Source organism: Cohaesibacter intestini, assembly GCF_003324485.1.
Classification (GTDB): Bacteria; Pseudomonadota; Alphaproteobacteria; order Rhizobiales; family Cohaesibacteraceae; genus Cohaesibacter; species Cohaesibacter intestini.
In genome coordinates this window covers 1-49,027 of the sequence record NZ_QODK01000009.1, presented here as the reverse complement: position 1 = coordinate 49,027, position 49,027 = coordinate 1, and the positions used below count along the sequence as shown (strand labels likewise).

At 53.3% G+C, this 49,027-nt stretch carries 43 protein-coding genes and 1 pseudogene; 20 read left to right on the top strand and 24 right to left on the bottom strand.

Going from position 1 to position 49,027, the window contains the following annotated elements:
* Positions 1-345: 345 nt before the first annotated feature.
* Positions 346-591, top strand: a pseudogene (locus tag DSD30_RS22060) (DUF6538 domain-containing protein); the annotation flags it as partial.
* Positions 592-723: 132 nt separating this feature from the next.
* Here DSD30_RS22060 and DSD30_RS20635 read toward each other — a convergent pair.
* The 5 genes from DSD30_RS20635 to DSD30_RS20615 form a co-directional block, all read right to left on the bottom strand.
* Positions 724-1,545: a DeoR/GlpR family DNA-binding transcription regulator gene (locus tag DSD30_RS20635; protein ID WP_114011650.1), complete on the bottom strand. Its 822-nt coding sequence runs from the start codon at positions 1,543-1,545 to the stop codon at positions 724-726.
* Positions 1,546-1,685: 140 nt separating this feature from the next.
* On the bottom strand, positions 1,686-2,762 hold the full coding sequence (locus tag DSD30_RS20630; protein ID WP_114011649.1) for an ABC transporter permease: 1,077 nt from the start codon (positions 2,760-2,762) through the stop codon (positions 1,686-1,688).
* Positions 2,759-4,333 carry a sugar ABC transporter ATP-binding protein gene (locus DSD30_RS20625; RefSeq protein ID WP_114011648.1) on the bottom strand — a complete coding sequence of 525 codons (1,575 nt, stop codon included), beginning with the start codon at positions 4,331-4,333 and terminating at the stop codon, positions 2,759-2,761. Before DSD30_RS20625 ends, DSD30_RS20630 begins: the two co-directional genes overlap by 4 nt.
* Positions 4,334-4,336: 3 nt before the next feature.
* On the bottom strand, positions 4,337-4,984 hold the full coding sequence (locus DSD30_RS20620; RefSeq protein ID WP_114011647.1) for a DUF2291 family protein: 648 nt from the start codon (positions 4,982-4,984) through the stop codon (positions 4,337-4,339).
* Positions 4,985-5,088: 104 nt separating this feature from the next.
* On the bottom strand, positions 5,089-6,030 hold the full coding sequence (locus DSD30_RS20615) for a D-ribose ABC transporter substrate-binding protein (RefSeq protein ID WP_114011646.1): 942 nt from the start codon (positions 6,028-6,030) through the stop codon (positions 5,089-5,091).
* Positions 6,031-6,445: 415 nt separating this feature from the next.
* Between DSD30_RS20615 and DSD30_RS20610 the strand changes: the two genes are divergently transcribed.
* From DSD30_RS20610 to DSD30_RS20595, 4 genes are all read left to right on the top strand, one after another.
* Positions 6,446-7,909: an L-fucose/L-arabinose isomerase family protein gene (locus DSD30_RS20610; RefSeq protein ID WP_114011645.1), complete on the top strand. Its 1,464-nt coding sequence runs from the start codon at positions 6,446-6,448 to the stop codon at positions 7,907-7,909.
* Positions 7,910-8,006: 97 nt separating this feature from the next.
* The gene (locus DSD30_RS20605) at positions 8,007-8,828 is read left to right on the top strand and encodes a transketolase (protein ID WP_114011654.1); all 822 of its coding nucleotides are present in this window, start codon (positions 8,007-8,009) and stop codon (positions 8,826-8,828) included.
* Entirely contained in the window at positions 8,825-9,784 is a 960-nt protein-coding gene (locus tag DSD30_RS20600) for a transketolase family protein (RefSeq protein ID WP_114011644.1), read from the top strand. Before DSD30_RS20605 ends, DSD30_RS20600 begins: the two co-directional genes overlap by 4 nt.
* A 39-nt stretch (positions 9,785-9,823) precedes the next feature.
* Positions 9,824-11,293, top strand: coding sequence for an FGGY family carbohydrate kinase (locus DSD30_RS20595; RefSeq protein WP_114011643.1), 1,470 nt, complete (start codon positions 9,824-9,826; stop codon positions 11,291-11,293).
* Between the two features lie 128 nt (positions 11,294-11,421).
* Here the strand turns inward: DSD30_RS20595 and ribB are convergent, their stop codons facing one another.
* The gene (gene ribB, locus DSD30_RS20590; protein ID WP_114011642.1) at positions 11,422-12,525 is read right to left on the bottom strand and encodes a 3,4-dihydroxy-2-butanone-4-phosphate synthase; all 1,104 of its coding nucleotides are present in this window, start codon (positions 12,523-12,525) and stop codon (positions 11,422-11,424) included.
* 559 nt (positions 12,526-13,084) lie between these two features.
* Here ribB and DSD30_RS20580 point away from each other — a divergent pair.
* The 4 genes from DSD30_RS20580 to DSD30_RS20565 all read left to right on the top strand — a co-directional run bounded on the left by DSD30_RS20580 (position 13,085) and on the right by DSD30_RS20565 (position 18,525).
* Positions 13,085-14,443, top strand: coding sequence for a transposase (locus DSD30_RS20580; RefSeq protein ID WP_114011640.1), 1,359 nt, complete (start codon positions 13,085-13,087; stop codon positions 14,441-14,443).
* Positions 14,444-14,974: 531 nt separating this feature from the next.
* The gene (locus tag DSD30_RS20575; RefSeq protein WP_114011639.1) at positions 14,975-16,165 is read left to right on the top strand and encodes a cell surface protein; all 1,191 of its coding nucleotides are present in this window, start codon (positions 14,975-14,977) and stop codon (positions 16,163-16,165) included.
* A 13-nt stretch (positions 16,166-16,178) separates the two neighbouring features.
* Positions 16,179-17,108: a DUF6384 family protein gene (locus DSD30_RS20570; RefSeq protein WP_114011638.1), complete on the top strand. Its 930-nt coding sequence runs from the start codon at positions 16,179-16,181 to the stop codon at positions 17,106-17,108.
* 7 nt (positions 17,109-17,115) lie between these two features.
* Positions 17,116-18,525, top strand: coding sequence for a hypothetical protein (locus DSD30_RS20565; protein ID WP_114011637.1), 1,410 nt, complete (start codon positions 17,116-17,118; stop codon positions 18,523-18,525).
* A gap of 153 nt (positions 18,526-18,678) precedes the next feature.
* Here the strand turns inward: DSD30_RS20565 and DSD30_RS20560 are convergent, their stop codons facing one another.
* From DSD30_RS20560 to DSD30_RS20545, 4 genes are all read right to left on the bottom strand, one after another.
* Positions 18,679-19,098, bottom strand: a complete 420-nt coding sequence (locus DSD30_RS20560) for a hypothetical protein (RefSeq protein WP_114011636.1) — start codon at positions 19,096-19,098, stop codon at positions 18,679-18,681.
* 103 nt (positions 19,099-19,201) lie between these two features.
* Complete coding sequence (locus DSD30_RS20555; protein ID WP_114011635.1) at positions 19,202-19,762, bottom strand: hypothetical protein; 561 nt, start codon at positions 19,760-19,762, stop codon at positions 19,202-19,204.
* Positions 19,763-20,098: 336 nt separating this feature from the next.
* Positions 20,099-21,586 carry a hypothetical protein gene (locus DSD30_RS20550; RefSeq protein ID WP_114011634.1) on the bottom strand — a complete coding sequence of 496 codons (1,488 nt, stop codon included), beginning with the start codon at positions 21,584-21,586 and terminating at the stop codon, positions 20,099-20,101.
* The gene (locus DSD30_RS20545) at positions 21,579-23,411 is read right to left on the bottom strand and encodes a site-specific integrase (RefSeq protein ID WP_114011633.1); all 1,833 of its coding nucleotides are present in this window, start codon (positions 23,409-23,411) and stop codon (positions 21,579-21,581) included. Before DSD30_RS20545 ends, DSD30_RS20550 begins: the two co-directional genes overlap by 8 nt.
* A gap of 858 nt (positions 23,412-24,269) precedes the next feature.
* On the opposite strand from DSD30_RS20545, the gene DSD30_RS21675 reads away from it, so the two are divergent.
* Positions 24,270-24,542: a hypothetical protein gene (locus DSD30_RS21675; RefSeq protein WP_157967807.1), complete on the top strand. Its 273-nt coding sequence runs from the start codon at positions 24,270-24,272 to the stop codon at positions 24,540-24,542.
* 179 nt (positions 24,543-24,721) lie between these two features.
* Positions 24,722-25,675, top strand: a complete 954-nt coding sequence (locus tag DSD30_RS20540) for a hypothetical protein (protein WP_114011632.1) — start codon at positions 24,722-24,724, stop codon at positions 25,673-25,675.
* 740 nt (positions 25,676-26,415) lie between these two features.
* On the opposite strand, the gene DSD30_RS20535 is transcribed toward DSD30_RS20540, so the two are convergent.
* Both DSD30_RS20535 and DSD30_RS20530 read right to left on the bottom strand, forming a co-directional pair.
* Positions 26,416-26,895, bottom strand: a complete 480-nt coding sequence (locus DSD30_RS20535; protein WP_245418567.1) for a gluconokinase — start codon at positions 26,893-26,895, stop codon at positions 26,416-26,418.
* A gap of 22 nt (positions 26,896-26,917) precedes the next feature.
* Positions 26,918-27,682 (bottom strand): SDR family oxidoreductase, encoded by a 765-nt coding sequence (locus DSD30_RS20530; protein WP_425359479.1) that lies wholly within the window; start codon positions 27,680-27,682, stop codon positions 26,918-26,920.
* Positions 27,683-27,900: 218 nt separating this feature from the next.
* Between DSD30_RS20530 and DSD30_RS20525 the strand changes: the two genes are divergently transcribed.
* From DSD30_RS20525 to DSD30_RS20515, 3 genes are all read left to right on the top strand, one after another.
* Entirely contained in the window at positions 27,901-28,932 is a 1,032-nt protein-coding gene (locus tag DSD30_RS20525; protein ID WP_114011630.1) for an L-idonate 5-dehydrogenase, read from the top strand.
* A gap of 112 nt (positions 28,933-29,044) precedes the next feature.
* On the top strand, positions 29,045-30,466 hold the full coding sequence (gene gndA, locus DSD30_RS20520; RefSeq protein WP_114011629.1) for an NADP-dependent phosphogluconate dehydrogenase: 1,422 nt from the start codon (positions 29,045-29,047) through the stop codon (positions 30,464-30,466).
* Positions 30,467-30,669: 203 nt separating this feature from the next.
* Positions 30,670-31,713 (top strand): LacI family DNA-binding transcriptional regulator, encoded by a 1,044-nt coding sequence (locus DSD30_RS20515; RefSeq protein WP_114011628.1) that lies wholly within the window; start codon positions 30,670-30,672, stop codon positions 31,711-31,713.
* Positions 31,714-31,746: 33 nt separating this feature from the next.
* Here the strand turns inward: DSD30_RS20515 and DSD30_RS20510 are convergent, their stop codons facing one another.
* From DSD30_RS20510 to nac, 6 genes are all read right to left on the bottom strand, one after another.
* On the bottom strand, positions 31,747-32,514 hold the full coding sequence (locus DSD30_RS20510) for a LamB/YcsF family protein (protein WP_114011627.1): 768 nt from the start codon (positions 32,512-32,514) through the stop codon (positions 31,747-31,749).
* Between the two features lie 37 nt (positions 32,515-32,551).
* Positions 32,552-32,977 carry a biotin/lipoyl attachment domain-containing protein gene (locus DSD30_RS20505; RefSeq protein WP_157967806.1) on the bottom strand — a complete coding sequence of 142 codons (426 nt, stop codon included), beginning with the start codon at positions 32,975-32,977 and terminating at the stop codon, positions 32,552-32,554.
* Entirely contained in the window at positions 32,974-33,972 is a 999-nt protein-coding gene (locus tag DSD30_RS20500) for a 5-oxoprolinase subunit C family protein (protein WP_114011625.1), read from the bottom strand. The genes DSD30_RS20505 and DSD30_RS20500 overlap by 4 nt, the downstream gene beginning before the upstream one ends.
* Entirely contained in the window at positions 33,969-34,655 is a 687-nt protein-coding gene (pxpB, locus tag DSD30_RS20495) for a 5-oxoprolinase subunit PxpB (protein WP_114011624.1), read from the bottom strand. Before pxpB ends, DSD30_RS20500 begins: the two co-directional genes overlap by 4 nt.
* A 384-nt stretch (positions 34,656-35,039) precedes the next feature.
* Complete coding sequence (locus DSD30_RS20490) at positions 35,040-35,714, bottom strand: 4-carboxy-4-hydroxy-2-oxoadipate aldolase/oxaloacetate decarboxylase (RefSeq protein ID WP_114011623.1); 675 nt, start codon at positions 35,712-35,714, stop codon at positions 35,040-35,042.
* A gap of 157 nt (positions 35,715-35,871) precedes the next feature.
* Positions 35,872-36,810, bottom strand: a complete 939-nt coding sequence (nac, locus tag DSD30_RS20485; RefSeq protein ID WP_114011622.1) for a nitrogen assimilation transcriptional regulator NAC — start codon at positions 36,808-36,810, stop codon at positions 35,872-35,874.
* A 215-nt stretch (positions 36,811-37,025) separates the two neighbouring features.
* Between nac and DSD30_RS20480 the strand changes: the two genes are divergently transcribed.
* The 6 genes from DSD30_RS20480 (at position 37,026) to DSD30_RS20455 (ending at position 43,183) form a co-directional block, all read left to right on the top strand.
* Positions 37,026-37,790 carry an SDR family oxidoreductase gene (locus tag DSD30_RS20480; protein WP_114011621.1) on the top strand — a complete coding sequence of 255 codons (765 nt, stop codon included), beginning with the start codon at positions 37,026-37,028 and terminating at the stop codon, positions 37,788-37,790.
* 85 nt (positions 37,791-37,875) lie between these two features.
* Positions 37,876-38,880, top strand: coding sequence for a TRAP transporter substrate-binding protein (locus DSD30_RS20475; protein ID WP_114011652.1), 1,005 nt, complete (start codon positions 37,876-37,878; stop codon positions 38,878-38,880).
* A 2-nt stretch (positions 38,881-38,882) separates the two neighbouring features.
* Positions 38,883-39,494 carry a TRAP transporter small permease gene (locus tag DSD30_RS20470; protein ID WP_114011620.1) on the top strand — a complete coding sequence of 204 codons (612 nt, stop codon included), beginning with the start codon at positions 38,883-38,885 and terminating at the stop codon, positions 39,492-39,494.
* A 4-nt stretch (positions 39,495-39,498) separates the two neighbouring features.
* The gene (locus DSD30_RS20465) at positions 39,499-40,803 is read left to right on the top strand and encodes a TRAP transporter large permease (RefSeq protein WP_114011619.1); all 1,305 of its coding nucleotides are present in this window, start codon (positions 39,499-39,501) and stop codon (positions 40,801-40,803) included.
* Positions 40,804-40,832: 29 nt separating this feature from the next.
* Positions 40,833-42,041: an aspartate transaminase gene (locus DSD30_RS20460; protein WP_114011618.1), complete on the top strand. Its 1,209-nt coding sequence runs from the start codon at positions 40,833-40,835 to the stop codon at positions 42,039-42,041.
* Positions 42,042-42,235: 194 nt separating this feature from the next.
* Positions 42,236-43,183: a 2-hydroxyacid dehydrogenase gene (locus DSD30_RS20455; protein WP_114011617.1), complete on the top strand. Its 948-nt coding sequence runs from the start codon at positions 42,236-42,238 to the stop codon at positions 43,181-43,183.
* A gap of 81 nt (positions 43,184-43,264) precedes the next feature.
* Here the strand turns inward: DSD30_RS20455 and DSD30_RS20450 are convergent, their stop codons facing one another.
* From DSD30_RS20450 to DSD30_RS20425, 6 genes are all read right to left on the bottom strand, one after another.
* Positions 43,265-44,680, bottom strand: coding sequence for a Glu/Leu/Phe/Val family dehydrogenase (locus tag DSD30_RS20450; protein ID WP_245418566.1), 1,416 nt, complete (start codon positions 44,678-44,680; stop codon positions 43,265-43,267).
* Between the two features lie 253 nt (positions 44,681-44,933).
* Entirely contained in the window at positions 44,934-46,265 is a 1,332-nt protein-coding gene (locus tag DSD30_RS20445) for a DUF6538 domain-containing protein (protein WP_114011616.1), read from the bottom strand.
* A gap of 568 nt (positions 46,266-46,833) precedes the next feature.
* The gene (arsC, locus tag DSD30_RS20440; RefSeq protein ID WP_114011615.1) at positions 46,834-47,238 is read right to left on the bottom strand and encodes an arsenate reductase (glutaredoxin); all 405 of its coding nucleotides are present in this window, start codon (positions 47,236-47,238) and stop codon (positions 46,834-46,836) included.
* 19 nt (positions 47,239-47,257) lie between these two features.
* Positions 47,258-47,503, bottom strand: coding sequence for a hypothetical protein (locus DSD30_RS20435; protein WP_157967805.1), 246 nt, complete (start codon positions 47,501-47,503; stop codon positions 47,258-47,260).
* 21 nt (positions 47,504-47,524) lie between these two features.
* On the bottom strand, positions 47,525-48,595 hold the full coding sequence (gene arsB, locus DSD30_RS20430; RefSeq protein ID WP_114011613.1) for an ACR3 family arsenite efflux transporter: 1,071 nt from the start codon (positions 48,593-48,595) through the stop codon (positions 47,525-47,527).
* Positions 48,586-49,027, bottom strand: a 442-nt coding sequence (locus tag DSD30_RS20425) for an arsenate reductase ArsC (protein WP_157967804.1), incomplete at its 5' end; no start/stop codon positions are given. The genes DSD30_RS20425 and arsB, both read right to left, overlap by 10 nt.

Genomic DNA, 49,027 nt, shown 5'->3' with positions numbered 1-49,027 from the left:
TCGTAAAAGAGCGCTGCCTGCGCAACTTGCCTCGGTCCCAGCATTCGCAAATCCCCCCTTTTCCTAAAAGGATTGAATCAGGACCAAGCGATTACTTCAACAGCTACTTTTTCAACACCATTCGCCCATTTTACGAGTTTATCCCATGCGGTGATGGGGATCTGAACCGAGACCTAGATCGCTCTGGCTGCGCAACAATTTGTGTAACAATGTGGCCTATATTTCGATGAAAATGGCAGAAACTAGCCGTTTATATAATTGATTGCAACTCACCCGACTTTACCATATCCCTGATGTTGCCATATCAAATTTCCATTTAAAATCAATTCATTGACCGACACGCCTATGTTGGCGGCTGTGTCATGCGGTATTTTGTGTAACGAATTGTGTGACATGGATCTCCGGATACGCAAAGAAAATCGCTACATGCAAGAACGAGGGAGGCGCTGGCATTATGTAAGGCGTGTTCCCGTGGATGTCGCCAATCACTATGATGAAGCCATGATACGCCGGTCTCTTGATACGGACGATCTGGGTACGGCGCGCTTACGTCGCGATGCGACAGAGAAAGCAGACGATGATTACTGGACCGAATTGCGAATGGAAGGCCAAACAACACCTGTGGCCGTTCGTCGTTATGAAACCGCGATCTCGCGTGCCAAGGCCATGCGTTTCGACTACATCCCTTCAGATAAACTTGCCATGCCCGAAAGCATTGAGGAGTTATCTGGCAATCAGAACTTCGACACCGCGCTTTTCGAATTCCTTGGCATCACGATCGGAAATGCCATCATCGGTGATGAAGGAATGGATCAACTCCAGCGCTCCGAGGCGAGTGAAGGATGATTTGTTCACCTTGGTGGAGTCCGCGACGAGATAGACATGGGACGCGGCCCGGATCATGGCTTTTTTCAGTTCAAGATCCGCGAAGCTGGGATAGGTAAGGCCTGTGTCGGCCCCTACGCCAGCCGTCGCCAGAAACAGCTTTCCAGCATAAATATTCTTGAAATACTCAACCGCATGGTCGCCGCTGATCGACAGGGTTGGTGACTTGAACTGACCACCCGGAAGATGGACCGCATAGCCGGGAGACTGACCAAGGATGATGGCAATGTTGAGCGCATTGGTGATCACTGTCATGCCCTGGCGATCGGTGATGCGGGTGGCAACTTCCGTGGTGGTGGTGCCAGCATCCATGATGATGGTTTCATGATTGCCAACCAGCGAAGCGGCATAACTGCCGATCAGGCGCTTCTTGTCCATATTCTCCATATGCTGGAGAACCATCGTTCCGACGGGAGCAGGGGATTGTCGTCGCAGATGCGCACCGCCATGCTCACGGGTGATGCTGCCTTCGGCTTCCAGCCTTTCCAGATCCTGACGGATCGTGGCTTCGGAGACTTCAAAGGCTGCCGACAGATCCCGCACCCGAGCACTGCCTTCCTCTCGGAGCCACTCGAGGATCTTGCGCCGGCGAGGCTCAGCCAAAAGGCCGGTAATCCCGTCATTTGTGGTCGCTGTTATTTTCTCGTTCGGCTTGTTCATTGTGATCCGGATCTCATCTGGCGAAACTGGCTTTTCCTAGCACTCCGCTGAATCGAAGGCAATGGATCTCGCTTGAAAAGCTCTGTCGACCGAGAAAGGTCGACAGAGATCATGCTTTTGAGCTTGCATCGAAGCGGATGCTACTCGTTTAGGGCGGCCTGCTGTTGCAGCACGACCCGGGCTTGCAGCTTCTGTTGTGCCTGATCAACGACAACAGCGGCGATGATTACAAGGCCCTTGATCACGGTCTGCCAGAAGGCGGAGACGCCCATCATCACCAGACCGTCAGACAGGATGCCGATGACGAAAGCCCCCACGATAGTGCCCGCAATCTTGCCGCGCCCGCCAGACATCGAGGTGCCGCCCAGCACAGCTGCCGCGATGGCATTGAGTTCGAACATATTGCCGGTTGCTGGGTGAGACGCAACCAATTGCGAGGAGATGATCAACCCGACCAAGGCCGCGCAGAAGCCAGAAAACATATAGACCGCGATTTTGACCATATGGACATTGACGCCGGAGAGGGCTGCGCCCTTTTCATTGCCACCCACCGCATAAATATAGCGACCAAGCGGTGTGCGGCTGGCCACATAGGCCGCCCCCAATCCAACCACGACCAGCATCCAGATCGAGATAGGCATGCCGAGAAAATCGCCTGCTCCAATCAGATAAAAGCTGTCATTGCCATAGTCTGCTGACCCATTGAGATTGGGGAATGTGCGGCCGTCGGACGAGAGCAAAGCCCCACCGCGCGCGACATACAGCATGCCAAGTGTGGCAATGAAGGGCGCCACATTGAGCTTGGTTATGAGAATGCCATTCACAAGGCCAATCAGGATGCCAACGCAAATGACGACAAGCATGATTTCGATTGTGTTGAACTGGATTGTCCAGCCAAGACCCAAATCAACCCCATTGAGAATGAGCCATCCGGCGACCATGCCGCAAAAGCCCACAATTGAGCCGACCGAAAGATCAATGCCACCGGTGATGATGACAAAGGTCATGCCGATCGCCAGAAAGGCATTCAGCGCGACATGTTTGGACATGATAATCATGTTGGCCGTGCTGAGAAAATTTGGCGCAGCAAAGGCAAAGAAGGCAAAGACAAGAATAAGCGCAATGAAGGTGCGTGCTTTTAGTAGCAAAAGCAACAGAGCACCTGATGTGTTGTCCGTTGATGGATTGGCTGTGGGGTTCGCTGTGGCACTATTCATGATAGGGCTTCCTCCAAAGCGCGATGTTCGTTGACTTTTCCTGGTGTGGATGCGGAGACGAGTTCCTCGCTGGTCACGCTTTGCGCGTCGAACTCGCCGCTGATCTGTCCGTTTGCCATCACGACAATTCTGTCGCTCAGCGCCATCACCTCTTCAAGGTCGGACGTGACAAAGATGATGCCGAGACCCTCAGCGGTCAGTTCCCGCATGGTGCGGAACATTTCGGCCTTGGCGCCAATATCGATCCCGCGTGAGGGTTCATCCATCAGAAGAATCTTTGGATGGGTCATCAGCGCCTTGGAAACCACCACCTTCTGCTGGTTGCCGCCCGACAGGCTGGAAACCGGATTTTCCAATGAGGCAATCTTGATCGACAGCTTGCGGACATAGTCAGCAGCTGCTTTCGCCTCGCGGACAAGGCTCATATGAAACAGCTTTGTAAACTCTCTCAATGAGGACAGGGTGATATTTTCGCGAATGGGCAATATCTCGATCAGGCCATCCTGCTTGCGGTTTTCAGGGATCAGAGCGATGCCATGATTGATGCGGCCTGCCACGCTCTTGTCGCGCACCTCTTGCCCTGCCACGAAAACCTTGCCACCTGCAGAGGGATGCTGAGCCATAATGCACTCAAAGAACTCGGAACGACCCGCGCCCATCAAGCCATAAACACCCAAAATCTCGCCGGCCCGAACGGACATGGATACCTGATCGACAAGATAGCCGCCGCCCATTCTTGGCAAGGTGATATTTTCTGCGCGAAAGATTTCCTCGCCAAATTCCAGCACTTGGGTTTTGGGAAAGTCCTTTGAGGCTCCGCCGATCATGTTTTTCACGATCCAGCTCACATCAATCCCGTCCATCGAACGGGCGCCGGTGATTTTGCCGTCCCTCAAGACGGTAATATAGTCACCAATCCGCACCAATTCCTCCAATCGGTGCGAAATATAGACAATGCCGACCCCTTCGGACTTGAGGTCGCGGATGACGCGAAAGAGGATCTCGACCTCATTGGCTGACAGGGCCGATGTCGGCTCATCAAGGATCAGAATGCGGGCATTCTGAACCAATGATTTGGCAATCTCAACGATCTGTTGCTGGCCAATGCGCAAGTCACCCACGGGGGTATCGGGGTCGATATCTTCATGCTCAAGGCGCTTGAGGATTTTGCGGGTTTCTGCGCGCTGATGGTCGCGATCAATATCGATCCCGGCGCGTGTCTTTTCACGCCCGATGAAGATATTTTCCGCCACACTCAAATTGGGAAACAGATTGAGTTCCTGAAACACAATACCGATGCCCGCGGCTTCGGCCTGATTTTTGTTGTAGAATTTAACCGGGTCGCCCCACAATTCCATGCTGCCAAGGGTCAGCGGCTCAACTCCAGCCACGATTTTCATCATGGTTGATTTGCCCGCGCCATTCTCCCCGACAAGCACATTCACAGCGCCCATATAGAGGTCAAAATCGACATGATTGAGCGCGATGGTTCCCGGATAGACTTTAACCCCGTCGCGGATTTTCAGGCCGATGTCCGGACCCGTCTTGGGGGTGGTTTCATTGGCTGACATCGCTCAGTCCTCCACAGCGATCTGCACCGGCACCAGCAGGATCGGATCACGTTGTTTCGGCAGACTGAAGGCACCTGTGAAACGCACCGACTGGCCAATCAGATCACCCTCTGGCAGGTCAATGGCAGCACTGGCCACATCGTTTAGGGCCCGTGCCAGTTTGGCAAATTCAATCTGATCGCGGAAATCGGTGAAAACAAAGAAGCTCGCTGAATCGCGCAAGGCCGTTCCCTTGATGACCGGACCGAGTTGCACGGTTAGGTCCGCTTTGCTGTCCCCGGTCACATCCACTTCAAGCTTGGCCGCGCGCGAGGTGCGATTGGAGGCAACAACAACGCCCTGTCCCTTTGCAACAAAGTTCCAAGGGCTGCCTTCGCTGGCTTTGGGGATGCCGAAAGTCTCTCCGGCCTTGTCGAGATCAGTGGCAATGGCAGCCAGGATGTTTGTGATGGCTCGTGCCTTGTCATCCATATAGGGCAACAGTTTTGGCTCATAGACATCTTGTGCCAGTACCGCCATACGTTCGGCGTCGGTCATTTGAGCCGCGCTTTGGGCTACATCATTGGGATCGGGATTTTTGACTATTTTGCAGCCCGCGACGATGGGCAGTATCGTCAGGAGACAGGCCGCCAGAAGAGGGGTCCGGGTCATGTCGAACCTTCATGTCGTTCGAGGGAAGCGGCGCTGCATGGCAGCAGCACCGCAGAGTAAACCTGGCGCGTTGGATCCTGTGCGCCGGCGCGATTGCCTGACGATCATTCAGACAAAGCAAAGGTTTCCAGCTTGGAAGCGTTGTCATTGTTGATCAGCACACAATCCATTAGCTGTTTTTCTTCCATACCCGTTGATCCGGTCTTGATATATTTGTCTGCCTGTTCGACAGCCAGCTGTGCCTGACGGAAAGCAGGCTGAAGGACAGTTGCCTTGATGCCGCCTGCAAGAATGGAGTCGCGCACATCATTGGAGCCGTCAAAGCCGACAACGATGACATCTTCACGCCCAGCCGCTTTGAGGGCCGCCCACGCACCCATTGCCATTGTGTCATTGCCCGAAATCACACCCTTGATGTCCGGATTGGCCTGCAACATGGTTTCCATCACCGTATAGGCTTCGGTCTGGGACCAGTTTGCAGATTGCTGCGCAACCATTTTCATGTCGGGATATTGATCGATGACGTCATGATAGCCAGAGGAGCGAATGCCCGCATTGGTGTCGGATTCCCGTCCCAAAAGCTCAGCATAGACACCTTTCTCACCCATCAGTTTGACGAATTCCTCCGCGCCGACCTGAGCGCCCTGATAGTTGTTGGAAACAATCTGGCTGACTGCGACGCCAGACGCGGTGATTTCGCGGTCGATCAGGAAGGATGGAATGCCCGCATCCTTGGCGCGCTGGACAGCAGAAACGGTGGCATCAGCACCGGCATTGTCAAGAATGATTGCTTTGGCGCCACTGGCAATTGCGCTGTCAAACAGTTCTGACTGCTTGTTGGCATCATCATCATGCACCATGACAACTGTTTCATAGCCAAGCTCTTTCGCCCGTGCTTCAGCGCCGACGGCTTCTGCTTTGAAGAAGGGGTTGTCGTGGCTTGGTGTGATGATTGCGATCAAGCCTTCTGCAGAGGCAAAGCCGGGCAGCATGCCAGAAATGCCAAGGGCGAACGCGGAAATAAGCAATCTACGGTGTAGGTTCATAAGTTCCTCCATTGTGACAAAATCCCAAAATGGGATGCCTCCTCCAATATAAGAGTGACACATTCGATTTATGTCAATCACTATCGATTTCTTTCGTATTTTTTTGGTTTGAAAGGGTGTGGGGGTTGTGGATAAGCGCGCCTACATCCTGCGTATGTTTCAAAAGATAGAGGGGAAGATATATGAATAAATGGCGAAAAGTTGCGTATTTTGGGGAAGGTGGCCGGTGCTTTGATGCTGGCTTTTGGCGGCTATTTCTCGTAAACTAGAGCCATGGCAATTCTAACTTTAATGTGTTTTTCGATTGCAAATGAAAGAAATCGATAGTAATTGAGAATTAGAGACGGAGCTTCATGGCGCTGGGAGACCAGATTAAAGGGCGCTATGATTTTCCAAAGATGAGGAGCAGACCACTATGAGCAAAAACGCAATGCGCAAGATCACACTGGGTGTGGTCATCGGAAGTCGAGCGTTTTTTAATGGCGCGCCCTGCAAGGCGGCGCGGGACGAGGTGATAGCCCATTTGGACCGATTGGGGGTCGCTGTCGAAATTTTGCCGTTTGATGCAACGGTGAATGGAGCTGTCCAGTCAATTGATGACGCCAAGCTCTATGCTGCCCATTTCTCGGCCAAGCGTGATGTTCTTGACGGATTGGTTATCTGTTTGCCGAATTTCGGCGACGAGATCGCGATTGCCGAATTGATCAATCGCGCCAAGCTCGATCTTCCCATCCTATTGCAGGCCAGCAATGACGAGGTCGACAAGGTCGATGTCAAATCTCGACGCGATGCCTTCTGTGGCAAATTGTCGGTCGCCAATAATTTCTATCAATATGGCGTGCCCTTTACCGAGACCACATCGCATACCTGCGATGTTTCGTCCGAGGAATTTGGCGCAGATCTTGACCGCTTCGCCCGCCTTTGCCGCACAATTCGCGGCCTGAAAAACGCACGCATTGGTGCCATTGGGGCCCGGACCGGTCCTTTCCAGACCATGCGCTATTCTGAAAAGCTGCTTCAGGCCAGTGGTCTGACGGTGGTCACGGTGGATATGTCCGAGATGATCGCATCCGCCAATGCCATTGCTGACAGCGATGCGGATCTTGCTGCCAAATTGGATGCGATTAAGGCCTATGGAACGATCCCGGCCCATATCACCGAGAGCCAAATTGCAAGACAGGCAAAATGGTCCTTGGCCGTGAACCGCTGGATTGCCGAGAATGAATGCGATGCCTCCGCGATCCAATGCTGGCGGTCGCTGCAGGACAATTTCGGCTGTGCCACTTGCCTTACGATGTCGATGATGGGTGAGGAATTGATGCCATCGGCTTGCGAGGTGGATGTCATGGGCGCGATTTCCATGTATGCGCTCACCCTTGCGTCTGGAGCACCGTCCGCGATTCTTGACTGGAACAACAATTACGCGGATGAAATCGACAAATGCGTCTGCACCCATTGCGGCAATTATCCCAAGCAATTCATTGGAGCGACGCCGGAAATCGGCGAGCTGGATGTGCTTGGCGAAACCATTGGGCGGTCAAAATGCTTTGGCGCTGTGAAGGGCAAGGTCGAGCCCGGGCCAATGACCTTCTTCCGCCTGTCGTCTGATGATCGCCTCGGCACGCTCAAGGCCTACACCGGTGAAGGGGACTTCACCAATGATCCCTTTGGTATGGATGGTGGCATAGCCGTCACCAAGGTAAAGGACCTGCGGGCTCTGATGAATTTCGTCACCAAAAATGGCTTTGAACATCATGTTGCGATGGTGCGTGGGCATCATGCCGACATCGTGGCGGAAGCCGTCACGCGCTACATGAAATGGCCCCTTTACAATCACGGCACACCTCCCGTCCCCACACTCACCTGGCCAGGTTGCTGACCGGCTTCATTTGTCGCAAGGGGCGCTGGCCCGTTGAGTGTTGGGTGACTGGTGCGCCGGTGCCTTGAATGGAAGAAAAACAAGAATGGAGATTGAGATGGACACTCGGGATCTGAGAGTCATGGCCAACAGGATCCGTCGTCGCGATCTGCGGGCCGTTTTCGAGGCGGGCGCAGGTCACGTTGGTGGCGAAATGTCGGTGATCGATATTCTGACCGCGCTCTATTTCCACGTCTTGCATGTCGATCCGGACAAGCCGCTGGATCCTCAAAGAGATCGCTTCATTCTAAGCAAGGGTCACACCGCCTGCGCGCTTTATGTGACATTGGCGGAAAAAGGTTTTCTGCCCAAAGAGGAAATCGAGACCTTCCTCCAGCCCCATTCGCGTCTGAACGGCCATCCAAACCGCACCAAACTGCCCGGAGTTGAAACCAATACCGGCCCCTTGGGGCATGGCTTGCCGGTGGGCGTCGGCATGGCGATTGCCGCCAAGCTCGACGGGGCCACATGGCGGACCTATGTGGTCACCGGCGATGGAGAAATGCAGGAAGGCAGCAACTGGGAGGCAATCGCCTCGGCGGCCCACTATAAGCTCGACAATCTGACGCTGATCATTGATCACAATCGCTTGCAGCAGGGTGCCAGACTGGCAGAAACAAACAATCTGGCGCCCTTTGCGCCAAAGCTAGCTGCCTTTGGCTGGGATGTGCTGGAAATTGACGGCCACAATATGGATGAGATCGTGGATGCCTTGTCGCCGGATCGGCGCAATGCGGGCAAGCCCCTCGCCATTGTCGCCCACACCAACAAAGGGCATGGCATTTCTTTCATGTCGGACAATGTCGCCTGGCATCACAAGGTGCCCAGTGAAGACCAATATAAGCAGGCCATGGCCGAACTCGAGGAGGCAGCTCTATGACCGCTCTTGCCAAAGAAACCAAGCTTTATGATTGCCGCGATGCTTTTTCTGCAACGCTGGTGGCAATGGCGGCCAACAATCAAGCGATTGTTGCGGTCTGCAATGACTCGGTCGGCTCCTCCAAGTTGGATGGCTTCCGCGATGCCTATCCTGAGCGGCTGGTCAATGTCGGGATCGCCGAGCAGACAATGGTCGGTGTTGGTGCGGGGCTCGCCAATGGCGGAAAAATTCCCTTCGTCTGTGGCGCGGCCTGCTTTCTGACAGGGCGGGCGCTTGAGCAGATCAAGGCGGATGTGGCCTATTCAGACACCAATGTCAAACTGGTCGGCATCAGCTCCGGCATGGCCTATGGCAATCTGGGGCCAACCCATCATTCGACGGAAGATTTCGCCTGGGTAAGGGCCATTCCGAATATCGCAATCGTTGCACCATGCGACAATATCGAAACGGCAGCAGCGGTTGCCTTCGCTGCGGACTATGACGGGCCGATCTTCCTGCGCCTCAGCCGCACCGGGGTGCCGCAATTGCTGCCAGACGACTTTGAATTCGCGCTTGGCAAGGCCAACACCATCCGGGAAGGAAGTGACGTGACCTTGATCGCCAACGGCATTCTGACCCATCGTGCGCTCGCGGCCGCTGAGAGCCTTGAAGCTCAAGGGGTCAAAGCACGGGTGTTGAATATGTCGAGCATCAAGCCGATTGACGAAGCGGCCATCACGCGAGCCGCAGAGGAAACCGGTGCGATTGTAACCTGCGAAGAGCATTCCATTTTTGGCGGTCTTGGCAGCGCCATCGCCGAAATCGTCACCGAAACCTGCCCTGTGCCAATGAAGCGGCTTGGCGTGCCCGGTGTCTTCCCACCAACCGGATCGGCGGAATTCCTGCTCGATGAGTTTGGCATGTCGCCACAGGGGATTGCTGACACAGCTTTAGAGCTTCTCAAGCGCAAGGCATAGCAGGCTGACAGAAAGCAAGTATCAGGGAGGGGGGAAGTGATGCAGCGAGGAATATTGGCAATCGACGAGGGAACGACAAACAGCAAGGCTGTCTTCGTTCTCCAAAGCGGTGACATCATAGCGCGCGGATCCTGCCCGGTCGAAACAAGACATCCGCAATCCGGCTGGGTTGAACAAGACCCCTTGCAGGTCTGGCAGAGCACAGTTGCCGCCATGACGGCCTGTCTGGAGGCCGTTGGCCCTGCCGAAATTATCGCAATCGGTCTTTCAAATCAGCGGGAATCGGTGATGCTGTGGGATCGCCGGACCGGAGAGCCATTGGGGCCGCTGATCACTTGGCAATGCCGGCGAACGGCAGCGGCTTGTGACGCGCTGAAAGCCGATGGTCAAGAGTCTGGGGTCATTGCGCGCACGGGCCTGCCGCTTGATCCGCTCTTTCCGGCCACCAAAATCCGCTGGCTGCTGGACCATCACGGGCAGGGGAGAGATCCTGCCGATTTGTGTGTCGGAACGGTGGATTGCTGGTTGATCTGGAAATTAACAGGCGGTGCCGTGCATGCCTGCGATGCCTCAAATGCCGCCCGCACCCAGCTTTTTGACATTGAGCGCCATTGTTGGGACGAGAGCCTTTGTGCACTATTCGATGTGCCGATGGCCATTTTGCCTCAGGTCTGTGATTCCGCCCATATCTTTGGACATAGTGCTGATGTGCCGGGCTTGCCTGATGCTGTGCCTGTTGCCTCTGCAATCGGCGATTCCCATGGGGCGCTGTTTGGTCATGGGGCTTTTGAGGTTGGCGATGGCAAAGTCACCTTTGGCACCGGTTCCTCGATCATGACAACGCTGGATGCCTTTGTCGTTCCCCCAAAAGGCATCACCACGACGATTGCCTGGCAATTGAATGGCACGGCGACTTATGCCTTTGAAGGCAATATTTTGGTCAGTGCCTCAATACTGCCTTGGGCAGCCGATCTGCTTGCCCAACCGGATGTGACAGCCTTGCTGGAGCTTGCTCAAAGTGTCGACAGTGCGCTAGGGGTGCGTTTGGTGCCAGCCCATGTGGGCTTGGGTTCGCCGCATTGGGATGCCAATGCGCGGGGACTGATCAGCGGATTGTCCTTTAATGCGGGCAAGGCGCATATTGCGCGGGCTGCGGCCGAAAGCATGGCCTTTCAGGTTGCTGATGTCTTTGAGATCATCGAAGCCAATTCCTCCCAAGGGATCGGGCACCTCTTTGTGGATGGAGGACCAAGCAAAAATCCTTTCCTTATGCAGATGGTGTCTGACTGTATCGACCACCCCATTGTTGTTGGCGACAGTGCTGAAGCGTCCGCACTCGGCGCAGCCTTTCTGGCTGGTTTGGCCACGGGCTTCTGGCCAGATCTAGCCGCGATCCGCGCAATGCAAAGCAAGGGCAAGGACTTTGCCCCGAAACTGGATGAGGCCGCGCGTCAAAGCCTCATCAAAGGCTGGAAGCAAGCGGTCAAACAGGTGCGCTTGACGGCCTGACCTGATCGATACAAATGGAATAACAAAGGCCCGGATCAATGATACGGGCCTTTTCCATTGAGGGCTAAGTCCTGTCCAGACGTGTCATCTGTCAGGCCTTAGTCACTCTATTTGCGTTGGGTCTAACATCAAATGATGTCTGTGCCGGTGATTTCCAGCCCAAAGCCTTCAAGGCCGACATAATGGCGCTCTTTGGAGCTAAGCAGACGAATGGACGAAATGCCCAGTTCCTTGAGGATTTGCGCCCCCAGACCAATGTCGCGCCATTCGTCCTTGCGACCTTGTGCTGTGCCATGCTCCTCGGCTTCAGCGGCCTCCAACCCGTCGCGAAGACGCATAGAGTTATGGACCACACCGGGTGACCCATCCCGCAGATAGACAAGAACACCCCGGTCTTCGCTAAAGCGCTTTGTGATCTGATTAAGACTGTCGGTCAAACCAAAGACATCGGACAAGACATTCTCCTGATGCAGCCGGACCGGGATATCCTTGCCATCGCGAATGTCACCAAAGACAAGGGCAAGATGCTCAACCTGATCATAAGGCGCTGTGAAGGTCACCGCTTTGGCATTGCCATAACGGGTCTCCATAGTGAAGGTCTCTTTTTTCTCAATCAGACGCTCAGTGCGCTGACGATAGGCGATCAAATCGGCAACTGACACCATTTTCAAGCCATGTTCCTTGGCAAAATCCGTCACTTCCGGACCGCGCTTGACCGTCCCGTCATCATTGACCAACTCCGACAAAACGCCAAAGGGCTCAAGACCAGCAAGGTCGCACAAATCAATCGCAGCTTCCGTATGGCCTGAGCGGGTCAAAACGCCACCCTCTCTGGCAACCAGCGGAAAGATGTGGCCGGGTCTGACAAAGTCAACAGCGGCGCAATTGGAATTGGCAAGGGCATGGACCGTCATGCAGCGTTCTTCTGCAGAAATCCCCGTTGTGGTGCCATGCTTGTAATCGACTGAGACCGTAAAGGCGGTTGAAAGCGGAGCGTTGTTGTTGGCGACCATGGGGTCGAGATGCAAACGGGCTGCATCCTCTTTTTTCATCGGGGCACAGACAATGCCGGACGTATAACGGATGAAAAAGGCCATTTGCTCCGGTGTAATCTTGGTCGCTGATGCGATCAGATCGCCTTCATTCTCGCGGTCATCATCATCGGTGACGACAACAATCTCGCCAGCCTCAAAGGCCCGGATGGCGACTGCAACGCGTTCCATGTCAATCATGTGTTTGTCCTTCCCAAAGATGCCCGCATACTAAATGTTTCTATATTGCAGCAGGTCTCATTCTTCTCGATGTATCACCTTGAAAGGCAAAATTCGAAATCAAACAGAATTATTCGAAGATGATATAAACCAAAATGCAGATATGGCCAAGTAGACGAGGAAAGAATTGCAAAGTCGGTCATACATGGGCAGGCTTTCTTCCGAAAAGTCTGCTGGGGCATTGGCTCCTGAATGGATTTCACGAACCCAATCCAGCAGCCATCCTTCAAGATCTCGCACCAGCGGGAAATGTCCTCAACCCGCCCGACGATGCCGCTGCCGCCAGGGCTGGCACCGAGATACCTCGAATGACCGCTTTCGCCGATGGATGCGGTGATCTCGCACCTGCGGAAAATGGCAGCTATCCTGCCGCCCAGATTTGCCAAAAGCGCACACTGGTGCCATTAAACTTCGGCGCTGCAGCGAATGTCTCAAATGTCCGAATGGTGTTGAAAAAGTCGCTCTTGAAGTAATCGCTTGGTCCTGATTCAATCCTTTTAGGAAAAGGGGGGATTTGGGAATGCTGGGGCCAAGACAAGTTGCGCAGGCAGCACTCTTTTATGAGTTTTCGATTGAAAGTCACGTTCCTTCTGACCACTTACTCAGGAAGGTCGACCACTTTCTTGATCTGAGTGAGGTCAGATCTTTCCTTGCTCCCTATTACAGCAGCCAGGGCCGCCCTTCGATTGATCCAGAACTGATGATCAGGATGTTGTTGGTCGGCTACATTATGGGCATTCGCTCCGAGCGGCGCATCTGTGAGGAAGTTCACCTGAACCTGGCCTATAGATGGTTTTGCCGTTTGGACTTGGATGACCCTGTTCCTGACCATTCGACATTTTCCAAGAATAAACATGGCCGTTTCCGGGATAGCGATCTTTTCCGCCATCTCTTCGAACTGGTGTTGGCCCGCTGCATCGCAGAGGGGCTTGTCGGTGGGGAGGCTTTGGGCGTTGATGCTTCCATCGTGCAAGCTGATGCAAAGCGGCTGAACAAAGTTGAAGCATCAGATTGGACGCCAGAACGGATCACGCGGGCGACAGAAGAATACTCTGAGACCCTTGATGATGCCGCTTTCGGCGCTGCAACGCCCGTGAAGCCAAAGGTGCTCTCGCCGGTTGATCCGGCAGCACGCTTTACTGGAGCAAAGAAGGCCTATTCGATCTTTGCCTATTCCACCAACTATCTGGTGGACTTGGATAATGCTGTGATTGTTGACGTTGAAACAACAGCGCCGATCCGGCAGGCGGAAGTCAATGCCGCACTGGATATGGTTGATCGTGTTGAGGAGAAGTTTGGTATATACCCAGAACGCTTCGTCGGTGATGGCGCTTATGGCAATGCCGAAACACTTGCTTGGCTGGTTCATGAAAAAGGTATCGAGCCACATGTTCCGGTTCTCGACAGATCGCAACGGCTCGACCAGACATTCTCGTGGACCGACTTCAAATTCGACTACGAGAATGACCGATACATTTGCCCTGATGGCAAAGACTTGCTGCCCAGTCGCCGTCAATTCCAGACAATCCGGCCCAAGGTGCAGGGTGATGAAAATATCCGATATCGTGCTGCTAAAGCGGACTGTCAAAACTGCACATTGAAGTTCAGATGCTGCCCCAACACAGCCACCCGACACATCACCAGATCGATCCATGAAGGAGCGCGAGACTTCGCCCGAGATCTGGCAGATACCGATGACTTTATCGCCTCAAGGCGCGCCAGGCGCAAAGTGGAGATGCTGTTCGCTCATATGAAGAAGATCATGGGGCTGAACAGATTGCGTCTTCAAGGACCAAATGGAGCAAAAGACGAGTTCACACTGGCAGCCACAGCACAGAACCTGCGCAAAATGGCAAAGCTGCTCCCAACTCCGGAATGAGGGAGCGTCGAGCCTCCCAAAACTGCTGCGCTTCGCTCGAACAGCAGCAATGGGGAAGTTGCTTAAAGGTTCGTTTTGGGTGACGAGATACCGCATTGGGCTGCCTTTGATGCGAAAAAGCGGCTGCATAAGCGAGGCAGTATGAGTGTTTCGGCACGGATGTGCGTGTCTATCTTGCGGGCGGGGTATCGGATATATGCAAATGGATCTCGGGTTTCGCAGCTTTGGCTCAAGATGTCCTACTTCGGGACCCGACGTGCGACACTGTCTTATCGGTTAAATCTGTTGGACAACGCAGTCCATCCCGGCTGTGTTGAGGCAGAGAAGCATTACGCGCGCATGGTCCATTGGAGGCGCAGCACGTGAAATTGCCGCATTGATGTCGCACTATAGTCGTGTCCCCGATTTATTAGTGGATCGACCAGACAATCCTGAATAGTCTTCAGACAGTGAATTTTGATAGTCATTGAATTTAATCGCCGATTGACCCGGTTTACCCGCATCATCCCGAACCATATATGAGGCTCCAATATGGCCGAAATCGTCCCTAGCTCCGCTCTTCAATATCTGGACAAGGCAATGACCACCTTGAAAGATCTTGGTCTTGTGCATGATGAAACAGAAGAAACCCCGATTGTCGGTCTGCTTGAAAAGATTGCAGACATTGAGCCTGACAAGATCGCGATTATCACCCGCACCTTGCAGCAGATGAGCATTTTCAATGAAGTGGTGCGCGAGCAGGTTTCGCAAATGTCCATCGGGCAGCGCTACGAAGAGATTTCGGAAGCCTTCAATTCCATCCGTGACGATGCCAAATCCATGGTGGACCAGATTGAAGATGGCAAGATTGATGTGTTTGAGCGGGCAACCAATGCGTGGATGAAAATTTCTCGCGGCGACATTGCGTCCCGTTTTGACAAGATCAAGGATACCTATCTGGAGGTGTCCCGCGATACCAAGGCCAATATCGAACGCGAGCAGACCATCCTTGAAGCTTATCGGGATTTCCGTGGCGCCCTGAAGCATGGCGAAGTGGCCGCTTTGGAAATTCTCAAGGCCGCAGAAGGCAAACTGGACGAAGCCAAGGCTGGGCTGAAAGGTGCTTCGGATGCGGTTGCTGCCTTCCCGGAAGACGGAGACGTTGCCGGCCGGGCCAAGCTGGAGCTAACGCGTGATGAACATTTGCGCAAGGTGCAGAATGAAGAAAGCCGCTATCAGATTGCCAAGGATCTCGCCGACAATTTGACCATCAGCTACAACACCTCCGACGTGGTCATGGCGCGTTTGATGCAGACCACCAATGCCAAAGAGCGGGTCTATCAGCAGGCGGTGTCTTTCTTCTCGACCAACGAATCCGTTCTGACTGCGCTGAAGGCCTCCTTCACCGGCCTGTTTGGCTTGCATGAAGCAACCGAGACCCTGAATGAAATGAAAGAGGGTGTCTCGAAGTCGCTCGAAGTGCTGGCCGAGATTGGTGGCAAGGTGCAGGAAGAGGCACTCAAAGCAGGCTATGGGCCCACCATTCGCGCCGATGCCGTCAAGAAGCTGGTCGATAGCGTCATCAATTTTCAGGTCCGCTCGGTCGAGATCGTGGGTGAGATGCGCGAGCTTTCGACCCGCAACAGCGAGGAAATTCGCCAAGCGGTCGAGGATGGCAAGAAGCGGCTGGCGCGGCTGGCGACCGAAGGCAAGGCTCTGCCTTTGATGCTGGACGCAGAATAAGCGGACGACTGAGATGAACAAATCCAATTCTGCGCCAGCCCTCGACGAGGTGATGCTGGCCATGGATGTCGTTGACACATTGCGACACCATGAAGATGTTGCCCTTAGGGAGCTGGCTCAGGATGGTCGGGACAGCGTCCTGAAGGATCGCTTGCGCGATCTTTATGAAAGTCAGGGTCTGGAGGTGTCGGATCGCATTCTCGAAGAAGGCATCAAGGCCCTTAAGGAGAGCCGCTTTACCTATGAGCCGACACCGGCTGGGCTTTCGCGCACATTGGCTGGTCTTTGGATCCGCCGAGGCTTGATCGCAGCAAGTCTTGCCGGGCTTGTTGTGGTTGTCCTTTTGTGGGTCGGGTTTTCCGTCTGGCAGAAGGCTTCAGCCGAGCGTCAGGCCGAAGCAGCCCGGATTGAACTGAACCAAACCCTGCCAGCCGAGATCGCAAATGCGGTCAAGGTCGCAATGGCCGAGGCCCAGACAGAAGCCGCCCGCAAGCGCGTTGAGCAGTTGCAGCTGGACGCCCAAGCTGCCCTTGCACGCTCCGATGCGGTCGCCGCAAAGGGAGCGCTTGCGACACTGGACAGTGTGCGGTCAATGCTCGTTCAAAGCTATGATCTGCGGATCGTGACCGGAGCCAATGAACGCAGTGGCGTCTATCGCATTCCTGACGTCAATAGCGGGGCGCGCAACTATTATCTGATTGTCGAAGCCGTCGCTTCGGATGGCGCTTTGTTGTCTTTCCCCATTCTCAATGAGGAGACAAACAAGTCAGAGATCGTCAAAAAGTGGGGCGTTCGTGTCCCACAAGCCACCTACAATGCCGTGCGTGATGACAAGGTGGATGATGGCATCGTTCAGAAGAATATTCTGGCCACGAAGCCAAGGGGGGCGCTTGAGCCCAACTATGCCATGCACGTCTCTGGCGGTGCGATAACAAACTGGTAGAATCGTCATGCTGAGCGTTGTAGATACCCTAAATTCCATCGAACAGGCCGGGTATGGTCTGCGGGATGACGAAGACAAGATGACCCGCATCGTTGAAGCGGCATCAGACGAGCTTGCCAGCCTGCAAACAGAGCAATCCACTCTGTTCAGATCGCTGGCCAAGGTCCGCCTTGATAGCCTGCAACAAGAGCAGGCTGTCGGCGGGCTCGATATGGCCGAGCGCAAGGCGATGGCAGCAGTCGAGGCTCAAAAAGCACAACTCGCCGCACTCGCTGAACAGCTTGATCAGCTTGGCGCAGACTTGCAATCGGCGCGGGCCGAGCGGGCCGAGCGTGAGGCCCATGTTGCCGATGTGGTCAGCAGCATCCGTGATCTTGAGTCACAAACCGAGAGCCGCATGGCTGAGGATGTGGTCTGGCAAGCGCAGGATGCGAAAGCCGCAGGGGCAGAAGCACGGATGCTGGCTGCGGAAGAAAAAGCGCTGCAATCGGAGCAGGATTGCGAAGAGAAATCCAAGCCCTATCTTGCAGACAAACTGTTTGTCTATTTGTGGCAGCGGGGCTATGGCACCTCGAAATATGCTGCCGGTGGGCTCGTCCGCATGGGGGATGACTATGTCGCCCGTGTGGTCAAGTACGAGCCGGCAAGACAGAATTATTTCACCCTGACCGAAATTCCCAAACGCCTGCGCGAACATGCCGATCGTCTTAAAATCGAATTGGAAGAGGAAGAGGCCAAACTGGCGGCATTGGAACGGGCCACTCTGGAAGCTGATGGCATTGCGAGCAAGGAAACCGCGCTCACCGAGGCAGAGCAGGCGCTTAAAGCCACTGAGGACCAGATCCTTGCGCTGGAAGATGAACTCAAGACACGCTCTGAGGACCGGGCGGATCTGTTGGCGGACCATCCAGACTCCGCGCTTTCCAAGGCTCTGTCCGATCTCGCCCAATCTTTGCAAAGACAGGAACTGCGCACCTTGTTGCATGATGCGCTTGATACCCCAACGAGCGAAGATGACCAGATCGTGATGCGCCTGCAGTCAATCGAAAAGGCAATCGTCAAGAAAAAGCAGGAAGTGGACAAGGCCCGGCAGACCGCTATGGACATTGCCCGCAAGCGTGCGGAACTTGAACGCTCTGCCAATGACTTCAGGCGCGAAGGCTATAACCGCCGGGGCGGCGGCTTCGCCAATGATCAGCTGATCGGAGATGTCATTGGCGGCATTCTCAAGGGAGCACTGTCGTCTCGGGAACTGCGCGATGCTCTTCGCAGCGGCTATCGTCAGGGGCCGGGCGCAGGGCGGCGGACTCGCCGCGGTGGGGTCCATGACACGCTCGGAGGGACCATGGGCGGCCATTGGGGCGGCACCTTCGGCGGCTCACGTGGTGGTGGTTTTAAAACGGGCGGCGGCTTCTGATCTTCTTCGGCCTTTCAAGAAGGGTCGCGATTGCCTGTCCGATTGATTAGTGAAAGCCAGATATTGTTATGTGAAATGGCAAAAATCTGAAAAGGCCGTACAAGCCTGCCGCCAAGAAAGCGGCAAGGCTTGTCCGTAATCAAACTTGATGATTCACCAAACACGAGGTGATGGAGGTTCATCCTTGATGCGGATTTGTCTGATGGCACGCTCAGCAGCCAGCGCATCTGCCACATAAAGGGATTTGTTATAGGCATTGAGCAAAGTTTGGAATGTATGGTTTAGCGACCGTTTGCCTTTGTGATCGAAGTCATAACGGGGGATGTGTTCGGCGACTTTATCGATGGCATCTCTGAATTCATCATCTAGTACACGCCAGTTCGAGATGGCGTTTTTCAGCAGCTTTTTGCTATCTGCGATCTGTTCGGGGTCTATGTTGCCATCGGTCTCGATTTGACGGATCGCCAGTCTTGCCCACTCGACCGCGTCGATGGCGATTTCCTTGAGCCGAAGCAGGTCATGCAGCTCGGATGATGTTTCCAATTCAGGGCAATGTTCTGTTTGATTGTTCATGATGGTTTATTCCTAAATCTATAGTGACTGGGGATTGGGTGCCTTCAAGCAGGTCCGGTCCTTAACCTGTAAGGACCGGATAGGTTTTACATTGCGGTTTGGTTTATCGGCCAAGGTTCTGTTTGATAGCCATAGGCGCCAGAATGGCCGGGCCTGAACGGTTCGAAGCAACGCTATGGGTTGCGGATTGAAGTTTTCGTTTGCGATCAGAACGACGTATAGTCTTCATGTCGGAGAAGGCCTGAAGGCGAGCTCTTACATTATTGAGGTAATGACGTTCTTCGCCGACAAGCCGCCCGATTATCGGTGTGCCGGTTGAATTCAAAACGAGGCCTTTGTTCGATACCGAGACAAGAACAAGACCACGACAGTTGAAAATCATGGGTTGCTGTAAGCCCGCAGATTTCAGAGCTTCGGAGCGGGCAACAAGGATTTCTTGTGAGCGATGTGGCAATTTGCCAATGGCATTGCCCGGAGCCAATGTCATGTATCGCGCACCAACAATGTCATTTACATCGACGACAAGCCATGGATGGCCATGGGGTGTCTGTTGTCCGATGTCATAGCGACGGGACGGAAGATCAAAGGCAACGATGTTCGCCCAGTTGATGGTTGCTGGCCAGTGGTTTGTTTGGGAATCGAAGGGATTGATTGCAGTGGTCATGGATGTCTCCGGTTTGGTTGAGAATCTGACACCTGCTTCTTCTTGTTCTTTTCTCCTTGGAGGGGAACCTGATTGAGCGCGGCGTCACAAGGACTGCTGCGTGAAACCAGGTTGCCTGCTTTGGGGTTGCTCAGTGTTTTTTGGGAGAGAGTGTCGAGAGAGTGAACGTCTCTTGACCCCGCGCGGTGGCGTGAGGAGGACGAGTTATGGAAAGCAATGTTTGGCAATGCCGTTTTTGCCTGGATGTGTCATCCGGTTTTCGACCGTAAAAAGCCCCCCTTGCAAAGGACGTTGCAAGGGGGGCTTTGTTTGATTGGATTGCGATGGAAACGTAAGTTACCTGGTGTTTTCGCCTTTATCTCCTTCCACCGCATCCTCGTCTGGCGACGACAAGGTATTTGCCACCAATTGATCCATCAATGATTGGGATTCTAACATTAGGGCATCACTCAAGGCGTCAGCCTGATAGGCCAGTCTGGTTTTGACATCGCGTTGGGCACAGAGCGCCATTGCGATGGCAACGCCTTTTGCACCGCGTTTGCCAAGCTCGGTATGAGCCATCGTTCGTGCGATGTGATCGCCAGTTCCGAAGTGTTCACGCCAAACCTTGGACGGTCGCTTTTTGACATACATTTTACCCAAATGATCGTGAAACACAGGGGCTTTTGCAGCAATCAGTCTCTGTCTTTCTTGATTGAGCCATCCGGCTCCGACTTCGGGGTTGACCTCGTCAAACACCAGAATATCAAAGAATTTGTTGAGTTTTGGGTTTAGCGGTGATCTGACCGGCTGACCAGTTTTGTTGGTGGCCACACTGATTTTATATTGGCCTGTTTCGGTGTCATAGGTGATGTCGTCACCCCACCGCAACAAGCCATCTGTTATGCGCAGTGGTATAAAGAGCCAAAGCGCGATGATTGCAGCCTGATTGCGCAACTTGTTCTTTGTCTTTCGATGTGTGGCAATTGAGCTGTCCTTGAGGAGCTGGCAAGCAAGCCGATAAATCTCCTTATAAGAGGGTAAGCGTTCATATCGGCCGAATTTCTGGGGGCTTTCTGCGGCCGCATCGCCTTCGTGTTTGTTGATATGCTTATTAAAGTCGGCCAGAATCTGAGGGTTGATGCCAAGCTCTTTTCCAAACTGGCGTAATCGCATTGTTGCGGTTTGTAAGGTACGGGCACGGTACCCCTGATTCTTATAAGCGGCTTCTTCTGCAGACGGAGCTCGATCTTTTTTCGTCTGTTCAAGAATGCGTACACCCGCGGCATCGATGACGACCGGAACGCCTGCGGTTTTGAGGGTCCAGACATACTCGCTGATGACATCTTGCATATTTTCCAGCAAACTCTCTGAAAATGCTCTGCCGCCAGAAGGGCGATGACCATTTTGCAACTGGGCCCAGGTTTGCAGCCATGGGACGGGCCATTCCGTCACAGGGCTTCGAAACTTTGCTGGCTTTCTCTTCGCCTTTTTTCGCGGTTTCCTGTGGGCCTTGTCATATGCAATCGTCTTTTCGGTGATCGCTGCCTGCAGGGCCGGACCAATGACCGGATGACCGGAAAACAGGATGTTGAACGTCGTTCTCAAGGCAAACAGCGTATTTGGCGGCTCGTGCTTTGCCGAATAATCTAAAAAGGTCTGTTTGGTGATGACGCTTATTCCGTGGAGATGAGTGAAGCGCAAAAACTTGGCAAATCGCTTTTTGTGTCCATCGTCCAACTGACCGAATGTTGGCATCGTCTCATAAGGAGCGAGCAACTCGTCATTGGATGGGGTGTTCGCTGCTTCTGTGTTCAATTTGACTTTTTTGTTTCCATTATTCATCGATCATCTCCGCAATCAGTTCTTGGCCGGCTTGCATCTGTTCCACTTCCTCGATCCATGCGTAATAGGTCAAAACCGTATTGACCGTATCGCCGAGGCGCTTTGCAATGACCACGATCTTTTCGGGATGTGCCCGAAGTAAGAGTGACGCCTGCCCATGGCGCATTTGTTGAGGAGTCATGGGCAGGTTGAGGACCGTGCGTGTGTAGAGAGAATAACGTTCGCTAAAATAGCTCTCATCCATTGGCTTTGTGGCACTTTCCGGTGCTGGAAAGAAATACGGGTTGTTTGCCGCGTGCTGATACAAGGGCCTGATGGTCTCAAGATACCAGTTCAAGACTCCCAGATAGTCCTGTTTGCCCGGGTGTATCTCAACCTTGATGCCCTTTTTGTTTTTGACTTTGCCCGGCGGGATCCTAAGCTTTATGGGATCCTTCTTGCTCTTGGGCATCATGATATGCGCATCAGTGCCATGAAGTGTTAGGCCCATGGCATTTTCGCAGCGGATTGGTGCTCCGCCGATTTCGATGGCGCAAAAGGCCGCGCAAGTACCGAGCCAGCGGTATGTCACCAGTTCATTCTTCGTCAATGGACGCCCTTGTGCACTGGCTACCGTTTCCATTTCCATGGCAGCATCCTGAAAGGCAAATGGTGAGTTGAAAAATCGCTTTGTGAGGGGGGTGGATTCAAACAAATTTTCACAAAACCGCTTATTGGCTTCGGCCATTTCTTCTTCGGCATCTTTGCCCTCAATCAGGATAGGATTGTTTTTAAGTGCCTTAGTAAATTCTTTAAGGGCATTCGGGTCCGCGTCCAGTTCATGGAGGACGCGTTTGTACTTATTGAGGTATTTTCTCGCGGTCCGTGGTTGGATCTTGCGATTATCGCCTGCTGGCAACTGACAGCGGGCAACCATCAGATTGCACATTTCAGTAATCACATCGCCGCGGGTGAAAATAAGATCCCAAGGTTGACTGGTGTCAGTTTCGGGATGCACATTGAGGTACGTGCGCGTGATGGAGTTCATCGTCGAGTTGAAGAGGGTTTGCGTTTCGGGGCTGCGACCGGCAAACTCCTTATCTATAGGATCGAAATCCTCATCAGCCAACACCGCATAAATCGCTTCAAAATCTTCCTGCCAATGTGGCGGGATAGGCTCTTGCTGCTGACGCAAACGGCTGGCTGAAAAGTCGATGCTGCCCAGAGGCAGATGGGGGCGAGCAAAATCATATTCGCGGAGCTTGTCAAGAAACGCCATGGCTCGGCGATAGGAATCCCGCATGCGCGTCGGGCATTTAAGATACAAACGATTGGCGATGTCGCCGGTGATGGCCTGTGGTTGGACATTTTCAGTTCGCATGAAATCAGCAAGGCTTCGAACCGCAACAAAATTCGTTTTGCGATAAGCATCCAGTTCCGGGATATCCGGTGCGTGGCAATCAAGCGCATCAAGCAAATGATACCAACCATCTTGCTGGGCACGTGCCTCTTCAAGGGCTTTATAGACGCCCAAGAAATCCTTGAGGGCGGCCTGAAGGCGACGGCGAAACTGACGGTAGGCTTCTGGGGTGGCCCACCTGCTTGGATCAAAGCCATCGAGGGGGAAGGTGATCTCGACAAGATCCAAAGAAGCCTGGATAGATGACAAGGGCTTGTTCCGAATGAAGCCGGCCCGCTTGATCGCAGATGCATAACGCGCCTTGTTCTCGTCACTGAGGTCTGTTCGTTCTTGCAAATGTGCAAGCAGATCCTCAAGTGTTCTGGGTTTGGGTTGATCCTCTTCAGATACCGATATTGGCAGGGGCAGATCTAATAAGTTATTCATTTATCTTTACTTTCCATGGTTTGAGTGTGGTAGTTCAAATGCACTTCCGATCGCTTAAGTGCATGCAGGACACACACAACACTGAATTTACCTGTTTAAGACGAGAGTTTTTCATAAAGTTAACCTTAGGTGTTTCCAGTTAGAGGGGCGGGCATCACGGCAAAAAAGAGCAAGTGACCGCGGCCCGAAAAAGCAAATAGGGCGATCCCGCTGGAACGGAAATTTTGCTTCGGTTAAATTTATAAGGGAATGCGCGTAGTTTAACGAAGGGGCTGGACAGGTAATGGCGCTCGATAGGTGGTAATGCGAACGCCCGTCTTGGTTGATGGAAAATAAATCGAAAGAAATTTGCAAATCCGTTTGGGTTGTCCTGCCATTTGCCCTATTTCCCAAGGTTAAGCTATTTTTGACAGATCATGTCTAGTTAAAATCGGAATTTTTGGCTCGATGCTGACCAACAGGACAGTATTGACAGGATTGATTGTCTATTTGCAGTGCTTTAGATGAACCAAAGAAGGCACGAAGACTGAAACTTCTATGATAATTATCAGGAAAAGTGTCGCGCAAGTTGGCTGAAATCTGCGATTTTTTCCATTTTATCTCTACGAACGCTAAAAAAATCACGAGTCCGTTTGGGTTTGATCCAAAATCGCCATAGGTCCTTGATGTAGGCCGGTGCATGACGTGGCGCTGGCCCTGATCGCAATCCTGCGATCAGAGATGGGATCTCGGCGTTATGGCATCGCAATTCTCAACGACTAATTTGGAGAGAGTGCCAATCCATGGCAGGCAGCCCGGCTGCCAGTCGTGGATGCTGTCCAATGCGGCCCAGCAGATGCCTTGCATGGATGGTCTGACATGACCTCATTATGCGAAATAGGTCCGAAATGCGGACTATCCGATCTCAATAGAGCAACAAAAAGCCAACCCCAAAGTGAAACGGAGATTTATCTGGCACGCCTGCGTTCCGCTCGCGAGAAGGCAGCCATGTTGATTGCGGATGGCGAAGAATGGCTGTTACCCCATTTTGAAAGGATCCACGCTGAGATCGAAAAGCTCGAAGACAAGCAAAAGCGACTGAATCTTGCTCTTGAAATCGCCCGCCAAGCAAAGGAACGGGGCGCGTATTGATGAGCTCGATGCTGTCAAATCGTCATTAGATGAAAAAAGTGACTAATTTTTTCCGGTACTCTGAAATCCGCCCTAATTCCCAATCGGGGCTTCTGCGCGAAGAAATGTGATCTGCAGCGATCACGCTCAAAGCCTCAGTGTAAAACGAGTAATCGGTAATGCCGAGGAATAGGGTTAATATGAGTGACAAGAATGAGACTTATGGAACATATAATGATGTGCCGGTGTTGATGCAGCATCTTGACGATGCACTTTTGCAGTTACCAGAAACCTTTGATACCGCAGATTTCGTCCAGGCCCTTGCGGATGCTGGACAAAAAGGTGCCGACGATGAAAAGGTGCATCAACGCCTTTTGCAGCAATGTAAGCGTGACGGCAAGATCAAGGCTGGCACGAAAAAGGGCAAGTGGCAAAAAGCCAATGGCTTCAAAACAAGCAGACCTGGCCGCATGACGACAATCGTCATGGTCTTTTCAGTCGCTGTGTGCATGTTGATCTGGGTGGCTCAGATCGCAATCAATGTGCGCTTTGCCTGGGAGATTGCGGGTTCAGATTTCTTTTTTAGGTCAACACTAGTGGCAATTATGGCGGCTCTGGATCTCGGTCGTCCCTTGTTTGTCGCCAAAGGTATAAATCTCGTCTCAAGGCACCTGTGTGGTCAGGCAGTGCCTTACTTCGTGATTGGCTTCATGTTGGCATCGGTGTCATTTTTGTGCTCGAGTTCAATGTTGTCTGCTTCATTTGCGCAAGGGCAACTGATCAACAGCCGGATTGACCAAAACCAGGAAAAAATCGAAAGTCTGAAGGCTGACGTCAAAGAATTCCGCCTGCAAGCGATTGCCTTGCAGGCCGAAGCGGACGAGGAATGTGCGCATGGAGGGTGTGGCCCCAAAGCCAGAAAACTTCAAAATGCAGCCGAGGTAGCAGAATTACAGGCAAAAGACGCACAGAGCCAACTTGATCAAATGTCATCGAAATTGGAAAGGCCGCCGCAAATGATTGCAGGTCTGGTTCTTGCCTTCGAAGACATGCATCTTTATGGCGATAGCCATAAAATGCGACTGCCTTATTTGTTGGCTTTGGTCATCGAATTGGCCGCGCTTTTTGGCCCCGGCCTGCTTTTAAGGCGATAATCGATTTTCCGCTGACTGAGTGAAGCCCCTGTGGCTCTTATATTGCCCGTTTCTGGCGAAGAGAGGGCGATATAAGAGCCATATGGTTCCGTGCGGTCTGACGAAATACCGTGACGAAGGTCTTTCTTGAACACTTGTCTTTCCCGCGTAAGACCATTTTTGGATGGCGAAATCCTGACCTTTCCATCAGCTGCCTATCATTTGAGCACATTTTGCGAAGGCGAAAACAGTCAACGCTTTGGATTGTGTTCTTTGTTACCATCAACGCCGTCATCACTTCCATCACAGGCTGATCACGCGCATTTTCAGCATGCATCAAGATGCTGATTGACTAATTCTATCCCCACTTTGCACTGAAAAATCGCTATTTTCCAAGAAAAAACGCCGATATTGGCCGTTATTGAAAACAGCAAGACCGCAAGGCTATGTGGCGGCGGTCGCGATTATACATGCTGAAGCAGATCAAGGCCTGCCAGTCTGATGAATTGTGATCGCTGTGATGACTGTGTTGATCAATTCTCCGATCACGCCTAAATGAATCGAGATGTGTCAAAGCGACCCTTGCTGTGATTTCGCCGCTCACTTGTGTCAGGGACTTCATGAACGTTCGAAGACGAAAACGTTGAAGTGTTGAAGCTCTCTCCATCCTGCTATGTTGGAGCCGCAATTTTTTCCAAACCAAAATCAAAGTGGCCGAGTGAACCGGCCACTTTGTTCATGTTCGCGGACCAAGCGGCCATTTAGGTCAGAGCTGTGTTAATCTGATCAACGATCGACGCGATATTCTGGTCAATTGGAATTTTCAGCGCTTTTTCATCAGCTTGCGGGACTTCCAACGTCGCCAGTTGGCTATCCAATAAACTTGTTGGCATATAATGCCCCTTTCGGGCCGACATTCGGTTCAGCAGCAAGTCTCGGTCCCCATCCAGATAGACAAAAAGGACCGGCTTATTGAGTTTCTCGACAAGCAGATCACGGTAGCTGCGTTTGAGTGACGAGCAGCCACAAACAACGCTGCCGCTTGCTGTTGTTTTCTCGTTCATTGCTTCGGCCAGATTTACAAACCAAGGCCATCGGTCCAAGTCGCCCAGAGGAATGCCCTTGGACATTTTCTCGACATTCGATCTTGGGTGATAGTCATCGGCATCCATGAAGGGAAGGCCATAGAGCGCCGCCACCTTTTCGCCAATCGTGGATTTGCCGCAACCGCAAACGCCCATAACAATGATGATGGGCAATGGCTTAGAGTGAGACTGTGATACCGCCATCGACATACAGAATGTGTCCATTCACAAAAGAGGAGCCTTCGGAGCTGAGGAAAATACAAGCGCCAACCAGTTCGCTGACCTCGCCCCAGCGCCCGGCTGGTGTGCGATTGCTCAGCCATGCAGTGAATTCTTCGTCGGCCACAAGTGCGGATGTCAGTTCGGTTTTGAAATAACCGGGGGCCAAGCCGTTGATCTGAAGGCCATATTTTGCCCAGTCAGTTGCCATGCCCTTGGTCAGGTTGGCGACGGCTCCTTTTGATCCGGTGTAAGGGGCAATGGAAGGGCGAGCCAAAGAGGTCTGGACCGAACAAATATTGACGATCTTGCCCGCCTTGCGTTCGATCATATGTTTGGCAACGGCCTTTGAAACATAGAAGACCGAATTGACATTCAGCTTCATCAGAAAATCGAACGCATCGACGGGAAACTCTTCCAGCGGCGCCCGATGTTGCATGCCGGCATTGTTGACCAAGATATCAATGGGGCCAATGTCCGCCTCGAAGCCGTCGATTGCTTTGGCGACCAGTTCTGGATCGGTTACGTCAAAGCCAAGTGTGTGCACCGTTGCACCGCGGTCGTGCAACGATTTGGCTGCTTTTTCAAGCCGCTTTGGGTCGATGTCATTGAGAATGACTTCGGCCCCAGCGTCTGCAAGGCCGTTGGCCAATTGAAATCCGATGCCCTGTCCAGATCCGGTGACCAGTGCCTTCTTGCCTTTCAGGCCGAATAGTCTGTCGATATTCACCACAACTCCCTTTCCTGCTTCAAGTATAAAAATACACTTGCATGATGATATGATAACGTTATCATACAAAAGAAATCATGATGTCAAGTCTCTTGCTGTGCGGTTGATACGCTCAGGGCCTGATGTGGCGAAGAGGATTGGTGGGATCTGAGTCTGTGTGTGTTGCAAGTGGAACGGCCGCATGGCGAGAAATGTTGAATTGGGAGTGGAAAATGAAATCCATCATCTGTTATGGCGCAAAGGATATTCGCCTGGAAACTACCGAACTGGGTCAGGTCGGTGCGGACGATGTGCTGGTTGATATTGCGGTTGGTGGCATTTGCGGCTCTGACCTTCACTATTACAATCGTGGTGGTTTTGGCGCGGTCCGCATTCAGATGCCGATGATCCTTGGGCATGAAGTGTCTGGTATCGTGCGTCAGGCGGGGGATGCTGTTGCCAATGTCAAAGTGGGGGATTTGGTTGCGATCAATCCTAGCCTCCCTTGTGGTGATTGTGCCTATTGTCGGGCGGCTATGCACAATCAATGTATTGATATGCGCTTTTATGGCAGTGCGATGCGCATGCCCCATGTGCATGGTGCTTTCAGCCAGAAGGTTGTTGCTAAAGCAAAGCAATGCTTTGCTTTTTCGAAAAGCAGTAATGTGCATGAGGCTGCCTGTGCAGAGCCATTTTCAGTGGCGTTGCATGCGGTTAAGCGCGCTGGGAGCCTGATCGGCAAGCGGGTGCTGGTGACAGGTGTCGGTCCCATCGGCATGATGGTTGTTGCTGCTGCAAAACTGCATGGTGCGATGGAGATTGTTGTCACGGACATTGTTGATGGCGCTTTGGCGCGAGCACAAGCCATGGGGGCGGATCGTGCGATCAATGTGGCGACTTCGGGTGACGAGCTGGATGTTTATGCGCGGGGTAAGGGCTATTTTGATGTCTGCTTCGAATGCTCCGGCAACCAGTCAGCCATTGTTTCGGCCTTGGATCTCTTGCGCCCCAGATCACGGCTGGTGCAGCTCGGCCTCGGTGGGGATGTGACCTTGCCGCAGAATGTTGTGGTTGCCAAGGAAATCGAGCTATGCGGTTCCTTCCGCTTCTTCGAGGAATTCGCCTGGGCTGTTGAATTGATCGATTCTGGTCGTGTCAACTTTACGCCACTTCTGACTGGCTGCTTCCTGTTGGAGCAGGCGGTTGATGCATTTGAGGCTGCATTGGATCGTAATATTTCCATGAAAGTTCAAATAGAGTTTTGAATTTAAAGTCTATAAGGAAACCATATGACACCACATATCGATGATATTCAAAATGATATCGATAACATATTATGACTATATCAAGGATATGTGGTGATTAGTCGAGGTGATTATGGAGCGTAAAAGCATCGGTATTGTTGGCTTGGGTGTGATGGGGCGCAATCTGGCACTGAATTTTGCCGAAAAGGGATATTTCGTCGCCGCCTTCGACCCGTGGCCAGAGGCCCGCGAAAGCCTGACGGCGCAATTGCGCGATAAAGAAGCGCCGGAGCTGGCGGACAATATCTTTCTGGCGACCAGTGAAAAGGCGCTGGTCAATGCCCTAAAGCCCCCCCGCAGTTTGCTGCTGATGGTCAAGGCTGGCGAGACCGTTGACCAGCAAATCAATGCCTTTGCTTCCCTGCTGGAAGCCAATGATTGTCTGATCGATGGTGGCAATTCGCATTTCGAGGAAACGATCCGGCGCGAGAAAAATCTTCGCTCCTTGCGGCTGCGCTTCCTCGGGCTTGGCATTTCGGGTGGCGAGGAAGGCGCGCGTCATGGTCCGTCCATGATGGCTGGCGGTGATCCCACGGCCTATGGCAATTGTGCTGAGATGCTGGAAGCCATTGCGGCCAAGTTCGATCAGTCCCCTTGCTGCGCTCTGGTGGGCAGCGACGGGGCAGGGCATTTCGTCAAGACCGTTCACAACGGCATTGAATATGCGATCATGCAAATTCTGGCGGAATCCTATCTGGTCATGCGTGATGTTTTCCGCCTCGACAATGAATGGTGTAGCCGCATTTTTGCCGAATGGAACGAAACCGCCCTGTCTTCCTATCTGGTCGAGATCACCTCCAAAGTGCTGGCGCGCAGCGATTATTTGGCAAAAGGGTCGCTTGTCGACATCATCATGGACAAGGCGGGACAGAAGGGCACCGGCAAATGGAGCTCGCAAGCCGCCTTTGATTATGGCGTGCCAGCCAACACCATCGCAGAAGCCGTTTTTGCCCGCGCTATGGCCTCAATGAAAGAGCAACGGGTTGACGCCAGCAAGCGACTTCATGGGCCAATTTGCGAATCTGCCGTTGCTGGCGATGTTTCGATCGGTTGCCTGAGGGATGCAACCCTTTGTGCGGTGATCGTGGCCTATGCACAAGGCTTATCGCTGATCGCGGCAGCATCCAAAGACCATGGTTGGCAGACCGATCTCGCCGATGTTGCAGACATTTGGCGCAGTGGCTGCGTTATCCGTGCTGATCTGCTGGATGATATTGCCAAAGCCTATCGACAGACGCCGTCTCTTGCCAATCTAATGTGCGCCGAGCCCTTTACCGAGTATTTGGCCAACGGTCAGACGGCTTGGCGCGCGATGATCAAACTGGCCATTGATCAAGGCGTACCGGTTCCGGCCTTTTCCTCGGCGCTGGCCTATTATGACGGATATCGCACAGAACGTTCGTCAGCCAATCTATTGCAGGCTCAGAGAGATTATTTCGGCGCCCATACCTATGAGCGTCTCGACCGACAAGGCAGCTTCCATACTGAGTGGTGAGCCTCTGTTTGACGTTTGATGATCGTAATGGCTTTCTCGCGGTGAGCGGGGGTGAGAAAAGCGGAAGGCACATATTTGGACCGAAATGGTCTTTTCGCGGCCTTCCGCTTTCTTGTTCCCTGTAATCAGCAGCCGCTTGTCTTCTGTTGCCATGGATGTTAGCCAACATCTTGAGACTATGCCTGTTTGGAGAGATTGCACCGATGGCTCGCCGGTCCACCAAAGCTCATGTGACGATCAAGGATGTGGCCGAGGCCGCGGGTGTTTCGCCCATGACGGTCTCGCGTGCTCTGCGCAATGTCAGCTTCGTCACCGAAGAAACCCGCCTGCGCATTCAGCAAGCGGTAGATCAGCTGGGCTACGTGCCCAACAAGGCGGCAGGCAGTCTGTCTTCCCGGAAATCGGGATTTGTCGCCATGCTTTTGCCTTCCCTGAATAACCAGCATTTGGCTGAAACCGTTCACATCCTGACGCTCGAACTGGAAAAAGCCGACAAACAACTCCTGCTTGGCTATACGGATTATCTGCCAGACAAGGAAGAAGAGCTGATTGAGACAATGCTGCGGCATCGGCCCGAAGCTTTGATCTTATGCTATGACGGCCACTCGCAAGAGGCCAGACGGCGGTTGGATAAGGTTACTATTCCAGTGATTGAATTGTGGGAGACCCCGGATGATGCGGTACAGCATACGGTCGGTTTTTCCAACTTCAAGGCAGCCTACGATATGACGCGGGCCCTTCTGGCAAAGGGCTATCAACGGGTCGCTTTCTTGGGCGAAGTCAATGACGAAGGAAGCCGCGCCGGAGCGCGCCGCGAAGGATTTACAGCAGCCATGCAGGATGCTGGACTGTCCGCCCATCGCGTCACCCATACCGCGACCATGCCAATCAGCTTGGAAGCGGCAGCGGATACATGCAACAGACTGCTGGACGCATTCCCGGATACAGACTGCATTTTCTGTGTTTCAGATCCCGCTGCCTTTGGCGCGATGAGCGCGCTGGTGGAACGGGGAGTGACCATTCCTGACCAGATCGGTCTGGCAGGCTTTGGCAATTTCGAGATTTCCCGTTTCACTCATCCGCCCATTGCAACGGTCGGGGTGGATCCGGTTCTGATCGGCAAAAAAGCCGCAGAGCTGCTGCTGCGTATTCTCGATCAGGACGGTGTTGGAAGCAGCCAGGTAACAGAGCATATCCGCCTAACACCGGAATTGATGATCCGCGGCTCAGTCACACAGTGCGATTGAGCCGCAGAGCTTCGGCGATCAGGCATCTATTGACTAGAGATCCATCTGCGAGAGTGGGGTCAGGGCATGGCCTTCATCTTGGATCAGGCTGCGGATCGTGTTGGCCAATGTCACGGATCCCGGCGTGTCGCCATGCACCAATATGGTGTGAATCGGTGTGGTCAAACGCTTGCCATTGATGGAGAGGATCGCCCCGTCATCGAGAAACTGCTTCACCCGCTGTTTAACCGCTTCTGGATCTTCGATCACCGCCCCCGGCAGGCCACGTTTGACCAGAATGCCATCATCATCATAGGCCCGGTCAGCCAGAAAGACATTGGCTGTTTTGAAGCCTTTTTTCTCGGCAGCTTTTGAAAATTCGGTATTGGCCAGACAAAGCAGGATGAGATCGTGGTTGAAGGATGCCACCGCATCGACCAGCATCTCGGCCAAAGGCCTGTCAACAAAGGCCATATTGCCCAAGGCACCGTGAAAATTCATATGGGTCATCTTGTGCCCGGCCGCGCGGGCAATGCCTTCCAGAGCGCCAAGCTGATAGATCACATGCTTTTCCAGCTCTGCCAGCTCCATATGGATGGGATGCCGACCAAATCCCAGCCGGTCCGGAAAGCCGACATGCGCACCGATATCGGCCTTGTTGGCAAGGGCCGCACGCACGCTCTTATCCATAATCACCGCATCCCCGGCATGATAGCCACACGCAATGTTGGCGGAGGTTACGATTTTCAGCAAGGCTTCATCATCACCCAGTTTGTAAGGGCCAAAGCCTTCGCCAAGATCGGAGTTCAGATCGATTTGCATGTCAATTTCCTTTCAAAGCTCTTGCCTGTCTCTGCCTTCATTGATTTGGGCGGACGGCAAAGAGTGGGCTACCCGCGGCGACCATGTCGCCATTGTCAACAAAAACCGCAGTCAATGTGCCCGCGACGGGGCTGGTGACGGGCAGCAGCATCGGGCCGATGGTCAAATAGCCCAGAGGCATGCTCGCCGGAACAGGTTGCCCCGCCAACAGAACGGCCTTGTCTGCATCGGCATGATGAAAATGCCAGATCCCTTGACTGGCAGCGCGGCACAGATGGGCGTCGGCAAGATCAGCCTCATCCAGTGCGAGGCCTTTGGTTCTCTTGTTCGGGTCCTGCAACATCACCCGCACGCGCAGGTCGCCAACCTCTACGCCAAGCGCTTCGAGCTTGTTTTGCTTGGCCCATTTAATGACCGTCTCGACATCCTGTTCGAGGTTTTCAATGTCCGATTTCTGGGTCATGCTTGAACCTCTCTTAGTGCCTTGGCATTGGCCCGAATGTCGCTCAAATAGTGTTGGCTGGCCTTCCATGCTTGCAGGGCGTCCGCATAGTCGGTCTCAACGAACCGCACATGCGTGCCAATGCGGGTCTGGGCCAACCGCCACATGTCCGCCTCGATCACGGTGCCGATCTTGGGATAGCCACCAGAGGTCTGGGAATCCGCCGTCTGGATGATCGGGGCACCGCCCGGGGGCACCTGAATGACGCCCGGAACAATGCCGTGCGAGCGCATTTCCAACTTGTCCTTGAGTTGCAGTTTGGCTCCGTCCAGCCGGTAGCCAGCCCGGCTGCTATGAGGGGTGATATGCCATTTGGTCCAAACCAGTGCGTCCAGTGACGCCGCATCAAAAGCGTCATGTTCCGCTGCTGGCAAATAGCGCAGCAGGGTGGTGTCGCCATTTGGCACCACATCTGACACAGGCGCAGGCAGTTGCAATGACGGCTCACAGACGCCAAAACCGATGCTGTCCAGAGCGGTCCTGTCAGCCGGCTTTGGGCCGAGCGGCAGGACATCGCCACTGCGCAACATACGCCCCTCCAACCCGCCAAAGGCGCATCGAAGATGGGTGCTGCGCGAGCCAAGAATGTCAGGGACATCGATGCCACCAGCAAAGGTAATATAGGCGAAGGAGCCGGACAGCAGACGATCAAGGCTCAGACACTGTCCTTTTCGCGCCAGAAAGGCCCAGTTTGGTGGCAAGGCGCGGCCATCAAGGTTCGCTGCACAATGGGCGCCGGTGATGGCGACTTCCGTCTCTTCCTGAAAGGTGATCTTGAGCGGAAAAAGCGTTGCCTCAATGCCCGCTGAACCCGGCGCATTGCCCAACAGCGCATTGCCCATTTCCAAAGCCAGACGGTCCATAGCCCCGCCAACACTGACCCCGTGGCGATAATGGCGGTCGCGGCCCAGATCCTGCACCATCGATAGGCCGACTGTATATGCAATCGAAATCATTTGATGATCCTCTCGACCCGGAAAGTCACGCTGTCTCCTGGAGCCAGTAATGTCGGATTGTCCTGATGGGGAAAGAAGAATTCCGTATCTGTATGACCCAGCGTGTGCCAGCCACTGGCTCCAGCCGAAGCGGACACCGCGGTCTGCATCCCACCAATCGAGACCGACCCGGCAGGGACACTCAAAACCGGGACTTCCCGTCTCGGGACCCAAATTCGCTCATCCGTGATACCCAAATAGCCAAGACCGGGATGCGCACCGAGGGCAAAGACCGAATAGCTCTGCCCGGAATGAATGGCGACCACTTCGTCAATGGTCAGGCCAGTCAATTGCGCAGCATCGTGAAGATGCGGGCCCAATTCGCCGCCATAGACAACCGGAATCTCGACGGTCTTGCCTTCTATGTCCCAGCTTTGCGCCTTCTCCCAAGCCTGCAGCACCAAGCCTTTATAGCGTTCAGGGTCTTCAGGGGGCGTGCTAAAGGTCAGCATCAGGTTGGTCATACCCGGAATGGCTTCCTTCACGCCGTCCCATTGCTGAAAGGTGTCGGCCAAGGCCCAAATGCGGCGCTGGCTCGCAAGGTCAAAAGCGCCCGCCGCCTCAAACAGCAGGGCGCTGGTCCCAAGCAGGCTTACGGAATCCCGTTCCTTCGGTCTGCTGAAAGTTTCGTTCTTTTTGCTCATAGGCCGGAAACCTGCTGTCCCGTTTATAGGCTGTTGCCCTGATCTTCTTCTCGGCTTTGTGGCTGCGGCTGATGCCAAGGCAACCTCATGTGACGCCACAAGAATAAGGGTAAGCCCCAGAGACGCTTTGCGAAGGATGACAACAGGCCGGAGGTTGACCGAGCCGAGGCAGAAGGGTCAGACACCGAAACGCCCCCGTCCTTTTCGCGATGCAAAGAAGGACTATGTGTGCAATTGGGGGCGGTCGCTCGAATGTGTGCGTGAAAGCCGGTATGCGTGACTTCCAATTCAGCGATTTCGGGGTCTGAAGCCAAGTGCTGCAATCGACTCAGCTGAGTCTGTTTCATCATGAGCAAGGGTCTCTGGGACTTGTCTGGTTGACGCTCAATCCTCGTAGGTGATGCCTTTGGCTTCGAGGATTTTGTCAAGGCCGGTCAAGGCGAGGTGATCGGCGCCTTCGCCATAGCTGGCCATGAATTTGGCTTCAATATCGTCGCGCTCCTGCGAGGATTTCGCGACCGCTGCGGCCTCGGACGGACGAACAACCACCAGACCGTCATCGTCACCAACGATGATGTCACCCGGATTGATGATTTCACCTGCGAAGGAGATTGGCTTATTGATGGTGCCAAGGCTCTCCTTGACGGTGCCTTTGATGCAAAGGCCGGGGCTGAAGACCGGAAAGCCTTTCTTGTTCAGTGCTGGCCCGTCACGCACGCCACTGTCAGTGACCAAGCCGGCAACGCCGCGGGACATGGCCCAAGTGCCGAGCACTTCACCAAAGCAACCCTGCTCGTTTGAATCGTCGGTAGCAAACACCAGAACATCGCCGGGCTTGGCCAGGCTGATGCCCAATTGCAGCATGCAATTGTCACCGGGATGGGACTTGATGGTCAGGGCCGGGCCGCAGACGGTCATGCCCGGATAGATTGGCTTGATTTTGGAAGCCAAGGCACCGCGACGGCCCTGCGCTTCATGCAGCGTCGCTGGTGTGAAACGTGCGATTGCTTCGACCAGAGCAGGGTCTGGTCGCTTGATGGTGCGAATGACATGCGCCATTGTCTTGCCTTTCTTTCACAAATGCTCTGGAAGAAAGACTAGGAGGCGAAGGCCCCCCTGAACAAACATCAATTGGCTATGGGATGATCGGTTCGCCTTATACTTGACCCATGGCAAGGCAGGATGAAGCCTGCCTTGCACCAAACCCTAGCGACGCTCAGAGGGGAGGGCGCACGCCCGGCCACTGATTGGTGGAAATCAGTTCACGCACCTGCCGGAATAGAATGTCATGAACGGCCATGGCCGATTCCGACAAGGGAATGCTGTCCGATACACAGACCGATATGGTGGCTTCGATTTTCGGCTTTTTGATCGGGCGCAAGGTCAAACGCTTGAAATCGGTCATCCGGCTGGCTGCTGACCATGGCAAGATGGTCGATCCGATCCCCTCGGAAATCGCCGCTCCCAAGGTTTCCATGGACTCGATTTCCGCCACGATGGTTGGCGTGACATTGCTTTTCTCAAAGGCTGAATCGACGAGCGTGCGCAAAAGATGGATCCGACTGGGCAGGAGAAGTGGTTCCGATTCCAGTGAGGCCAGAGAAATCTCGTCGGCACCATCATTGGGTCTGGATTGCGAACGGCGCGTAATGAAAAACAATTCCTCGACAGCGACTTGCTGAAAATTGACGCCCCGCATCATGCCCGGATCATAAATCAATGCCAGATCCATCCGGCCATTCATCACCAATTCGCTGAAAATAGAGCCAAAATTATCGTTGATATGGAGCATGATTTCCGGATGCTGGCGTTTGACTTCCTTCAGCAAGGACAGCGACAGGGTGGATGTTGTGCTGTAGGGCGCAAGGCCGACCGACACGCTGCCCGACAGCACCTTGGAGGCCGCCGTGACATCATAGGACATATGCTCCATTTGCTTGAGAATGATCTGGGCATGACGGTAAAGTGCTTTGCCCGCATCGGTCAGGGTGACCCCATGTCGGCCACGGATCACCAGCTGTTGCTTGAACTGGTTTTCAAGGCTGATCAAATGTTGGCTAAGGGCGGGCTGGGCGATATTCAGCGCATCTGCAGCCCTTGTAAGGCTGCCTTTATCAATGATTTTTACAAAATAGCTCAGTCGTTTGCTATCCATCTAAGGCATCCTCATCCCCGGCCAAACCGACTGGTCCCTATCGAAAAGACACCCCATAGTCCGTCGGTGTTACGCATTGCTGCGCCTAGAATACCCAACCGTCACAAAAAAAGAAATATATGCAAATCCTTTTAGGGTAGAAGCAAATTTTCTTATTCACCTCGCAGCGGCCTGAATAGGCTGATCGCAACCTATCACGAGTTTGCGAGGGAATGATGGCATTTTCAGATTATAAAGTTGCGTTGGTAACAGGCGCTTCAGGCGGCATCGGCGGAGCAATTGCAGAGCGTTTCGCCAAAGAAGGCCTTACCGTTCATGCAGTTGGGCGCAATGAGGAAAAACTCAATGAGTTGGCTAGTCGCATCAAGTGCATCCCGCACGCGATCGACATCTCCGACACGCAGGCCTATCGCAAGCTGCTGGAATCCTTGCAGGTCGATGTCATGGTCAACAATGCTGGCGTTGACCACAAGGGGACAATTCACACTTTGTCACCAGAGCAGATTGATGCTCAGGTCGACATCAATTTCCGGGCCGTGCTGCACGGAATCGGCGCCGTTTTGCCAGGAATGATGGCGCGTGATTGTGGCCATATCATCAATATTACCTCGATTGCTGCGGCCTATCCATTCCCATCCAACACCATCTATCACGCCACCAAGGCTGGTGTTCGCGCATTGACCAACCAGTTGCGCCTTGATGTTTTGGGACGCCGCGTCAGAGTAACCGAGCTCTGCCCTGCGCGTGTGGCAACCGAGATTTTCGGCAAGGTTCACGGCAATCCCGAACAAGCACAGAAAGATTTTGTCGAAGGCTATGAATTGCTCATGCCTGAAGACATCGCAGATGCGATCGCCAATGCGGTTGCGGCCCCATCCTACGCCAATGTCAGCTTCATTGAAATTTTGCCGACCTATCAGGCGTTGGGTGGTTTGGAGTTCATTCGTCACACAGCGAATGAAACTGGAGGAAAAGACTAGAGGCTAAGGCCTCGAACTTGTGGAGGACAACAACATGACGGAACAAATTTCCGCTATCAATCACATCAACAAGAAGGGAGCTACCATGTTTAGCAAAGTACGCAATCTTGTTTTTGGCGCAGCCACGATTCTGGCTACATCCGCATTCATTGCGGTGCCTGCCGCCAATGCAGTGACGCTTGACCTGTCAGAAGTTTTGCCAGAGGCAAACTATGGCACCCAGAATGTCAAAAAATTCGCCGCTGAGGTCGAAAAAGCAACCAACGGCAACGTCAAGATCAATGTTCATGCCGGTGGCGCTCTGGGCTTCAAGGGGCCTGAGCATCTGCGCGCCGTGCGGGATGGCCTTGTGCCGATGGCTGACATTCTGGGCAGCCAGCAGATTGGCGACGAGCCTCTGTTCGGTCTCGAAAATGTGCCATTCCTCGTCACCTCGATGGATGATCTGAAGGTTCTGCATAAATTCTGGCGCCCGGAAATCGAAAAGGTTGCCGCGAAATACAACCAGAAATTCCTCTATTATGTGCCATCCCCCAAGCAATATATGTATCTGAAAGTGAAGGTGGATGCGGCTGAGCAGCTGAAAGGCATCAAGATCCGTGGTGCCGACAAAACCACCGTCGACACCATGAAAGCCATTGGCATGGCTGGCGTCCAGATCCCTTGGGGTGAATTGATCCCGGCACTGGCCTCTGGCCGTGTTGAAGGCGTTGCTACGTCTGCTACCTCTGGCGTGGACGGGAAATTCTGGGAATTCCTGAAATATGTCTATCCATCCAACCACACCTGGGGCTCGAACATCGTCTCGGTGAACCTCGATGCATGGAACAAGCTTGACGCAGCCGATCAGAAAGCGATCGAAGAGGCTGCCCAGAAGCTTGAGCCAGAATTCTGGGGTGTTGCACGCGACAAAGATCTCGAGAGCGTCGCGAAAATGCAGGAAAAAGGCATGGAACTGGTCGACATTTCCCCGGCCATGTTTGCAGACATCCAGAAAAGCACCAAGGTGCTGCTCGATGACTATCTCAAACGCGTTCCTGCTGCCAAACAGATCGTTGATCAATATCTTGCTGAACTCGGGAGAGAGTAAGCATGAGTGATCCGGAAATCCGTGCTAACCAGGCGGCAATTCCGGCAATCTTCTCCATCTATGTGCGGGTCGTTCACTGGCTCGCCATAGGTGGAGGAATCCTTGCCACGATTTGCCTGACGCTCCTGACATTTCTGGTCTTCTCTGAAGTCGCAGTCTCTTCCTTGTCCAAAATCATTCCCGGTATGCGGACCGATATTCCAATTGCATGGGAATATAGCGGGTATCTGATGGGCACAGCTTTCATGCTTGGCTCTGCGATCACCATGCGGGCAGGGGGGCACATTCGGGTCACAGCTTTGCTGTTTCTCATCTCACCCAAGATCAGACATGTAGTTGAAACCTTTGCCACTTTGGTTGGTACGCTTTTTTCGGCGTTCCTCTCATGGGCATTGATTGCATTCACCTACCGCTCCTTCATGGACGGGAACGTGTCCTTTGCCAGCTATACCCCTCTTTGGATTCCGCAAACCGGAATGACAATCGGCGCTTCTATCCTGACCTTGGCGCTGGTGGAGAGATTGTTCCGCTGCTTGCTTGGCGTGCCTCTTGAGTTACCAAGTCTCAAGGCTGCCTCATCCGAAGACATCGTGATCGAAGAGAACAAGGATTGACGTGATGGCGGTTATCGTAAGCACATTGTTGCTCTTCCTGTTGCTGGTTCTGGGCTCTGGTGTCTGGGTTGGTCTGTCTCTCATGGGGACGGGCGTCACGATGGTCTCTCTGTTTCGTGACATTCCCATCGACAAGCTCCTGCCACAATATTTTTTCAACGTCCTCACGACCAGTGAGCTGGTGGCCTTGCCACTCTTTGTCATCATGGGCGAATTTCTGTTCCGTACCAGGCTCTCGCGCTCTCTGTTCAACGGGCTTGCGCCCTGGATGGGTTTCTTGCCCGGGCGGCTGCTGCATATCAACATCGTTGGATGCTCGATCTTTGCTGCCATTTCCGGCTCTTCGGCGGCCACCACGCAGGTGGTAGGGCGTATCTCCCTGACTGAATTGCTCAGAAGAGGCTATTCCCGTGACATTGCCATCGGCAGTCTGGCCGGGGCCGGCACCTTGGGCTTTCTCATTCCTCCCAGCACCGTGATGATCATCTATGGTGTGCTGGCCGAGGAATCCGTTTTGCGCCTTTTCACGGCTGGCTTTTTGCCAGGTATTCTGCTTGCCATCCTGTTTATGGGGATGATCGTGCTGCGCACCAGCTTGAAGCCGGACATGATACCCGAAAGCGAGCGTCAGTTGCGCAACGTGTCCATGGCCAAACGATTTGCGGCGCTGAAGGAACTCGCACCAGCGGTTTTCCTGATCCTTCTGGTTCTTGGCTCGATGTATGGTGGCATTGCGACCCCATCCGAAGCCGCAGCTGTGGGCGTTTTCGGGGCGATACTCGTCTCTGCCGTTCAGGGTGGCCTAAGCTTTGGGGCGTTCCGTGATATCGCGCTAAGCTCCATGCAAACCTGCAGCATGATCGGCCTGATCATCGTTGGTGCGACAGTTCTGGGCAATGTGACGTCTTTCCTCGGCATTGCCTCCCACATGGCCGATTATGTCGCCAGCCTTGAACTGTCGCCCTTCATGCTGATCCTTGCCTTGACCTGCATCTATCTGGTTCTGGGCTGCTTCCTTGAAGGCTTTTCGATGATTGTCACCACCCTGCCAGTGGTTCTGCCGTTGGTCACGGCTGCTGGCTTCGACAAGGTTTGGTTCGGGGTATTTCTGGTGATCGTTGTTGAGCTGGCCCAGATCACGCCTCCGGTCGGCTTCAATCTCTTTGTCATTCAAGGGGTGACGGGAGACGGCATTGGCTACATCACACGGGTCACAATCCCCTTTGTTGCCGTGATGTTGGCCTTCATCGCTTTTCTCGCAACCTTCCCCGAATTCGTCATGTGGTTGCCAACCCTTCTGTTCGGTTGACCCCACCATAAAAGTACACGGAGGAAATCGTGTCTGAACTCAAACTTGCTGATCGCATCAAGCGCATCAAACCATCCCCCAGCACGGCTGCCGCAGACCGCGCCCGCGAACTGCGCGAACAGGGCCGCGATATTGTCAATCTGACGGTTGGAGAGCCCGACTTCGACACCCCGCTCTCCATCAAGGAAGCCGCTTGTCAGGCCATCATGGAAGGCGATACCAAATATACCGCCGTCCCGGGAACCGTGCCCCTGCGCAAGGCCATTGCAGCGCGTCTGGAAAAACGCACCGGACTTTCCTACGGCATGGACCAAATCACCGTGAGCAATGGCGGCAAGCAGGTTATCTTCAATACCCTGATGGCGACCGTTGAAAAGGGCGATGAGGTTCTCATTCCTGCGCCATTCTGGGTGTCTTATCCCGATATGGTGTTGGCTTGCGGCGGCACGCCAGTGATTGTCGAATGCCCTGAATCCACCGGTTTCAAATTGACCGCCGAAGCCCTCGAGGCAGCGATCACCCCGAATAGCCGTTGGCTGATCCTCAATTCGCCCAGCAACCCAACCGGAGCGGTTTATTCCAAAGAGGACCTCAAGGTCGTCACAGATGTCCTGATGCGTCATCCGCAGGTTTGGCTGCTGACCGATGACATCTATGATGAAATCGTCTTCACCGGAGAGCAGGTCGTCAGCCCTGTTGCCGTGGAGCCCGGTCTGATTGACCGCACTTTCCTGATCAATGGCGTGTCCAAAACCTATGCGATGACCGGCTGGCGCATCGGCTATGGCTGCGGTCCAAAAGCATTAGTTGGTGCCATCAACAAGCTTCAGTCCCAAATGGCCTCTTGTGCGTCCTCAGTAAGTCAGGCGGCGGCAACGGCGGCGCTGAATGGCGATCAGAGTGATGTTGAAGCGTGGTTGGATGTCTATAAGCAGCGCAGTGATTTGGCCGTATTTATGCTCAACGAAGCCCCCGGTATCACCTGTGGGGTGTCGGAAGGCTCCTTCTATGTCTATCCAAACTGCGCCGGTGTTCTGGGCAAGAAAACCCCGGATGGCAAAGTGATCAAGACCGATGGGGACTTCGTGCTCTATCTGCTCGAAAGCGAAGGTGTGGCCGTCATTGCTGGCGTTGCCTACGGCCTATCACCTTATTTCCGCATCTCTGTCGCCACCAGCGAAGAGATCATCAAGGACGGGTGCGCGCGCATCACCCGAGCCTGCAAGGCCCTGTCTTAACAGCAGCCCAACTTGCACCTGAAGTTGATCCGAGTGATCGACTTCAGTCTTTTCATCTCCCTCGGCGAGCGCGGCCTGCATGGTTGTCGCTCGCCAAGCTTTTTTAGGCCGCTTGCAAGCGCTGCATGTCGCATTGAGGCGATCGCAGCCATAGCGGTTTCCCTGCATCTTCTGGTTATTTCGAGGAGGTATCCATGACCAAACCCCACATCTTGCAAATCGGCCCCTATCCCGAATGGGATATGGAGCGTCTGGAGGCGCGTTTCGAGGTGCATCGCTTCTTTGAGGCGACGGACAAACAGGCATTTCTCGCTCAATGCGCACCATTGATCCGCGGCATTGCGACCCGTGGCGAATTGGGAGCAAACCGGGCGCTGATTGAAGCACTGCCCAACCTTGAGGTCATTTCTGTCTATGGGGTCGGCTATGACGCGGTGGATCTGGAAGCGGCCAAAGCGGCCAACATTCGGGTCACCAATACGCCGGATGTTTTGACCAAGGATGTCGCCGATCTGGGGGTTGCCATGTTGCTTGCCGCTTCGCGCGGAGTGATTGGGGCAGAAAGCTGGGTTCGGTCCGGTAAATGGCAAAATGAAGGGCTTTATCCCCTCAAGACCCGTGTGTTTGGCAAGTCGGTCGGCATTCTTGGACTGGGCCGGATCGGCTATGAAGTCGCCAGACGCTGCGCTGCTTTTGATATGGATATCGCTTATTGCGATGTCGCCCCGCGGGACTTTGCCGCTGACTGGACCTATATCGAAGATGCAAAAGCACTGTCAGCACGGTCTGACTTCTTGTTCGTCACCCTCACCGGTGGACCAGCAACGCGCCATATCGTCAACAAAGAGGTTCTTGTCGCTTTGGGTGCGGACGGGATGCTGATCAACGTCTCACGTGCCTCCAACATCGATGAAGAGGCTCTGCTCGACGCGTTGGGAAGCAAGGCGCTTGGCTTTGCCTGTCTAGATGTCTTTGAAGGCGAACCCGCCCTCAATCCGCGCTTCCTTGCCCTGGAGAATGTCCTGCTCCAGCCACACCATGCCAGCGGTACGGTCGAAACACGCAAGGCAATGGGCAAGCTGGTCTATGACAATCTGGATGCGCATTTTGCCGGTAAGCCATTGCCTACCCCAGTGATCTGATCGCAAGATTGCCAACCGATGAAACAAAAAAGCCCCTCGTCAGAGGGGCTTTTTCAATGTGTGATGAGACCTGCAGAAGGGTCAAATGCCGCTAACCTGATAGGATTTGGCCACCGTTTCAATGGCCAGAATATAGGCTGCAGTGCGCAGGTCCGGGACGCCATCGCGTGTCTGATAGATAGCGAGCATCCGTTCAAAGGCCTTGCGCATCATTTCGCCCAAGCCCGAGCGGACAAGGTCAATTTCGTCGCTGCCACGCACAAAGCTGTCCCACTGGTCCTGCGGGATCTTTGCTCCGGTCATCGATTCCAGCATTTCGGCAATCCGCCGATTCTGGTTTTCCTGTCGCTGATGATCGAGCAATCCCAGCTGCATATGCCCAAGATTCTTGATCCACTCGAAGTAGCTCACCGTCACGCCACCCGAATTGACATAGATATCGGGCAGGATCGGAATGCCGCGTGCGCGCAGGATCTCGTTGCCTTCATGGCTGATTGGGCCATTGGCGGCCTCGACAATCAGTTTGGCTTGAATGTCGGCTGCATTGGCCGAAGTAATGACATTCTCAAGCGCTGCGGGGATCAGGATGTCACACGGTGCCTCAAGCAGCTTTGCTCCATCCGCATTGAAGGTGGTGCCAGGGAAATCTTTGACTCCGCCGTTTTTTTTCATATGCTGATACAGCTTTTCAATATCCAGCCCCTCGGCGCAATATAGCGAGCCATCTCGCTCGATGACGCCTGTGATGATGCAGCCATCCTCTTCGGACAGGAATTTGGCGGCGTGATAACCCACATTGCCCAGGCCCTGAATGATGACGGACTTGCCTTTCAAAGGCCCCTCAAGGCCGAGCGGGCCGCGGTCCTGCCAAGATCGGAAGAAAGCCTGCACCGCATATTGAGTGCCTCGCCCGGTCGCCTCGACCCGTCCCTCGATGCCACCATGGGTGAGGGGCTTGCCGGTCACACAGGCCGCCGCATTGATATCGAGCCGATTGAGGCGTTGATATTCGTCGGCGATCCAGGCCATCTCGGTTTCGCTGGTTCCCATATCCGGCGCAGGGACATTCTGGCTTGGCCCGATCAGATTGCGCTTGGCAAGCTCTTGAGTGAAGCGTCGGGTGATCCGTTCCAATTCATGGGGCTCCCATTCCGTGCGATCGATTTGCAAGGCCCCTTTGGAGCCGGAAAAGGGAATGCCCATCAGGGCGCATTTATAAGTCATCAGGGCAGCCAAACCCTCGACTTCATCCTGATCGACGTTGGGAGCATAGCGAATGCCACCCTTGGCCGGATGCTGATGCTCGCTATGCACCGAACGCCAGCCATTGAAGCTGATGACTTTCCCGCGCAGACGAACGCCAAAGCGGATGGTGAGAGTGAGGTTGCAGGCTTTGATGCGCTCTTTCAGGCCATCCTCCAGATGGCAAAGGGAAGACGCGTCATCGAAGATCTTGTCGACAGTCGCCAAGATCGAATGTTCCATTTTTTGCGGCATTGTTGACCCCTTCAAACTCGAAAATTCAGAGTTACCGGCCCCCGCGATTTTCCCGCTCTTTGAGAGGATGATCGGGCAATTCGACAGGGTGGATGAGGCTAGGGTACGAAGCCTTGTTAGCGCTTTCCAAGACTGATTGGTTATAGAGGGACTGACTTCTGTGATGACTGTTGCCCGAAAAGGCGCTATTCATGCCAGCAAAAAGAGAAAAGCGATTTCTCGGTGGTCTGGTCGAAGTTCGAAAGAGCATGTTTCATTCCAAATGCTTCGGCACGGGAAGTACAATGAGATTGTGCAAAGCCAATTTGTCTGCAAGGGTCATATCGTCGCCGTAGAGTTCGCGGTCCCGAATAGACTTGACGCTGTGGCCCATCAATTCGCCACGGTCATCATTGGGCAGTTGAACCTTCTTTAAGCGAGACTCAAACGCATGCCTTGTGCCACCAACAGTGTGTTTTTCGGAGGGTAAAAGGCCTTTTTCTCTCAGGGCCTTGTTTATCGTGTTGGAATAGTTGCTGTTGCCACGATACGTTGGAAATCCTTCTGGGTGCCGTTTGGCTGCTGCCAGAGCAACTCCAACGAGGGGCACCTGCCGTTGAGATGCTGTATTCTTAACCTCGCGACACATATCTCCTTCTTCCACTTGAATGTTAAGGTGCGGGATTGGATCGTCCAGTACAATCGCATGTGGGGGCAAATTCGAAATCTCACTCTGACGGCATCCTGTCTCGATTGAGATCAGTAGAATATCAATTGCCTCTTGGTTGATCCCATCCAATGCGCCGGGTGAAAGCCACTTCTCGGTCATCCAGCTAACCGGAATTTCGAGTTTTCGGTTGGGTTTCTCGTAACGGTCCTTCTTGATGCCAATACCCTGATAAGGCCTTGGTGACTCGGCCATTCCGATGCTTTCGTAGTAATCACTGAGCATCGAGCGCATGTATATAAAATCTTTGTTGGCAGTGTCGGGCTTCGTCTTGCCCGTAGATACTGCCTTCTGCCAGAGCATTTTGTGTTTCTGAACAGCCGCGGCGTCGATTTCAGAGATAAGTATGTCCTTGTTTCCAATTGATTTCATCAGATTTCGGACAGCCTTTTTCCGAGGGTTACGCCATTTGCGCAATTGGTCGTCATTCTTATGCCGGTTGTCATGCCCACGGTATTCCTCAACTGTTGCGACCAATCCGGTCAATCGCAAACCTGGTTCTTTAATACCTCCTAAAAGTGCTCGGGCCACCTGAATGTTATCGCCTTCCGCAAGCTTTTCGAAACGAACCAAGGTTTTCTCCAGCGGCGCCAATAAAAGGGCATCTGAAGGCATGTAATTTAAACCATGTTTTTTGACAATCTCTTGAGCAGCTCGATAAGCATTCGCGCTATTCGGCTCATCATGAAGAAGCTTCAATGCCTTCAGTTCGTCCAAGACACTCTTTCTCATCGCGGGGACCAATTCGGCTGCCTTGCGCGCACTGTCAGTTTTCAACGTGCGATGGATTTCGGTCTTTCCGGCGACACCGACATATTCCTTCGGCACCCTCATTCTGAAGTGGAAAGTGCCTTTCCCGCGTTTGATCAAACCGCCCATTAATTCTACCCATTTTACCAGTGTTGCAACGTCGTCCAGTCAATGACGGTTGCTACACATTTTGCTACACATCCATTTTTGATGGTCACTATGCAAATAGGGCTAAAATCATAGAAACAAAAAGAAAAATCAATATCATCCAAATCCGTCAGAAGGACTTCCTCTCCGCCATTCTCCCTTTTTAAATTATTGAATTTATTCGGTTTTTCTGTTTCCAGAAAATCTATTCCCCCAGTTTTCCCTCAAATCACTCAGTCTTAGTACCTCTTCACTCTATGAGTGAAGGCATCTACGCGCTCCTCCTTGCTACCATTCTGACAAAGTGCGACGTTTTCAGTGCTCAAGTTCCAGTTCCTCAGACTTGCGAGGCATGCGCTTCAGCGTCGAAACTCGTGACCACTGATAGCGTGTCTGGCAAGGGGCGGGAAGTTGCCGTTTCCTGCGGATGCGAGATGACCAATGCCGCAGGCTAAAGCGGCCATTCGAAAATTCTTTTGGTCTATCCGAAGAGCTAGCTTCTACTGCAGGAAGGGTGGCTCGATACGTCTAGTTCGAGCCACCTCATAGATCATGGAACGACGATCTTTTCTCCGTCTTCGTTCACGAATTCAGTGCCGGAGGCAACATCCAACAATTCAAACACGGCTTCAGATGGCCGACATAGCCTGACGTCTTTGGGAGTGCAGACGATCGGGCGATTAACCAGAACCGAATGCTTCAGCATCTGTTCTAGAATCTCATCATCTGGAACAGATGGATTGGTCAACCCCAACTCCTTTGCAGGAGATTTTGAAGCTCTCAAAGCCTGTCTCGGTGAGAGATTAGCCGCGGCAAAAAGAGCAATTAGCTGTGGCTTTGTCCAACCATCGTTGAGATATTCGATGACGACTGGCTGGTTGCCGGTCATTTTGATGATCTCCAAGACGTTGCGGGACGTTCCGCAATCGGGATTGTGATGAATTACAACGGTCATTGTTTGTTTCTTTCTTCGATCAACGTCTCGCTATGGCGGTTTCCAGCATCAGCTTGGCAACGCAAAGTTTGTAGCAATGATCAAACTCTTCACATGATCGACACTCAACCCATTCTGGAATACTGGCTTTGACATGGCGATCTGAGCGTGTGAGGCCAGCATTTTCAACTTCGAATGAAAAGACCTTTCCTGCCATATTCTCGTTTGTTTCAAAATGCAGACTGTCGTGAAACATAGTTCCATAGCAGTGCTTATGTTGTGCCATAGTCGATCCCTTTCATTTTCCTTATGCCGGAAAGTGCTGGCGGGTCCTTTTTGCGAATGCAACGAGGGAAAGCATCACCGGCACTTCAACAAGAACACCTACGACAGTGGCCAGAGCGGCTCCTGAGTTAAGACCGAAAAGGCCGATAGCGACCGCAACGGCCAGTTCAAAGAAATTGGAGGTTCCAATGAGTGCGCAGGGAGCCGCAATTCTGAACGGCACTTTCATGACCCATGCTGCAACATAGGCAATGGCAAAAATGCCGTAGGATTGCAGTAATAGCGGGATCGCAATCAGCGCAATGAGGATGGGCTGGGATAGAATGACACCGCCTTGGAAGCCGAAGAGCAGAACCACGGTTGCCAAGAGTCCGATCACGGAGATTGGCTTCAGTTTGGAAGTGAACTCTGCGACTGCTTCATCGGTTTTGCTGCCCGATACAAGAGCCTTGCGCGTCAGGTAACCGGCAACCAGCGGCACAACCACATACAGAACGACACTCAGGATCAGTGTGTCCCAAGGCACAGGAATATCCGTGACGCCCAAAAGAAGACCGACTATAGGCGCGTATGCGACCACCATGATCAAATCGTTCACACTGACCTGAACGAGGGTGTAGTTGGCATCTCCACGGGTGAGCTGAGACCACACAAAGACCATCGCGGTACAGGGAGCAGCTCCAAGCAGAATAAGACCTGCGATATAGGAATCTGCATCAGCAGCGGACATCATATCTGCGAACAGATATTTGAAAAATACAACGCCCAGAACGGCCATCGTGAAAGGTTTGATCAGCCAGTTGACTACGAGCGTGATCAACAGTCCCTTCGGCTCATCAGCCACATGGCTGATGCTGGAGAAATCGACCGACACCATCATCGGATAGACCATCGCCCAGATGAGCACAGCGACCACAAGATTGACATGGGCATATTCAAGTGCCGCAAGTGTTCCAAACAGGCTTGGGAAAAGTTCGCCAAGGATCAATCCTGCCGCAATCGACAGGGCGACCCATATGGACAACCATTTCTCAAAAAAGCCAATTCCCCCAGGTTCGGAAGTGTTGGCGCTGGTATTTGCATCTACGGACATTCGTCAGCTTTCTCTTTTGATTTTCCGATTTCATCAAGCTTTTTCTGAAGGGACAGGCGATCTATGCTGGCCAGTGGAAGAGCTGTAAAGATCGAAATTCTTGAAAATAGCATCCTGTAGGAATCGGAGAATGCCAGAGCAATTTCGGTATCCGTGCCTTCGATATGCGCAGGGTCGGGAACGCCCCAATGGGCTGTCATCGGCTGGCCCGGCCAAATTGGGCACACTTCTCCGGCTGCGTTGTCACAAACCGTGAAAACAAAATCCAACTTAGGAGCTTCCGGCACTGTGAACTCATCCCAACTTTTGGAACGAGCAAAGCCGGTGTCGAAATTCATTCTCTTCAGCAATGCTAATGTCCGGGGATGAACCTCCCCTGTCGGTGTCGAACCTGCTGAGTAGGCTTGAAACCGGCCTTGCCCAACCCGATTC

Bases quoted from the DNA above. Each gene is read 5' to 3' on its own strand.
- DSD30_RS20635 (WP_114011650.1), bottom strand. From the start codon at position 1,545: ATGAACAAGCCGAACGAGAAAATAACAGCGACCACAAATGACGGGATT.
- DSD30_RS20630 (WP_114011649.1), bottom strand. From the start codon at position 2,762: ATGAATAGTGCCACAGCGAACCCCACAGCCAATCCATCAACGGACAAC.
- DSD30_RS20625 (WP_114011648.1), bottom strand. From the start codon at position 4,333: ATGTCAGCCAATGAAACCACCCCCAAGACGGGTCCGGACATCGGCCTG.
- DSD30_RS20620 (WP_114011647.1), bottom strand. From the start codon at position 4,984: ATGACCCGGACCCCTCTTCTGGCGGCCTGTCTCCTGACGATACTGCCC.
- DSD30_RS20615 (WP_114011646.1), bottom strand. From the start codon at position 6,030: ATGAACCTACACCGTAGATTGCTTATTTCCGCGTTCGCCCTTGGCATT.
- DSD30_RS20610 (WP_114011645.1), top strand. From the start codon at position 6,446: ATGAGCAAAAACGCAATGCGCAAGATCACACTGGGTGTGGTCATCGGA.
- DSD30_RS20605 (WP_114011654.1), top strand. From the start codon at position 8,007: ATGGACACTCGGGATCTGAGAGTCATGGCCAACAGGATCCGTCGTCGC.
- DSD30_RS20600 (WP_114011644.1), top strand. From the start codon at position 8,825: ATGACCGCTCTTGCCAAAGAAACCAAGCTTTATGATTGCCGCGATGCT.
- DSD30_RS20595 (WP_114011643.1), top strand. From the start codon at position 9,824: ATGCAGCGAGGAATATTGGCAATCGACGAGGGAACGACAAACAGCAAG.
- ribB (WP_114011642.1), bottom strand. From the start codon at position 12,525: ATGATTGACATGGAACGCGTTGCAGTCGCCATCCGGGCCTTTGAGGCT.
- DSD30_RS20580 (WP_114011640.1), top strand. From the start codon at position 13,085: ATGCTGGGGCCAAGACAAGTTGCGCAGGCAGCACTCTTTTATGAGTTT.
- DSD30_RS20575 (WP_114011639.1), top strand. From the start codon at position 14,975: ATGGCCGAAATCGTCCCTAGCTCCGCTCTTCAATATCTGGACAAGGCA.
- DSD30_RS20570 (WP_114011638.1), top strand. From the start codon at position 16,179: ATGAACAAATCCAATTCTGCGCCAGCCCTCGACGAGGTGATGCTGGCC.
- DSD30_RS20565 (WP_114011637.1), top strand. From the start codon at position 17,116: ATGCTGAGCGTTGTAGATACCCTAAATTCCATCGAACAGGCCGGGTAT.
- DSD30_RS20560 (WP_114011636.1), bottom strand. From the start codon at position 19,098: ATGAACAATCAAACAGAACATTGCCCTGAATTGGAAACATCATCCGAG.
- DSD30_RS20555 (WP_114011635.1), bottom strand. From the start codon at position 19,762: ATGACCACTGCAATCAATCCCTTCGATTCCCAAACAAACCACTGGCCA.
- DSD30_RS20550 (WP_114011634.1), bottom strand. From the start codon at position 21,586: ATGAATAATGGAAACAAAAAAGTCAAATTGAACACAGAAGCAGCGAAC.
- DSD30_RS20545 (WP_114011633.1), bottom strand. From the start codon at position 23,411: ATGAATAACTTATTAGATCTGCCCCTGCCAATATCGGTATCTGAAGAG.
- DSD30_RS21675 (WP_157967807.1), top strand. From the start codon at position 24,270: ATGACCTCATTATGCGAAATAGGTCCGAAATGCGGACTATCCGATCTC.
- DSD30_RS20540 (WP_114011632.1), top strand. From the start codon at position 24,722: ATGAGTGACAAGAATGAGACTTATGGAACATATAATGATGTGCCGGTG.
- DSD30_RS20535 (WP_245418567.1), bottom strand. From the start codon at position 26,895: ATGGGCGTTTGCGGTTGCGGCAAATCCACGATTGGCGAAAAGGTGGCG.
- DSD30_RS20525 (WP_114011630.1), top strand. From the start codon at position 27,901: ATGAAATCCATCATCTGTTATGGCGCAAAGGATATTCGCCTGGAAACT.
- gndA (WP_114011629.1), top strand. From the start codon at position 29,045: ATGGAGCGTAAAAGCATCGGTATTGTTGGCTTGGGTGTGATGGGGCGC.
- DSD30_RS20515 (WP_114011628.1), top strand. From the start codon at position 30,670: ATGGCTCGCCGGTCCACCAAAGCTCATGTGACGATCAAGGATGTGGCC.
- DSD30_RS20510 (WP_114011627.1), bottom strand. From the start codon at position 32,514: ATGCAAATCGATCTGAACTCCGATCTTGGCGAAGGCTTTGGCCCTTAC.
- DSD30_RS20505 (WP_157967806.1), bottom strand. From the start codon at position 32,977: ATGACCCAGAAATCGGACATTGAAAACCTCGAACAGGATGTCGAGACG.
- DSD30_RS20500 (WP_114011625.1), bottom strand. From the start codon at position 33,972: ATGATTTCGATTGCATATACAGTCGGCCTATCGATGGTGCAGGATCTG.
- pxpB (WP_114011624.1), bottom strand. From the start codon at position 34,655: ATGAGCAAAAAGAACGAAACTTTCAGCAGACCGAAGGAACGGGATTCC.
- DSD30_RS20490 (WP_114011623.1), bottom strand. From the start codon at position 35,714: ATGGCGCATGTCATTCGCACCATCAAGCGACCAGACCCTGCTCTGGTC.
- nac (WP_114011622.1), bottom strand. From the start codon at position 36,810: ATGGATAGCAAACGACTGAGCTATTTTGTAAAAATCATTGATAAAGGC.
- DSD30_RS20480 (WP_114011621.1), top strand. From the start codon at position 37,026: ATGGCATTTTCAGATTATAAAGTTGCGTTGGTAACAGGCGCTTCAGGC.
- DSD30_RS20475 (WP_114011652.1), top strand. From the start codon at position 37,876: ATGTTTAGCAAAGTACGCAATCTTGTTTTTGGCGCAGCCACGATTCTG.
- DSD30_RS20470 (WP_114011620.1), top strand. From the start codon at position 38,883: ATGAGTGATCCGGAAATCCGTGCTAACCAGGCGGCAATTCCGGCAATC.
- DSD30_RS20465 (WP_114011619.1), top strand. From the start codon at position 39,499: ATGGCGGTTATCGTAAGCACATTGTTGCTCTTCCTGTTGCTGGTTCTG.
- DSD30_RS20455 (WP_114011617.1), top strand. From the start codon at position 42,236: ATGACCAAACCCCACATCTTGCAAATCGGCCCCTATCCCGAATGGGAT.
- DSD30_RS20450 (WP_245418566.1), bottom strand. From the start codon at position 44,680: ATGCCGCAAAAAATGGAACATTCGATCTTGGCGACTGTCGACAAGATC.
- DSD30_RS20445 (WP_114011616.1), bottom strand. From the start codon at position 46,265: ATGGGCGGTTTGATCAAACGCGGGAAAGGCACTTTCCACTTCAGAATG.
- arsC (WP_114011615.1), bottom strand. From the start codon at position 47,238: ATGACCGTTGTAATTCATCACAATCCCGATTGCGGAACGTCCCGCAAC.
- DSD30_RS20435 (WP_157967805.1), bottom strand. From the start codon at position 47,503: ATGGCACAACATAAGCACTGCTATGGAACTATGTTTCACGACAGTCTG.
- arsB (WP_114011613.1), bottom strand. From the start codon at position 48,595: ATGTCCGTAGATGCAAATACCAGCGCCAACACTTCCGAACCTGGGGGA.